We start from the raw sequence: 56585 nt of genomic DNA on the forward strand, positions 1-56585 counted from the left end.
TTTATTAAAAGATTTAGATCATTTAAAACACAATGTAAAACACGAAGAGGTACTAAATAATGAAAACTTATTGTTTCTGGAATAAAAAAACCGAAACTCTCACTCCGGTTTCTAATGATCTAAAAATCTAATTGTCCAATAATCTAAACCAATCCTGCTCTCTTTAGCAAAGCTTCTGGCGAAGGCTCTTGACCTCTAAAGCGTTTGTACAAAATCATTGGATGTTCGGTTCCGCCTTTAGAAAGCACATTTTCCTTGAATTTTGTAGCCACTTCTTTATCAAAAATTCCTTTTTCCTGAAAATAAGCAAAGGCATCGGCATCCAGCGCTTCCTCCCATTTGTAACTGTAATAACCAGAAGAATAACCGACTTGAAAAATATGCGAAAAAGCGGTACTCATCGCGTTTTCTTTCACGTCAGGATACAATTGGGTGTCCGCAAATTGTTTGTTTTCAAAAGTTTTGATATCTTTAATATTAGATTGATCCTGCGCGTGCCAACCCATATCCAACAATCCAAAACTCAATTGACCCATAGTTGCCATTCCTTCCTGAAAACTTGCGCTTTCCTTGATTTTATGAACCAATTCCATTGGAATCATTTCGTCAGTCTGATAATGATAGGCAAACAAAGCTAACGCTTCCGGCTCATAACAACAGTTTTCTAAAATCTGACTCGGCAATTCCACGAAATCCCGATAGGAATTCGTTCCAGACAAACTCGGATAAGTGGTGTTTGCTAAAATCCCGTGTAAAGAGTGACCAAATTCATGAAACAAAGTCGTTATTTCATTAAAAGTTAATAAAGATGGTTTGGTTTCTGACGGTTTGGTAAAATTACAAACGTTAGAAATATGGGGTCTTTCGTTTATGCCGTCTTTAATATATTGTGATTTAGAAGAGGTCATCCAAGCACCATTGCGTTTGCCTTTTCGTGGAAAAAAATAGGCGTAAAAAATGGTTTTACTGTTTTTCTGATAAAATTCTCAGTATTTTATTTCTCTCTATTAGAAAATTAAGCAAATGAGTTTTTAGAAATAAATAATCAAATACTTTTCCAAATACTCCATAAGGTACTTCGTAATATAATTTGTCTTTCATAATTGTCAGACCATTTTTTTCTGTAAAAAAATGTTCATGTCGAAAAGATTTAAAGTGACCTTCTTCCATTTCATCAACAAAATAGTCAGATACATTCATCGCCGTTATTCTACTTTTATGTTTTAAATAAATTCCAAAATGTTTACCTCGCCAAGTTACGGTTTCATTGAAATTTATTAATCCGGATGTTATACCTTCAATTGCGGTCTCGTGCGTCGGACTCGCAGATTGCTGGTGGACATCAATATTTCGGGATAAGTCAAAAACAGATTGACGTGGTGCGTTTATTCTTGTGATAATTTTTATTACAGTCATTAAAATTAGATTTTTCGTTTGTCTTCAATGGTGATCTTCGAGCCAATAGCAAGAAAGACGGATGTTGGTTTTAACTCTCTAATAAATGCAAATTCCGGCCCGTAAACAGTCTCAAAATCTATTTCAGATGTATTGTTAATTACTTCAAGTTGCTGCCATCTCGGATGGGTAACTTGGTATTCAAAAGTTTCCTTTTCGTTGATTTTGGTGTAGCCAAAGTAATGCTCAGTGATAAACTCTGCTTCAGAGTCTACCTCAATAGGGATGGGATTTTTATTGGTTTCTACGTGAATGGTGTTCCAAATGCCTTTTACTTTCCATTGGTATATAAATTCGCGGGAGCTTTCATTAACTTTCAAATTGTGTTTCATCGGTAACGTCTGGTATTGCTCATTGTAGAATGTATTTGCTACAAATGATATAGCGTATTTTGGAACAATTTCGCTGATAAAAACCGCGCCTCTTTTCCAAACTCCATTTTCAAAACGTCTCACATAAAACCGAAGATTTACTTCTTCAAAATCAGAATGAAAAGGAATTTTCATTCCTAAAACTCGAACATTTTCAAATAAGAAACCAATAAAGCTAACGTAACATTTGCCGTTGAAGAAATCTATTTCGGTTCCTTTGGGAACGTATTTTTGTAATATTTGAGGATTAACTTCATAATTAATCATTGCTAGATTATTCCACTCAGCTTTTAAGAAACTCATGATTTGATTGAATTAGGCATTAAAAAGAGAACCCAAAGTATTTCAACTTCGGGTTCTAAATAGTTGTTATTTAAATTAATCCTGCTCTCTTTAGCAAAGCATCCGGTGATGGTTCTTGTCCCCTAAAACGTTTGTATAATAGCATAGGTTGTTCTGTTCCGCCTTTTGATAGCACATTCTCTTTAAATTTTGTTGCCACTTCTTTATTGAAAATACCCTTTTCCTGAAAATAGGCAAAAGCATCTGCATCGAGAACTTCTGCCCATTTATAACTGTAATATCCTGAAGAATATCCGCCTTGAAAAATATGTGAAAACGAAACACTCATGCAATTCTCGGCTACATCTGGAAATAAAGTAGTGTTTTCGAAAGCAGCTTTTTCAAAAGCTTTTACATCCGTAATTCCGTTTGGATTGTTACTGTGAAAAGCCATGTCCAATAATCCAAAGCTGATTTGACGTAACGTTGCCATTCCTTCTTGAAAGCTGGCACTTTCTTTAATTTTCTCCACATATTCCTGCGGGATAATTTCTCCGGTTTGATAATGATTGGCAAATAAAGCTAAGGCTTCCGGCTCATAACACCAGTTTTCCATAATCTGGCTTGGCAATTCCACAAAGTCCCAATACACCGAAGTTCCAGATAAACTAGGATACGTTGTATTGGCTAACATGCCGTGTAAGCCGTGACCAAATTCATGAAACAAAGTCGTTACTTCATTAAATGTCAATAAAGAAGGTTTGGTTTCTGTTGGCTTTGTAAAATTACAAACATTAGAAATATGTGGTCTTTCGTTTTTACCATCTTTAATATATTGTGATTTAAAAGAGGTCATCCAGGCACCATTACGTTTGCCTTTTCTTGGAAAAAAATCAGCATAAAAAATGGCAACTAGATGGTTGTTTTCATCTTTTACTTCGTAAGTCGTAACTTCATTATGGTATTTATCGATGTCGAAAATTTCCGTAAATGTAATTCCGTATAATTTCTGAGCAACTGTAAATGCTCCGTTCAAAACTTTTTCTAATTGAAAATACGGCTTTAGTTTTTCATCATCTAAATTGAATAATTTTTGTTTTAACTTTTCAGAATAATAAGCGCCGTCCCATTTTTCTAAATGGTCGATGCCGTCCAATTCTTTTGCGAAAGCGGTAAGTTCAGTAAATTCTCTTAGGGCTCCGAGTTTTGCTTTAACTAATAAATCATCCAAAAACGATTTTACTTTATCTGGATTTTGTGCCATTCTCTCTTCCAAAACAAAATGGGAATGGGTTTCGTAACCCAGTAAATGAGCTCTTTCGTAACGCAATTTGGCGATTTTCAGTACATTTTCCTGATTGTCGTATTCATTGTTCTTGAATGCTTTTTTTCCGGCTGCAATGGCAATTTCTTTTCGAAGTTCCCTGCTATCAGCATAAGTTACAAAAGGAATATAACTTGGAAAATCCAACGTAAAAATCCAGCCTGTTATATTCTTAGATTTAGCCAATGATTCGGCTGCTTCTATAGTTCCTTCTGGCAGTCCTTTTAGATCGGCCTCGTCGGTAATAATTAATTCATAGTTATTGGTTTCTGCCAAAACATTTTCGCCGTAAGTCAGTTTTAGTTTGGCTAATTCGGTATCAATTTCGCGCAAGCGTATTTTTTTATCTTCAGAAAGTAACGCTCCGTTTCTAGAGAAATTTTTAAATTTTTTATCTAATAATGTAGCTTGTTCAGGCGTTAAAGTTAAACTGTCTTTTTGCTCAAAAACTGATTTTACCCTTTTGAATAAATCGGCATTCAGCGTAATGTCATTGCTGAATTCTGTCAGCAATGGCGAAACTTCTTGTGCGATTTTCTGCATTTCGTCTGAGGTTTCTGCCGAGTTCAAATTGAAGAATATACTAGATAATCGGTCTAGTGCATTTCCAGAAAAATCCAAGGCTTCTATAGTGTTTCCGAATGTTGGGGATTCTGGATTATTTACAATTGCATCAATTTCTGCCTTTGCAGCCGAAATGTTTTCAATAAAAGAGGGCTTGTAATCTTCCAATTTTATTTGTGAAAATGGAGCAGTATCGTATTTAGTATTGAAATGTTGAGTAAGAATTTTCATTGTAGAGTCGTTAATTATCATTAATTGAAATGTAATATTTTTCAATATACAAATGTAGGTATTTATTAAAAAAAAATGAGGTTTCTAAACGGATTGATTAACTGTTAAACTTTATAAAACGTCAGTTTGTCTTGTGGTTAAAAAGGCCTACATTGTAAAAAATGGCGGGATATTAAGTCCATTAATTATAATAAAGCTAATAAATTAAGTGCGATATGAAATATCAAGTTACAATAAAAAGTGCCTTTAGTGTCGATGAAATTGAAGACTATTGGACCGATGAAGATTTTATAAAATTACTGGAAAAATTCGATTATCCTGATGCGGAAGGAGATACTGCTAGTTTAAAAGAATTATTGTTTATGGCAATTTCTGATTTTGAACCTAAAGAAGCCGCTGTAATCGTATTGACTTATAAATTATCAGAACAATTGAATGAAGGACAAATTCAACAGATTTCTAATGACATGTTTTTAGATAAAGTTTGCGAAGAATATCCGGAAATTGGTTTGCATTCTAAACTGTTTCATGTCAATCAATTGCTTTTCAAGGCGTACAACGGAAAATTTCCTAATGCCAAAGCTACTATTGTAAAATGCAGTTTCACTCCTTTGGAGGATGAAAATGTCAAAGAGTTGACCAAGGAAGATGTCTTAAAGTTGTTAAACAAAGGATTATCTGAAAGTACGCTTATCAAAAGATTGTTTGATCAAGCGATGACTCAAAACGCTCCATTTCCAGAAGCAGAGGATATACTTTGGGATATAACGACAACGGATAATATCGATTTCACTATTGTCACATCTGAATATTGGTTAAATAGAGATGATATTATCGCTTCAGAATTTGAAGGCATTATCGAAGAATCAGTTATCGAAGAATAAAAAATTCGTGATTTGAACGAAAAAAAGCTCCAATAAGGAGCTTTTTTTGTTATTTATTCAGAGTTTCGGAGGCAATATTTACTGCCTCTTTCAATCCTGTTTTATACAATATTATTCGGTCAAGAATAGTTTTGTTGTGGCTTCCTATGATTTGAGCGGCAAGAATTCCGGCATTTTTTGCTCCGTTTAATGCAACTGTTGCGACCGGAACGCCTCCTGGCATTTGAAGAATGGACAAAATGCTATCCCATCCATCAATAGAATTGCTTGATTTTATCGGAACACCAATTACAGGAAGAGGTGACATAGAAGCTACCATTCCAGGTAAATGAGCGGCACCGCCAGCACCGGCTATAATAACGGTAATCCCACGATGATGTGCGTTTTTACTGAAGTCAAATAATTTTTCGGGGGTTCTGTGTGCGGAAACAATATCAACTTCTGTTTGGATATCAAATGCTTTTAAGATGTCTATCGCTTCTTGCATTACAGGCATATCTGATATGCTTCCCATTATTACGGCTACTTTCATATTAGCCCCCTAACCCCCGAAGGGGGAATTCCTACTAGGGGTGAGTAGGGTTTTTATTTAATTATTTTATTTTTTGAAAGACCTTAAACTCCCACTTCGGGGGTCGGGGGGCTGATCACTCTAATCGTATTCTTTACATCTTCAGCAATTCTTCGTGCTTCGTTAATATCTTCATTTACGATGGTAACATGTCCCATTTTTCTAAAGGGACGCGTTTGTTTCTTTCCATAAATGTGTGGCGTAACACCGTCCCATCCTAATATTTTTTCAATGTTTTCATAGATTACAGCTCCAGAAAAACCTTCTTCACCAACCAAATTTACCATAATTCCAGCTACTTTGCTGTCTGTATTTCCAAGCGGCAAATTAAGAATCGCACGCAGATGGTTTTCAAATTGGGAAGTATAACTGGCTTCAATTGAATAATGTCCCGAATTGTGCGGACGAGGAGCGACTTCATTTATCAAGATTTCATCATCCTCCGTTTGAAACATTTCAACGGCCAATAATCCTACGTGATTGAATTTTTCAGAAACGGTTAAGGCAATTGCTCTTGCTTTTTCGGCAACTTTATCATCAATTCGGGCAGGACAAATGACATATTCTACTTGGTTTGCTTCAGGGTGAAATTCCATTTCAACCACAGGATATGTTTTAATGTCTCCGGATGGATTGCGGCAAACAATAACTGCTAATTCATTTTTGAAAGGAACCATTTCTTCAGCAATGCATTCTACATTAGCTAAATTGTCTAAATCCGATATTTGTCTAATTACTTTAACGCCATTTCCGTCGTAGCCAAATTCAGTACATTTCCATACGAAAGGTAATTTTAGTTTGGAATCAAGAATGTCAACAACAACACTTTTTAAATTTGGGAATCGCTTGTAATTTGCGGTTGGTATAGCATGTTGTATATAAAAATCTTTTTGAATCCCTTTGTTTTGAATAAGTTTTAGTGTTTTAGGCGAGGGATAAACTTTCAATCCTTCATCTTCTAGTTTTGCTAAAGCTTCAAGATTAACCAGCTCGATTTCAAAAGTCAAAACATCAACTAACTTTCCAAAATTGTAAACGGTTTCAAAATTCATTAAGTCGCCTTTGAAAAAATGGTCACAGGCTATTTTGCAGGGTGCTTCATCGCTTGGATCAAGTACATAAGTTTGTATGTCGAATTTTCGGGTATCAAATAACAGCATTTTGCCGAGTTGTCCGCCACCGAGAATTCCCAGTTTAAAATCAGAAGAAAAATAATTCATCGTTGTATTGAAATTTATCTGTAAAATTGATTTTACAAAGATACTTTTAAAAGAGTAATAACAAAAAAATACGAGTTGTAAAATGGTCAGATAAGTATTTCACTATTCCAAATATTATCTTCTCACAATTATTTTTTTGGAAAAATTCCCGTTGGCAGTCTCGATTTTTAAATTATAAAATCCTGTCGCTAGATTTTCAACATTGATTGAAAGCTGGCTGCTGCTTAAAGGATTTTTATATTTTCCAATAAATTTTCCGTCTATTGAATAAATCGAAACCGAATGAATGTCATTGTTATTTGGCGAATTAATGGTAATGAGTTCTGAAGTTGGATTTGGATAAACGATAACTTCGTAAGTATTTTTGAACTCGTTGACGGAAAGTAATTTGTCAGTATAACAGGTCGAATTAACTATGTTTTGAGTTTTGATTAGATCCGCTATTTTATTATTTGAAAAGCCAGTATTAGTGGTTTGATTATAAAACGTTAAATCTAATGTTTGGTTGCTTGCTCCAAACCAATCTTGAAGGATTGTACTAAAAACTCTTCTGTTATCATGCTGGACTGTTCGAACTTGATAATTATTTGCCAAAACGGCTTCAGATAAATTAATATTTGTCCCAGAGATTCCAGGATTAATGGCGCTCCCAAAAACAAACATCGGGGCGATTTCTCCGTGATCCGTACCTAAACTTGCATTTTCTCCGGCCTTTCTTCCAAATTCGGAAAAGGTAACCGCCACAACATCATTGGCCATGTTCTGATTATTTAAATCCGTGATGAACGTATTAATCGCCTCTGATATTTGAGTCAAAAGAGTGGCATGATTCCCTAAATGAGTCGTATTGTTTGCCGCTACTTGCAAGTCATGAGTATCAAATCCGCCAACTTTAACTAAATAAACTTTGGTCTGAAGGCCTCCGGAAATAAATCGCGCCACTGTTTTTAATTGATTGGATAAACTGGTATTAGGATATGTTAATGAATTAGAACCGGAATTAAAGGAACTCGAAATGCTTTGAGCATAAGAATTTGTAGAAGCATCATTATTAATTATGTATTTAATTAAACCTCCATATTCTGAATCTGGGATGTTTGCCGGCGGTTGTCCGCCTAAACCATTCACCACAGAATAAAATCCAGATAAATCTTGTCCGTTAATGTTTAAGGACATGCCGTGTTCGACTTCTCCATGAAAACCGAGTGAATTGTCACTACTGCCAAGTTGAATTCCTAAAGGAAAATTTGAATTTAAATATTCAGCATAAAAATTCTCAAGAAATCGTCCTGTCCATCCACTATCCAAATTATTATTGGCCATAGTGCCATCTCCTCCGGTTAACCATAAATCGGTTGATTTAAAATGGGATTTGTCTTGTGATGGGTAGCCAACGCCTTGAATAATCCTCATAAATCCTTTGTCATATAGGCTTTTAAATCCAGAGAGAGAAGGATGTAATCCTACTTGATTGGCTATCGTCAAGGTTGAGTCAAGATTAATTATGCCATTTGTCATTCCAACATTATTAAGTTTAATGTTAGGTCGCAATGTCGCGTATGTATCATATTGATTGATAGGTACAATGGTGTTTAATCCATCATTAGCCCCGGATAGTTGAATTAAAACTATTTTTTTTGAGCTGGAATCAGGACAGCTTGTCATGCCTGTTGATTTGAAAAGTGCAAAGACTTCTGTAGGCAATAATGAAAGTGCGCTAGCAGTTGAAGTCAATTTAATGAAATTTCTTCTTTTCATGATATTTGTTGTTTTGTTATTAATGAATGAAATAAACTAAACAGTATAGATTCGGGGTCTATTAATATTTGGGTCGCTAAATTAATTTTTGACAATACTTAAGCATTTAAGATTTAAGTTCTCTTAAGTATTTTGATTGTTAAATAGAAATTTTAAATAATACTAAAACATTTGAGATTCGGGAGCTCTTAATATTTTGGTAACTAATAGCTTTAGTCGAGACTCGACTACCGAGCTATTATTGGTGCTAATAAAATTATTCCAGGATTCAGTCCAATAATAATTAGAAAGACCTTGCAGAAGAAATGAATTCATAAAGTAGTTAATACGATCAGAGTCGGCTTCCTGAGCGAAAAGTGCGTTGCACAGTTCAGAAGTTAATGTAAAGGAATTCGAAGGATTTGATACAATTCCAGTGTTTTTTAGCAGATCTGAAATATTTATTTTAGTGGCAATATTACTGTTGCCACTAATCCTGTTTACCCCGTCTAGTAATGATTCTCCTAACCTGTATTTTGCGATTAACGTTGAAGATGAAATCCAAGTTTTATCAAAATCAGGAGCCTGATAATAGGCAGCATGTCCGGCAACACTTTCAGGTTCAAATAGAATCATGTTGGAACGTACAAAAAAGCTATTGTTGACGAAATTCCACCAAAAAACATTGTAAAAGTTTAATGGATTTGAAGCAGGGTCTGGAATTGCGGCTTTTAAATAAGTGCATATTTCGGATAGTTGCTGGAGGGGGGATTTTACTATTCCGCCAATAGTTTCGTCGGTAGTATTGCTGTCATCCAAATCGTAAAAATGCTGACTTTCTAATAATTTTCGAATTATGGGCACAATTTCATAGCTGTTGTCATAGAGATTTTGCGCCAGAGGAACAATAATGTCGTTTTCTACTTCCGCCGAAATATTGCTTTTTACAAAGTAGGTATATATTTTTCTACAAATATTTTTGGCTGTAGCCGGTTGGTTGAAAACCATTTCAATATAATTATCTAATTCGGTATCCATCGAAGCAGCGTCAGTTGCAGAAGCAATTATTTTGTTGTTAAAAGCACCGCTAAATGTTTTAGAACTGGTGTTGTGATCTGAGAATTGATTATACCCTTTTGGAATCCCCGTTCCAGAATCGATTATAGATCTGTCAGATTTTCTTTTAAATCCGGTTAATAGCCTTGCTGTCTGAATAATATCAGATTCCGTATAGTTCGTGTAATTTCCAGTTGCAATTTGTACGCCTTTACCAATGGTAAATAATTCTAGAAATTCGCGGGCATAATTTTCATTTGGGGAACTTTTTACATTTGAACTATTACTCAAAAAGCAAAGCATTGAATTATTAAGAGTCATTTTTTTCGCCAACTTTTTGTAATTTCCATAGGAATAAAATAAAAGCAACCGGATATAATCATAAAATTCAGTTGCTGATCCAAATACATCGGTGTTTTTAATTACTGTAAAACGGGTGGAAAGAAAATGAGAAAGCTTAAATTTTAGTGTGGGACTATTTATGGCATTATACCACCACCAGCCAGCTACAATTGTGCCTTTGCCATATTGATTGGGAAATGAAGTGGCTAAATTTGCGGATTCAGTCCAAAAACCATCTGGAGCAGTGGTTGGCAAAGGGTCATATGGTAAGTTTAATACAAGGGGATTATCAACTAATAATAGATCTAACGCTTGGGTAGGAGTTAGTTTAGAATATTGGTCTATCAAAGCCTTGGTGTAAACAAAAGTTGCTCTTCGCAACAAATGTTTAGCGTTTTTTACACCTAAAACTGTAGTATTTGGATTTAGTGAAGCCATAATTGTACGATTTTCATTATCCTTTACTTAAAGTTAGGAATAAATAAATTCAATACACTATTTTTTCGATTAACAGATTATTTTAGTCGTCTAACTGGTTGTTTTTTAGAAAATTATATGTTTTTTTTAAGATTTCAATTATAATTTTTGCAATTGCGTTATTAAGATAATTAGTGCATTCAATAGGTCAATTACAAATTAATGTCCAATTAGCAATTGTCAAATCCGAATTCTGTATCTTTGCCCATTATTTTAAACACGAAAATAATGATACAACTTCACGATAAACAATTTGTTCCGTTTATTTCTGCTAAAGAAATTGAATTTGCCATCGCAAAAATGGTTGCGCAAGTTGAAGACGATTTTGCAGATGAAACGCCTGTTTTTGTGGGTGTCTTGAATGGTGCCTTCATGGTCGTTTCTGATTTTATGAAACTTTATAAAAAACCATGCGAGGTTTCTTTTATAAAAATGGCTTCTTATGAAGGGACTTCTTCAACGGAAGAAGTTAAACAATTAATAGGACTAAATCAGGATTTAACAGGACGTACAGTTGTTGTTATTGAAGATATTGTGGATACCGGAAATACTTTGGTAGAATTAAAGGCATTATTCAAAAAACAAAATGTAAAGCATTTTAAGATAGCAACACTTTTTTTTAAACCAGAAGCATACACAAAAGACATCAAAATAGATTACGTTGGGATAAGAATTCCTAATAAATTTATTGTCGGTTATGGTTTGGACTATAATGGATTAGGAAGAAATTTACCCGAAGTATATAAACTAAAAGAATAACTACCCAACAACATTATGACTAACATTGTTTTATTTGGAAAACCAGGAGCAGGAAAAGGAACTCAAGCAGAATTTTTAAAGGGAAAGTATAAATTAACACATATATCTACTGGAGATGTATTTCGTTTTAATTTAAAAAACGATACGGAACTAGGGAAACAAGCAAGAGTTTATATGGATGCTGGCGATTTAGTGCCAGATGAATTGACTACAAAAATGCTTATCGATGAGGTAAATAAACATCCGGATACAAACGGAATTTTGTTTGACGGATATCCAAGAACGATTTCACAAGCTGAAGCTTTAGATGCATTTCTTACTTCCATTGATTCCAAAGTTGCCGCTACAATTGCGCTTGAAGCCGATGATGAAATTTTAATCCAAAGATTATTGGAAAGAGGGAAAACAAGTGGTAGAATAGACGATCAAGATGAAGAAAAAATCAGGAATCGCTATCAGGAATACAATGAAAAAACAGCTCCTTTGATGGGGTATTACAAAGAACAAGGAAAGTTTTACGCCGTAAACGGAATAGGAACAATTCAAGAGATTACGGAGCGTTTAAGTGCCGTTATTGATAATTTATAGGAGCAATCACCAGCTGTACGTTACAAGTCCTCGCTTAAAAAACTATTTTTCTAAGCCATAAAAGGAGCTTCCTCCGGTCGCTCTTTTCTATCAAGAAAAATAAGTTTTATAAGCTGCGGGCTTTTCTCTACCATCTGGGCTAAAAAAAAATATGGAAATACTCATAATATTTTTTCTAATACTATTAAATGGGGTTTTCTCCATGTCTGAAATCGCATTGATTTCGGCAAGAAAGAACAGATTAGAAACTGCTGCCAAAAAAGGAAATAAAAGTGCAAAAATCGCATTGGATTTGGCTAATTCGCCAAATAAGTTTCTGTCAACAGTACAAATAGGAATCACCCTGATCGGAATTCTTACCGGTATCTATAGCGGTGATAAAATAACTAAAGATGTAGAAGCGTTTATTAAAGGATTTGAAATGCTAACACCCTATGCGCACCCATTAGCAGTAGGAATTGTTGTTGTAATATTAACTTTTTTCTCTCTTGTCTTGGGAGAATTATTACCTAAGAGAATAGGTTTAAATCATCCTGAATCTATCGCCAAAGCAGTTGCATTGCCTATGAAAATAGTGTCAATAGTTACAGCGCCTTTTATTTGGTTGTTGACTCATTCTACAGAATTTTTACTGAATATTTTAAAAATTAAACCTACAGCTGACGGTAAAGTAACTGAGGAAGAGATAAAGGCTATTATCAAAGAAGGAACTGAAGGTGGAGAAGTTCAGGAAATAGAACAAGATATCGTGGAACGTGTTTTTCATATTGGTGATAGAAAAATAAATTCCTTAATGACCCATAGAAAATCAGTGATGTTTTTGCCATTGCATTCTAATAAGGAACAGGTTAAAGAGTTTATGCTTAAGGAATTACACTCTATTTATCCGGTATATGGAGATAATTATGATGATATTGTTGGGGTGGTAAACCTGAAAAATATTTTTGCTCATTTTGAAAATGAAAATTTCAATCTGGCAGATATAATGACGGAAGCTCCTTTTATGATGGAGCAAACTACGGCGTATATTGCTCTTGAGAATTTCAAGAAAACAGGAATTCATTATGCATTTGTTTCTGATGAATATGGTGTTTTTCAAGGTGTAATTACTTTGAATGATATTTTGGAAGCCTTGGTAGGAGATGCTTCTGATTTTTATAAAGATGATTTTCAATTAATTGAAAGAGAAGATGGTACTTGGTTAGTAGATGGTCATTATTCATTGCACGATTTTTTAACGTATTTTGAATTGGATGAATTGATAAATGATTATGAAGTAACTACGGTGAGCGGATTGATAATGACGGAGCTTTCTCATATTCCAAAGCAAGGTGAAAAGTTGATTTGGCAGAAATTTGAGTTAGAAGTCATTGATATGGATGGCGTTAAGATTGATAAAGTAATGGTGAAATCATTGCACATGTAAAAATAGTTTATAGGATTGAAGAACTCAAAATGAGTACTGAAACTATAGTTGAAAATTGAATATTAGAAAAGATGACAGAAGGGAATTTTGTAGATTACGTTAAAATATATGTTTCTTCCGGAAAAGGAGGGAAAGGATCTACGCATTTGCATAGAGAAAAATTTATTGAAAAAGGTGGGCCAGATGGTGGAGATGGTGGTCGCGGTGGACATGTTTATTTAGTTGGGAACAAAGGTCTTTGGACATTGTTTCACCTTAAATTTGCACGACATATTAAAGCCGGTAATGGTGGTGATGGCAGTGGGGACCGAAGTACAGGTGCGGATGGGGACGATAAATTCATCGAAGTGCCCCTAGGAACTGTCGTAAAAGATAAAGAAACTGGAGAAATCTTATTCGAAATCACTGATGACGGTGAAAAACAAATACTTTCTCGCGGTGGAAAAGGTGGTTTAGGAAACTGGCATTTTAGAAGTTCAACCAATCAAACGCCAAGATACTCACAACCTGGATTACCTGGAGCTGAGATGGATGTTATTCTGGAATTGAAAGTTCTGGCCGATGTAGGTTTGGTAGGTTTCCCCAATGCAGGAAAATCAACGCTACTATCAGTATTGACTTCAGCTAAACCAAAAATTGCGGATTATCCGTTTACGACACTAAAACCAAATCTTGGAATTGTAGCGTACAGAGACTTTCAGTCTTTTGTAATTGCAGATATTCCAGGAATTATTGAAGGCGCTGCTGAAGGAAAAGGATTAGGACATTATTTCTTGCGTCATATCGAGCGTAATTCAACTTTGTTATTTTTAGTACCAGTGGATACGCCGGACATTAAAGCAGAATATGATATTTTAGTTAATGAATTGACGAAATACAATCCAGAAATGCTTGACAAAGAGCGTTTGTTGGTAATTTCAAAATGCGATATGCTCGATGATGAGTTAAAGGCAGAACTAAAAGTCGAACTAGACGTCGCCTTCAAAGATGTTCCTTATATGTTTATCTCATCTGTTGCCCAACAAGGATTAACAGAATTGAAAGACAAGTTGTGGAAAATGTTGAATGACTAAGAAATAAGTTTTTATAAAAATAGAATCCGTCTCGTTATCTAATGAGGCGGATTTTTTTATAAAAAGATAAACCTTTCATAAGGTTGCTAAATTACAATTATAAATTTCCCTATTTTTGAAGTATGAAACATTTACTAGTAACCTTTTTGTTATTTCCGATGATGATGTGGGCGCAGTCCAATTTTGATACCGCAGAAAAATTATTCAAAGAAGAAAAATTTGATCAGGCACGACCTATTTTTGAAAATTTCCTAAAAAGTAATCCGTCTAATCTTAAAACTATCGAATATCTGGGAGATATTGCCGGACGAAATAAATCTTGGGATATAGCGATTGGTTATTATAAAAAACTAAAACAACTCAGGCCTTCGGAAGCCAATTATTATTATAAATATGGAGGTGTTTTAGGGATGAAAGCTACCCAAGTTAATAGATTCAAAGCACTTGGAATGATTGATGAAGTTAGAGGATCTTTTGAAAAAGCAATTGTTTTGAATTCAAAACATATTGAAGCGCGTTGGGCACTAATCGAGTTGTATATACAATTACCTGGAATTGTTGGCGGGAGTCAGTCTAAAGCCATTAAATATTCGAATGAATTAATGCGGCTTTCTCCGGTAGATGGCTATTTGTCAAGAGGGCATATTGATGAGTACTTTAAAAGATATACTTCAGCCGAACAACAATTTAAAAAAGCAGTAGTCATTAGCGGTTCAAAAATGAGCTACCAAAAGTTGGCAAATTTGTATAGAAACAAAATGAATGAGCCAGAAAAAGCTAAGATAGTTTTGGAACAATATAAAAATAAAAAATAGCAAATCAGTTAAAAGAGATGACTTTCAACTTATTTAAAAATTCAATAACCATAAATTATAAATTAAAATGCGTACACATTTTATAGCTATCGGTGGGAGTGCTATGCACAACCTTGCTTTAGCATTGCATAACAAGGGATATCAAGTGTCAGGAAGTGATGATGCTATTTTTGAACCGTCAAAATCAAGATTAGACAAAAAAGGAATTTTACCTCCAGAATTAGGTTGGTTTCCTGAAAAAATTACTCAGGATATTGAAGCAGTAATTTTAGGAATGCATGCCAAAGCCGATAATCCCGAACTATTGAAAGCACAGGAATTAGGATTAAAAATATATTCCTATCCTGAATTTCTTTACGAACAATCCAAAAATAAAACACGCGTAGTTATAGGCGGTTCTCACGGGAAAACTACTATAACTTCGATGATTTTGCACGTGATGCATTACCATGATAAAGCGGTAGATTACATGGTTGGCGCACAACTGGAAGGTTTTGATACGATGGTGCATCTCACCGAAGAAAATGATTTTATCGTTTTGGAAGGAGATGAGTATTTGTCTTCGCCAATAGACAGAAGGCCAAAATTTCATTTATACCAACCGAATATTGCTTTGATTTCCGGTATTGCTTGGGATCATATCAATGTTTTTCCAACGTATGAAAATTATGTAGAACAGTTTGAAATTTTTATTGGTAAAATCACCAATGGCGGAATTTTAGTGTACAACGAAGATGATTCTGAAGTAAAACGTGTTGCCGAAGCTGCGACTAATCCAATTCGTAAATTAGCCTATCATACCCCGAAATATAGCGTAAACGATGGTGTTACGCTGCTTGAAACTCCCGAAGGCGATATGCCAATCGAAGTTTTTGGAGCACACAATCTTAATAATTTGGCTGGAGCCAAATGGATTTGCCAAAATATGGGTGTTGATGAAGCTGATTTTTATGAAGCTATCGCCAGTTTCAAAGGCGCATCAAAACGTTTGGAAAAAATTGCGGAAAGCAAAACCAAAGTAGCTTACAAAGATTTTGCTCATTCGCCCAGTAAAGTGGCGGCAACTACAAAAGCAGTAAAAGAACAATATCCGAACAGAACTTTAGTGGCTTGTTTAGAATTGCATACCTACAGCAGCTTGAATGCTGAATTTCTTAAAGAATACGAAGGAGCGCTCGAATATGCAGATAAAGCGGTTGTGTTCTATTCGCCAGATGCTGTTAAAATAAAGCAATTGGAAGAAGTGACTTACGAACAAATCGCAAATGCATTCAACAGAAAAGATTTAATTATTTATACGAATCCAAAAGATTTTAAACACTATTTATTCAACCTGAATCTTGAGAATTCTGCCTTGTTATTAATGAGTTCCGGTAATTACGGCGGATTGAATTTTGATGGGGTAAAGGAATTAATTAAGTAATTATTCAATTGTGTAGAAATGAATGATAAAATAACGGTCAGTAAAACGAATAATGAAAACATAGATTTCGTCAATTTGGTAGCTGCATTAGATACCGGTTTGTGGGCGTGTTATCCAGAATTAAAGACAAATTATTGGGGAAATAATATCATAGAATTAAATTCTAACGTTGTGATTATTTATCTTGATAATAAAGCTGTTGCCTGCGGTTGTTTCAAGAAACAAGATGAAAATACAATTGAAATAAAACGTATGTTTGTTTCTCCTGAAGCGCGTGGTTTGGGTTTGGCGAAAAGAATATTGCAGGAATTGGAGCTTTGGGCAAAGGAATTAGGATATGGGATTTCTGTTTTAGAAACGTTGTATAAACAAAAAGAAGCTATCGGTTTGTATCAAAAAGTGGGTTATATAATTGTTGAGAATTACGAACCGTACGTGGGTTTAGAGAATAGTATTTGTATGCAGAAACAAATTTAAATTGTAAATGAATGGCCGAAAATTCCTTTTTCCCTATTACTAATTGGTCTGAAGACGACAAACCGCGTGAAAAACTAATGCTGAAAGGTAAAAGTGCTTTGAGTGATGCTGAATTGATTGCCATTTTGATTGGTTCAGGAACCCGCAATGAATCGGCAGTGGATTTGAGTAAAAGAATATTAGGAAGTGTTGGTCATAATTTGAATGCACTGGGAAAATTATCTATTTCCCAGTTGATGAATTTTAAAGGAATAGGGGAGGCTAAAGCCATTTCAATAATTGCGGCATTGGAATTAGGAAGGCGGAGAAGGGCAGAGGATGCCGTAGAGTTGATAAAGATAACGTCCAGTAGAATGATTTTTGAGATCATGCAGCCAATAATTGGAGAACTTCCTCATGAGGAGTTTTGGATTGTATATTTGAATAATTCTAATAAAATAATTTCAAAATCACAACTAAGCAAAGGCGGTATAACCGGTACTTTAGTTGATGTGAGATTAGTTTTTAAAACGGCACTTGAGATGGGAGCCACAGGTTTAATTCTTTGTCACAATCACCCTTCAGGAACATTGATTCCAAGTGAAGCTGACAAACATATTACGAAGAAGTTAAGGCTCGCGGGAGATAGTTTGGAAATAAAAGTACTAGACCATTTAATTGTAACAGAAATGAATTATTTTAGTTTTGTTGATGAAGGAATATTTTAGAAAATAAAAAATGAACAACACGAATATAAAAGATATCTTCTTTGATTTAGATCATACGCTTTGGGATTTTGATAAGAATTCTGAATTGACATTTGAAAATATCTTCAATAGAAATCATCCAACAATCGAAACTAAATTTTTCATTGAAAAATATGTTCCAATAAATCAAGCGTGTTGGAAGCTATATCAGTATGATAAAATTACGCATCATGAGTTGCGCTACAATCGGTTGAAACATTCTTTTGATGCGATCAATTATGCGATTTCTGACGAAGAGATTGAAAGTATTGCTCAGGAATACATTCAATTATTGCCTGAAAACAACCATCTTTTCGACGGAGCTTTTGAGATTTTGGATTACTTAAATCAAAAATATAAGCTCCATATTATTACCAATGGTTTTGCCGAGGTGCAATATAAAAAACTAAGCAATTCTATGATTGGAAGTTATTTTCATACAATTACCAATTCTGAAATGGCAGGAGTTAAAAAACCGAATCCTATTATTTTTGAATATGCCCTTGATTTGGCTAAAGCCAAAAAAGAAAGCAGCATTATGATTGGTGATTGCCTCGAAGCTGATGTTCAGGGTGCTCTAAATGTAGGATTAGACGCCATTTTTTTTAATGGAAGTAATGCCCAAGTCGAACAGAATATTAAACAAGTCAATCATTTGTTAGAACTAAAAAAATACTTATAATTATGAAAAAAAGAATTTTAATTTTACTGTTGTTGGTTGTTAACTATGGTTTTTCACAATCGGTAAATGATTATAAATCGGTAATAATTCCCTTGAAATTTGATTTTACTAAGACTGAAAATCAATACCGTTTGGCAACTTTATCAAAGTTTAATTTAAGTAAAGCAGGGTTTGAGGCTTATTATACTAATGAAGCAATAGGCGAGGAATTCAATAACAGATGTAGCTTGTTGTATTTTGACGTAATAAAAGAAAAATCATTTTTGACAACAAAGCTTCATATTGTTTTTAAGGACTGTAACGAGAAAATTATTTTTCAGTCCGAAACAGGAATAAGTAAAGAAAAGGATTTTCAGCTCGCTTATACCGAAGCTTTAAACAAAGCATTTGTATCGATGTTTGCTTTAAAATATAAATATAAAGGAATCGGAACAATCAATACGCAACAAGAAGTAAAAACTGGTGCAGTTCCTGTGGCAATTCCTTACAAAAGTAATAATGACACCATTATTATTGATAAAAGTAATTCCAATTTATTTTATGCTCAACCTATAACGAACGGTTTTCAATTAGTTGATAGTTCGCCAAAAGTGGTAATGAAAGTTTTTAAAACATCAAATGCCAATTGTTACATTGCTGTAAAAGGAAATACGCAAGGTGTTTTAATAGCAAAAGACAATCAGTGGTTTTTTGAGTATTATCAAAACGATAGTCTAATTTCAGAAAAAATAGAGGTTAAATTTTAAATAGTTTGTTTTTGTAGAGATGCACTGTAGTGCATCTGAGCTAATTTTAATATCCATATTTATCTTTCCAGCGATTTTTAAGAAATTCTCTTATCGAATTTTCTCTGGAATTATTTCCTGGAATATACAAAGGTTTTTTACTGACAGCGTCGGGTAGAAATTCCTGTTCTGCAAAATTGTTTGCAAAATCATGTGAATATTTATACTCATCACCATATCCTAATTCTTTCATTAGTTTCGTGGGCGCATTGCGTAAATGTATTGGAACCGGTAAATCACCAGTTTGTTTTACAAGTTGTTGAGCCGTTCCAATTGCCAAATAGGAAGCATTACTCTTTGGAGAAGTCGCTAAGTAAATCGCGCATTGACTCAATATAATTCTGCTTTCCGGATAACCGATGGTTGTAACAGCCTGAAAAGTATTGTTGGCCATAATAAATGCGGTAGGATTGGCATTTCCTATGTCTTCACTAGAAAGAATAAGCATGCGTCGTGCAATAAATTTTACGTCCTCACCGCCTTCAATCATTCTGGCTAACCAATATACCGCGGCATTTGGATCACTTCCACGAATTGATTTTATAAAAGCAGATACAATATCATAATGTTGTTCGCCACTTTTGTCATACAAAACAGTATTTTGTTGCACCAGTTCAAAAACGCGGTCGTTAGTGATGATAACTTCGTCTTCATCGGAGGCATTTACGACGAGTTCAAAAATATTTAATAGTTTGCGTCCATCACCTCCAGAAAGTCGCAGCAGCGCCTCTGTTTCTTTAAGTTTAATGTTTTTAGTTCCTAAAAATGCATCTGTTTTTAAAGCGCGATGCAATAAAGTCTCCAAATCACTTTTCGTAAAAGCATTCAAAACATATACCTGACAACGGGATAGTAATGCGGGAATTACTTCAAAACTGGGATTTTCTGTCGTGGCGCCTATTAATGTTATCCATCCTTTTTCTACAGCCGCCAAAAGGGAGTCCTGTTGTGATTTGCTAAAACGATGGATTTCGTCAATAAAAAGTATTGGATTTCTGGCGGTAAACAGTCCACCGCTCTGTTTTGCTTTTTCAATAACCTCACGAATATCTTTAACACCAGAATTGATGGCGCTCAAAATATAAAAAGGACGTTTTGATTCCTGCGCGATTATTTGCGCTAAAGTTGTTTTTCCTGTTCCCGGTGGTCCCCAAAAAATTAGAGAAGGAATAATTCCTTTCGCAATTTGTTGTGTCAATGAACCATTAGGGCCAACCAGATGGGATTGACTGATGTAGTCTTCTAATTTTTGTGGTCGAATGCGTTCTGCAAGTGGTGCTTCCATTTATTTTTTTAATCTGAAATCTGAATTCGTTAATCTTATATCCTAAATCAAAAATATAACTCTGGTAAAATTACTATATTTATTTGGAGCTATTTCCAGCTGTACACTATATCTTTTATATCTCGTTGAAAAAACGAGATATATAAGGATGCCGTTTCCATCTGGGCTAAGGAATCGCACTAAAAATCCAGTTCAAGTTGTTATATGACAAAATAGCATTAAATTGCTTTTGGATAAATTTTTGATTTTAAAATAACCAAGAACAATAAACCTAAAGTTACTAATGGATAATCATTTCAAATTCACCAATAAAGTTTTTGGACTTCCGCTTTTTTTTGTGCTATTCTTATGGTTTGTATTTTGGCTTGAAATACGATTTGATTTTGATTTTGTTGAATATGGGATTTATCCAAGGGAGTTTTCTGGCTTACAAGGAGTTTTACTTAGTCCTTTTATTCATGGTGATATTGAACATCTTTACAATAACTCAATTCCATTACTAGTTTTATTAGCGGCTCTGCAGTTTTTTTATGCCAATCAGTCCGTAAAAGTTATAGGATTTGGAATTTTACTTTCGGGAATGATTACTTGGGTTATTGGGAGAGACAATTACCATATTGGAGCAAGTGGTTTAATTTATGTATTGGTGAGTTTTATTTTCTTCAAAGGGATACAAACACAGTATTATCGTTTGGTGGCTTTGTCTCTAGCCGTAATTGTTATTTATGGTGGTTTGGTTTGGTATGTCTTTCCTAGTCCCGAGACCTCAGGAGAAAAAGCAATTTCATGGGAGGGCCATTTGGCTGGATTGATAACGGGTTTTGTCTTGTCCTTATTTTATAAAACACCTGAGTATAGAAAGTTAATCAAATACGATTGGGAAAAACCAGATTTTAATCCTTCGGAAGATAAATTTATGCAGCGTTTTGATGCCAATGGAAATTTTGTCAATCTTCCGCTTCCAGAACAAACAGACGAGGTAGCTGGCTATTATTCTTCTGATTTTCCGGTGGATTATAAAATCATTTTAAACGAAAAAAACGAATCAAAACCGGAGTCATGATTCGTTTTTATTTATGCGTTTAGTATCCCTTCCCATTGGGAAAGGCGAGGGATGGAATTAACTTCTTTGTCTTACTGCTTCATATAAAAAAGCACCACAAGCAACGGATACATTCAAAGAACCAATGGTTCCAAACATTGGTAGTTTTGCTTTTTCATCTACAATTTTAAGTACAGATGGATTTACTCCACGGTCCTCAGATCCCATAATTATCGCTACTGGTTCATTTAAATTGATGTCATAAATATTTTGATCTGTTTTTTCGGTTGCGGCAACCGTCTTAATTCCGCTTGCTTGCAAAAGAAAAATAGCGTCTTTTATATGTTCCACTTTACATATTGGAATATTAAAAACCGCACCTGCAGATGTTTTTACGGTATCTCCGTTTACTGGTGCTGAACCAGCTTTTTGTACTATGATTCCGTTAACACCGGTACATTCGGCCGTTCTGATGATAGCTCCAAAATTACGCGCATCCGATATTTGATCCAAAATTAAAAATAACGGGTTTTTTCCGTTTTCAAGTACAGATTCTATCAAAGATTCTAAGTCAAAAAAGGAAATAGGGGAGATAGTAGCCACCGCACCTTGATGGTTATTAGGGGTAAGTCTGTTTAATTTTTCAACGGGAACGTACGAGAAGTTAATGTTGCCTCGCTTCATCACTTTCATTAAGTCTTTCATCAGTTCGCTGCTCGCTTCCTTTTGAATATAGACTTTGTCTACTGTTGCGCCCGCTTGAATGGCTTCAATTATTGCTCTAATCCCGAATATTTGGTGTTCTTTTTCCATGGTGCAAATATATAAAAAAAAGCCACTCATAAATTGAGTGGCTTTGAAAATTCAGTTAGTTAACTAAAATTAATTATGCACTTCTGTTTTATCCGTTGCTTTTGGAAATGGACTTGGAATATTTGCAGCGTTAGCATTTATTTCATCTTGAGAATAAATTAAACGTTGTGGTGTTCCAGTGAATAAAGTATTGATTTTGATTTCAGCAATATTATTCGTTCTTCTGTAATCCGTGAATGCTTCGTAGTTACCGATGAAGTAGATGTATCTTTCTTCATAGATTTCTCTTAATAAAGCATTTTGATTTGTTAAACTACCTGTAGCGTTTTCCATCCCAGCACTTGCAAAATCAGCTGCTACATAAGGATCGTATTTGTATGCTAACCCTTCGTAACCACCGTTTGTGTTACCAATAGAATACCTAGTATTTAACAAAGCTCTGTATGTGTTGTAAGATGTTAAACCTGCTGCAAAAGAGGTTCTTGCATCTGCTTCAGCAATAATTAATAACATCTCTCCGTAAGTTACAAGAGGCATGTTAGAATCAGATCCAAATCTACCAGTTTCAAGACCGTTATCCAATCCGTTTATGTTTAATTCTGTACCTGTGTAGATGAAAGCAAGACGAGCTGTTTCATCAGTTTTACTATTAGTTCTATTTTTAGTAGATGTCTTATTTAAAACTGTAACTGCATAACCTGTTCCATCCATGTAACCTTGTCTTTCGTATTCTAAGAATTCGTAGAAAGGGTTAAAGTTTTGTTGAGAAGTAGTACCGTAAAAAAGGGCTTTAAAGTCATTAGCTGGAGCATTGATTCCAAGTAAAGCATTTGCTCTAGCTAAAGGATAATTCTTAACGTGTAAATAATATCTTGCCTTGAGCGAATACGCTAATTGAGTCCATTTTGCCGTGCTTCCACCATAATAGATGTCAAGTGCAGAAGGTATAGATCCAGCTTTTCCTAAGTTAGCAATTGCATCGTCAAGTAGTGTCTGCAATTTTGCGTACACTGTTGACTGCTTGTCAAATTTTGGTTTGTTATTAGGGTTGTTAGTTGTAAATTCAGAATATGGTATGTCTCCCCATAGAGAAGTTGCTGTACCCATACTGTTTGCTTCAACAATTTGCAACGCCGCTAGCATCTTAAAATTGTTTTCTTCTATTGCTTTATCTTGAGTAATACGAGCTTGTGTTAAGAAGTTTACATAAAGTAAATCCCAAGCAGAATCTGAATCTGCTGATGTATTGTTATTCCAATCATTCAAAGGAATGTATTGTCTGTCAACTCCAGTTCCTTGACCTAACCATAACATTGTATTTCTTACATTGTTTGTAGTTTGGAAATACTGGTTAGCTAATAAAACAGATTGAAATATGTTTTTAGCTTGCGCATCATTTGCAGATAGTTTATTAGGATCCTCATTAATATCCTCAACTAAATTGGTACAACTAACTACTGCAAAAGCAAATAGTATGGGTGTGATGTATTTGTTCAACTTTTTCATTTTTTTTAGAATTTTAGGTTTAGTGAGAAAATAATTGATTTAGTATTTGGACTGTTGAAATATTGAAGTCCTCTACCGTTCGACCCACCTGTTAAGTTTGATTCTGGATCTTGACCTAATGTTTTGTCTTCAGTCCATAACCATAAGTTTCTTCCAGTTAGAGAGAAAGTGATTCCTTCTAATCCAGTTTTGTCTAAGATATTACGATTAGTTACTTTGTAAGCTAAAGTTGTTTCTCTTAATTTAACCCAAGTTGCTGATTTTACAAATTGTTCAGCTACTGCTCCAAAACCACCACCAAGTCCTGTATACCATGATTGATTAGCTAATCTTGGACCTGCTCCATAATCTACAATGTTACCACGTACGCTATAAGTACCATCAGAGTTTAACCAACCTTGCGATATAGCTGTCCTTCCGTTTGAACCTGTAAGTGCAGTTGCTTCTGCTGCAGTTAAATTAAGTATGTTGGCAGTTTCTAATGATTTACCAAATACATTTAAAGCTCCATTTGTTCCATCCCATAAATCACCACCAACTGACGCGTCAAATAATACGTTTAAAGAGATTCCTTTGAATTCAAATGTGTTGTTTAAACCTGCTCTAAATTTAGGGTTTGGATCTCCAATAACTCCTTCTGTAGCTGATGCTGTTGGGAATCCTCTAGAATCAAGGATTAGTTCTCCAGCAGCATCTCTATCCCAACGACCTGCCCATAGTACTCCTAATGGTTGGTTTAATACAGCTCTTGATGAAGTTCCTGCGAATCCATTCAAAAAAATTGACTCTGATCCTATTAATTTTGTAACTTCATTCTTGTTAGTTCCAAAAGTTCCTGTTACATTCCATTTGAAAGCAGAATTTTTTAAGATAGACATATCTAAATCAATCTCCAATCCTTCGTTTTCGATTTGTGCAAAGTTTCCGTAAAGACTACTAACAGATGAAGATGGATTTGCAGATGCAGCTACCAAGTTATCTTTTGTAACGTCAGTATAGTAAGTTACTCCTAAATTAAGTCTGTTGAAAAAACCTAATTCGATTCCCGCTTCATATTGTGTTTTGATCTCTGGTTTCAAGAAAGGATTTCCAGCTAGAGATTCTCTTTCGTAACCACCGTTATAAGCAGCAGCGTCGTAAGCAGGTCCCCAAGATTCTGTCCCAGTAGCTCCAGTAATATAAGTAGAACCATTGTAAATTCCTGGCATAATAGATACTTGTCCGTATGTAGCTCTTAATTTACCATAAGTAAGTACATCGCTTTTTAAATGATGTGTAAATAGGTATGACAATTCAACTGACGGATAGATGTAAGTTTTTAAATTTGGATCTAAAGCTGAGGATGTTTCTGCTCTAGCTCCAATGTTTGCATTTAGGTAATCTTTGAAGTTCAAAGATGTTGATACAAATGCAGCATTTGTTTTTGTATTACTTCTATTTAAATAAGTAGTTCTGTCAGCTAACAATGAATTTGAATAAGCAAATTTAGCAGTGTTTATTAAGAAGTTTTTGTAATCACCACCTCTAAATACTGTATTGATTTCAGCTATGTTGATACCTGCAGTATAATCAAGTTTTAAGTCATCAGTAAGGTCAACATTACCAATACCCATTAAATCTACATTGTATTGTCTATGAGTAACACCGTCTTCTGATGCATAACCTCCACCTCCGTTTTCAGATGAAAAGATTGGGTACATTGATTGTCTGTCATCTGTATAGCCATCTACGTTTGCACGTCCTAATACTTTGAATTTATCTGTAAACGAATGCTCTAGCGAAATACCTGCAATATATCTGTTTACAATGTTTGGATTTTTTTGAACATCAGTACTCCAAAACGGGTTGTTATATATAGGGCTTTTTACTGTTTCACTTGTCCCTAGGTCTCTTCTATAAGATCTATGGCTTCCTATTGTACCAACACCTGCAGCAGTAAAGTTTGTACCAAGGAAATCTCTATTGTCAAAATCTGCAGCTGTTCTGTAAAGCCCTAAAAGTAATCCACTTGTGTTAGATCCTTGTTGAACTCTGTTAGATTCTGAGGTAGAATAGCTCATTTTTCCTGTAAATGTAGTCTTGTCTCCTAGTTTGTAAACCGTATTGAAGTCAATATTTGTTCTCTCGTAAGAGCTATTTCTGATTACACCGTCTTGTTTCGTGTTACCTATACCTAAGTAAAAACTTCCGTTTTCACCACCCCCACTTAAGGAAATGTTTTGGTTGCTTGAGTGACCTGTACCAATGATACCGTCGTAGTTTGAATCATTAAAGTTTGCAGTACTGTTTTTTTTAGTAATTGCATAGTAAGTGTTTCCTCTGTCTGAAACAAAGTAAGAACCTGCTGTGTTTACAAGATCTGCGGCTCCGCTTCTTCTACTAATAAGATCTCCGTATGATGCTCCAACATTTCTAGCAAAAACATTGTTATTACCTTGTCCAAAAAGGTTTTGAGTTTTGAAACGTACATTAACTTCGTCAATTGAGTAGGAAGAATTAAGTTCTACAGATAGTTTTCCTCTTCCTTTTTTAGTTGTAATAAGTACAACACCATTTGCAGCTCTAAAGCCCCATAATGCGGATGCCGAAGCTCCTTTAAGGATTGTTACACTTGCAATACTGTTTGGGTTAATGTCGTTAATCCTGGATTGTTGGTTAACTCCACCAGTTTGGTTTCCGTTATCAAGTTCTTGTCCTGAGATTGGAATCCCATCCACAACATATAAGGGTTGTGTGTTTCCTGTGATTGTGTTTTGCCCACGTATTTGAACGTACGATCCAGCTCCAGGGTCTCCTGAACTAGAGACAACATTCACGTTTGAAGCTTTGGCAGATAAAGCATTTAATAATCCGGATTCTCCAGTAGTAGCTAACACCTCTCCTTTTACTTTAGACGAAGTTGAATTAGATAACTTCTTTTTTGTTTCAACCCCAAATACGTTAATTACAACTCCTTCAAGTTCTAATGCGCCACTTGCTAATTTAACATTAACAGTAGCCGAATTAGCAGTAACTTCCTGGGTTGTCATCCCAATGTAGCTAAAAATTAAGACTTGGCTTGATGTTGCTCTGATAGAATATTTTCCATCAAAATCAGATTGTGTTCCAGATTGTGTTCCTTTCACTAATACACTCACGCCTGGTAAAGGCAATCCTGCATTATCGGAAACAGTTCCTGAAACGGCTCTTTCTTGCGCAAAAGTTAGTTGCGCCACAAGTACTACTAGGAGTACTAAGAATCCATTGAACTTTAGTTTCATTTTTAATTATTTTGATTAGTTGTGTCAAATATCTTAAAAAGATGTTAATTAAACGGTATTTATTTTTTTTTTTTTGTGAAATGGCGCAGTTTTAAGCAGGTTTATTGCTATTTGTAATAAAAAAAATTGTTTTCATTTGTAAAAGTTTCTGTTTAAAAATTGAAATTGCTGTATCCGTGGAACTTTTATTGTGCTATTTTCTTCTTAATGCACTGAAAATATTTTAGTCTGTAATACTACAGTCGCTAAAGATTTAATATTGTTTTGGCAATTTTTATTTTTTAAAAAAATTTTGTAAAAGAGGTTTGTGATAATTGCTTAAATAGTATATTTTTTAGTGGTATTGGGGGTAGTCGGTTGCATCTTTTCTTTTCACGGTTCAAAAAAAAGGCTCTCCATTTGGAGAGCCTTTTAAAACATAAATTATTTTTATTTACGTTACATACCAGAATGGACCTTGTGTTGTAACTTGAGCAGATTTCAAAATAGGCACATTACCTGATTTAGCATTGTACTCTTATAGAGGATATATTAATCTGTACTTTAAGTCCTATCGGCGTTTTAAAAAGATAGGGAAGTTCAAAACTTCCTCTAAACGTTTTTTGATCGTTGCCGTCGCTTTTCCAGTAAAGGGAAAGTTGCTCCCCATAACATAAAATGTTATTTAAGGTTACTTCTAGGTCTTTCTATTTTGATATTTTGCCACAATACCAACCACATTTTTAAAATAGTCCAAAGAGATCTGGTATAATTCCGATATAGTATGAAAATTATCCGATTTTTATTGGACTATATTGACCCGAGCGATAGTGAACAGGTGAAGCAATACATAATCGGTATTTTTTTTTATCGTCTTACGTCTAGATTATCGCGCCAATTCTGAATAGCAGGCATACTTAAAAAAAGAAAAAAAAACCACCAGCAATGCTGATGGTTTTTATATAAATTAAGTGATAATTAGAATTTATCCCAAAAAAGTTTTGTTGTTTGTTTGTCACCTCCTATTGCAGTAGATGCTGCAGTATAGTTGATTTTATTCAAGTTTTGCTCGTTAATAGGGTACGTATATCTCGTTGGAACTGGATCTTCAGATACAGCTGGCAAGTTAAAGCCTGGGAAATCATAAGTTCTCCAAGCAGTCCATGCTTCGTAACCTCTGTTATACATGGCTAACCAAAGTTGCGTTCCTATTTTAACTTTATAACTTCCAGGAGCTGTTGCGTAATTAACTTTTGGATTCAGTAAATAAGCAGCCACGTTAGGAGTTCCCCAGTAGTCAAATGATGCTGTAATACCAGCATTATAAAACCCAGCAGCGGTAGCAGGTGTTCCAGAAATAGAACGTTCCGCAGCGTCTGCCAAGTAAAAGCAAACTTCTGAGTAATCCAATAGAGATGCAGGATTAGTAGGATCTGTTATTCTAGCACTTACATGAGTGTAAGATGAAAAACTATTATTATCACCATAAGGGCCACCAACATATACTCCAGCTCCTAAATTTTCATCAAAATAGAAAGGTCTTCTAGGATCATTAAGCGCATTCATCTTGTCAACCAATGTATTAGCAATAACAAAATCTGATCTTCCAGATTGTACTAAATCAACCCAAACAGGATTAGTATTAGGAGTTGTGCTAGAATAAGCTAAAGCAGCATTATCAGCGTTTGATGTAAATACTCCACCACTTACAGCTGCTTTAATTGCTGCAGTTGATTTCGCAGCCAAAGCTGGAACATCTGCAACTCTAAGGCCCATTCGTAACATTAATGAATTACCGAATTTTTTCCATTTACCGGGATTACCACCGTAGATATTATCTGCTGCGCCAAAACCGTTATCGGATAAATTTGGAATTGCAGCAGTTAAACGTGAAAGTAAATCTCCATAAATCGTTGCTGCATCATTGTAAACAGGCAATACAAATTCACCTGCGTTTAATGCTTGAGTATAAGGAATATCTCCGAATGTTTCAACCATTTGCGCCCAAGTATAAACTGCCAATATCTCAATTTGAGCATTTCTAGTTTTTTTGGTTTCAGCTGATATACTGTTATCTGCATCATTATTTGTTTTTGCAGTTGCTAAATCCAACAAAACATTTCTGTACATTTCACCCCAATGGTTTTGTGGGATATTACGAGTATTAAAATCGTAATTGGCCTCATCTACATAGGTTGTTTCTGTCCAATGCTGACCTAACATCCTAAAGATATTAGTATTTACATTGGTACTTGTCATTTGATCAAATAAACTCTTGGTTGCAGAATTGAATAAAAAATCTGAACTGACCTGAGTAGGGTTCTTTGGATCTCTATTTTTATCTTCATATTGGTCATCAGATTGACATGAGACCATTAAAGTAATAATAGTTAATGTTGTTAATATTATTTTTTTCATAATTTAATTTTTTAAAACTGTAGTTTAAGACTTGCTCCGACTTCTCTTATAGATGGATAAGCTCCAGATTGGTATCCTTGAACATTCCCAGAACTTAGACCAGCTTCTGGATCTGCATATGGAGTGCTTTTATCGATAATCCATAGATTTCTTCCAATTAAAGATACAGCAATATTAGTGAATGGTGAATTTTCTAATGTTTTAGTATTAAAATTGTAAGTCAAACTTGCTTCACGCAACTTAACATAACCGGCATCATAAACGTGAAGTTTATTAGGAGCTCTTGCATAACCCCAAGCAGTTGTATATACACTACCACTTGCTCTTACCTGATTTGGTGTTCCGTCAGGAGCAACACCTGGCAAAATAAAACCACCACTGGTAGCTCCGTAGTTTCCAGGAGTACCTACAATTGGGTTTCTAACTGGGTTCCCCAATTCATTATCAGCAGCTGAGAAGTCATACATACCTGTTGCATAACCGTACCAAGTGTCAAGAGAGAATACATCTCCACCTTTTTGCATGTCAATTAAGAAACTTAAACTTAAATTTTTATATGCAAAAGTATTAGTAAGACCCGCTTTCCAATCTGGGTTGATGTCTCCAATTACAATATTACTTGCACCTGTTCTTTGATAAGTTCCAATTCTTGATCCAGAACCTGTTTGGTTAACAATGGGTTGGCCATTTGCAGCATAAATAAAATCACTACCTCTAATGGTTCCGTAAGGTTGTCCAGGCGTTGCATTAATAGAAACACCACCTTGTAATGATGCTAATTGTAAGTTTTCGATACCATTAAGTAATTCAACAACTAAACTTTTATTTTGAGACCAGTTAAGATTTAAATCCCATTTGAAATCATTCGTTTTTAATGGTGTTCCATTAAGTTGAACTTCAAGTCCTTTATTTTCGATAGTTCCGGCATTTAAAACCGCTGAGTTATATCCTGTCGCTGTTGATAATGGAATACTTGTAATTTGGTTTACATTTAAATCACGGTAATAAGAAACATCAAATCCAAGACGTCTCTTAAAAAAGGCCATTTCTACACCAAATTCATAACTTTTTTGTCTCTCTGGCAAAAGGTTCAAATTATTTTGAGCGCCAGGGTTTGAAGCAATACCAGTTCCGTTAAATGGAGTTCCAATATCGAATGTATTGAAAACTCTATAAGGAGTCGTATCGTTACCAACTTCAGCGTAATTAGCTCTTAATTTACCAAATGACAACCAGTCTGCTTCAATATATTTAGAGAAAACTAAACTTCCAGAAACTGAGAAATAGCCATATCTGTTGTTTGCTTTCGGTAAATTAGAAGAACGGTCAGTTCTGTAGGTTCCCTCTAAGTAAGCAAAATCATCATAACCTAAACTTGCTCTTATGTAAGCACCATCAACCATGCTGTTTGCATCGTATTCACCAGGAGCAAGAATTGGGCTAACACTGTTTGAAAGTGAATAAAGACCCGCTTTGTTTAAACCTCCGTTGGTCGCCGCAAAAATACTGTTTCTAAGATTGTTTCTTACATTGTAACCAATGTTTCCTTCTAAATTTAATTTTTCAGTTAAATCTTTATTGAAGTTTAACATTAAATCATAATTATATTCAGAAACATTATTGTTGAATCTTGAATATTTAGATACTTCTGCACTTCCAACATTTGTTCTTTCCTCTTGCAATTCGCTATAGGTGTCGAAAGAAAATCTACCCAATATACTCAACCAGTCAGTCAACTTATCTTCTAAAGCTACATTACCAAAGTATCTTGATCTTGTATCTGTCTGATAATTTTCATAGAAAGTCCAGTATGGATTGTCAGAGTAAATTGGTTTTAAATTAGTAGAGGAATTAGGATTCCAAGTGATATTCTGTCTTGTAAGAAAATAAGCCGCTTTTTGTTCGTCAAAATCAACGTTCATTTGGTTCCATTGTCTAAACTGTTGCATCACGTTACCAGAGGAATAACCTGTACCGTTTCTACCTTTTCCATCAGTTTTTACAAAATTGAAACTTGCAGAAGCTTTTATTTTCTCAGTTAAATTATGAGATCCTGTGAAAGAGATAGTATTTCTTTTAATACCACTGTTTGGTAAGCTACCTTCTTGTAATAAATTAGTAAAACCTAATCTAAAAGAACTTTTATCATCTCCACCATCTAATGAAACAGAGTTTACAGCAGTACTACCAGTACCCCAAACAGAATTCGGATTTGCTTTACCAGCTACCCAAGGAGTCGCTTTTCCGAAGGTTTCAGTTAATTGAGGATAAATGGAATTCCATTGGTAAACCAATAAAGACGGATTAAATGCAGCTCCATAAGAAGCATCTTCTGTAAATGGCGTAAATAAATCTGTAAAATTACCATCTCCATTTAAATCTGCATTTGTGAAATAATTATCTCGAGGTAAGGTTGCTCCCGACTGATCTTCCCAATAAATTGCTTCATCATTAGCGTCAGTACCAATTTGATCCTGATAGTAAGGACCATAACCTGCTCCATATTTATTTTGATATCTAGGCAAAGTTTCTTTGTCTGCAGTTCCCAAAGTTAAACTTGAACTAATAGTGATTCCAATTCCTTTTTGACTTTTACCTTTTTTAGTAGTAATCATTACAACACCATTAGAAGCGCGAGAACCATAAAGTGCAGTTGCAGCAGCTCCTTTTAAAACGTTGATTGATTCAATATCGTCAGGATTGATGTCTGATGCGGCATTACCGTAGTCATAACCACCTCTACCAGCTTTTTGATCGCCTGTGTTTGAGTTGCTATTGTCTATTGGGACACCATCAATTACAAATAAAGCCTGGTTGTTACCAGCAATCGAGTTGTTTCCTCTAATAACTACTTGTGTAGAACCACCTAAATTACCAGAAGTTTTAATTTCTAAACCTGCAACTTTACCAGATAGCGAGTTTACAAAGTTAGAACTTTTTACCTTGGCTACAGCATCACCTTTAACCTCTTGGGTTGCGTAACCTAGAGATTTTTTCTCTCTTTTGATCCCTAAAGCTGTTACTACAACACCTTCAAGTTCTAATGCATCGCTAGCTAATTTAACATTGACATTTGATGAAGTAGCCATTACTTCTTGGGTTTTCATCCCAATGTAGCTGAAAATCAAGACTTGGCTTGATGATGCTTTGATAGAATATTTCCCATCAAAATCAGTTTGTGTTCCAGATTGTGTTCCTTTCACTAATACGCTCACACCTGGTAAAGGCAATCCCGCATTGTCGGAAACAGTTCCTGAAACGGCTCTTTCTTGCGCAAAAGTTAGTTGCGCCACAAGTACTACTAATAGTACTAAGAATCCATTGAACTTTAGTTTCATTTTTAAATATTTTGAATTAGTCTCGCAAATTTCATAATAATTTGTTAACTTTCCTAGGAAATGCAATTGTTTTTTAAAATTTAACATTATAACAAATGTTAACTATAGTGTTATAAAAAGTTAAGTTATTGTTATTGTTTTTTCCATTTACAATAGCTAATTTCAATAAACCGTTTTTGGTTAGAAGTCCTAGACCTAGTCCTATTGATAACAGTTTTTCTTTCTGAGAGTTTATTTGAATTATTGTTCTGTCTTGAGTGAATCCAAGATCTATGACAGTGTGAATGTACAGACTGGGAGATAATATATGTCTGTATTCTGTTAAAATTGTAGTTAAAAAATTTGCCTGAAGGCTGTTTTCTTCAAATCCTCTTATGGAGTTAATGCCACCGAAACGGTATAATTCATTTATTATATACCTTTCGCTTTGTAAATAGTAATTCTGGGTTTTTATGTTGATGCTGTTTTTTTTATTTAAATAAAAATTATGCATTGCCATTATTTCTATGTAAAATTGTTTGTTTAATCCAATTTCTTCGGCTTGGTTGGTTTGGTCTCTTTTTCCGAATCCTAGGTTAAATGAGATAGAGGATTTTTTTGTAAAGAGTGAAATGCTATTGTTATTTTTTATGTATTCAAAATTTAAAGTTGCAAAAGAGTTTTTGTAATCGCGTAATTGTGTACTGTTTGTATTCTGAATGTCACTGGATTCAGTGGATTGGTATCCTAAATAAATATGGGTATTGTAATTGACAAAATAGCCTAGGTCAATAGCTGTTTTTGTGTTTTGGAAGGTGCTGTCTTGTTTAAAAATGTTAATTTGTGCTTTTAAGCCTATCGGGCTTTTGAATAAATAGGGTAATTTAAGGCTGCTCTCAAAGCTTTTTTGTTTGTTTCCGTCATTTTTCCAGTAAAGTGAAAATAGTTCTCCTGTGTGTAATGTATTTTCTAGAGTTATGTCTAAATAACCGTTGAATGCAATTTTTTTGTTTTCATTATTGGAAAAGCCAATAAATCCATCAAAAATATTTGATTTTCTTTTTTCAAGATATATGTATGCTTTGGTGGTGTCTGCCGTAAATAGAATTTCCGGATATTTAATCTGTTTTACAAATCCAAACTTTTCAAAATCATCATGAATTTGTTTAAGGATTTCTTTGTTGAAAGTTTTGTTCAGGTATTTTTTGTTGATTTGTTTTAAATAACCTTTCGGGAAATTCATTTTCTTATTATCGGTGGTTTTAACAACGATTGAGTTTAAAGTTCGCTGTTTATCTGTTTGATAAATTAAATCTGCAAAAATGTTTCCGTTTTTATTTTTTATGTTGATTAGTTTCAGTTTTGCTAAAGAAAATCCCTTTTGTTCTAATTTGTGTATTGTTTTAGTCAAAAAAAATTCCGTTTCTTCATATGGAATAACGATTGTGTCTGATTTTGTATTGGTTGCAATTAATTCTTTTAATTCAATATTTGTACCTATATATATATGAATGTATTTTATCCTTTTTCCTAATCTAAATTTTGAAGTGTAGCTAGAGTCTTCTGTTTTGATATTTTCGAGTATTTGCTTTTCAATATATCCTATTTTTGAGAGCTTTTCGGATATAACGCTGATCTCGTCATTCAACGATTTTAAATTTTTGTGTTTTGAAGTGTAATTTAAAGAATCAATCGTTTTTGTTTCGGAGTTGGAGCTTCCAATTATGCGTAACTGGAAGTTTTGGGCATTACAACTCAGTCCAAAATGTAAAAAAAGAAAGAAAATAAGTAAAGATTTCAAATGAATATAAATTTTAATAAAAGTACTGCAAATATCTGTGGTTTGTAATAAAAATCAAATGGCAAAATAATCTTATTGAAAATTAATAGTTTAACGTTTGTAGAGTGAAAAATATTTTCTACATTTGCAACCCCGTAAAAAGCGGGAATTTAATATAATAAGAAATTTTTAGTATTAATTATGCCAACAATTCAACAATTAGTAAGAACAGGAAGAACTCAGATAACTAAGAAGAGTAAATCGGTTGCTTTAGATTCTTGTCCTCAAAGAAGAGGGGTTTGTACGCGTGTTTACACTACAACACCAAAAAAACCAAACTCTGCAATGCGTAAAGTAGCGCGTGTACGTTTGACAAATGGTAATGAAGTGAATGCTTACATCCCTGGTGAAGGACACAATTTACAAGAGCACTCGATAGTATTAGTTAGGGGTGGAAGGGTAAAAGATTTACCAGGAGTTAGATATCACATCGTTCGTGGTGCGCTTGATACGTCAGGAGTAGCAGGAAGAACGCAAAGAAGATCTAAGTATGGTGCTAAACGCCCAAAAGAAGCAAAAAAATAATTTAAAAGGTTATTCTTGTAGAGGCGCGATTCATCGCGACTGTATTGGTGTGACATTTTATTAAAAAAAAGACATGAGAAAAAGAGCGGCAAAGAAAAGACCACTTTTACCAGATCCAAGGTTTAATGACCAACTGGTAACACGTTTTGTGAACAACTTGATGTGGGATGGAAAAAAATCGACAGCGTTTAAAGTATTTTATGATGCAATTGACATCATTGAGTCTAAAAAACAAGATGCGGAGAAACCATCATTAGAAATTTGGAAAGATGCATTAACCAATGTTATGCCTCACGTAGAAGTACGTAGTCGTAGAGTAGGTGGAGCTACATTTCAAATTCCAATGCAAATTCGTCCAGATAGAAAAATTTCTATGGCGATGAAATGGTTAATTCTTTATTCGAGAAGAAGAAACGAAAAATCTATGGCTCAAAGGTTAGCTTCGGAATGTTTAGCTGCGGCTAAAGAAGAAGGTGCTGCCGTTAAGAAAAGAATGGATACTCACAAAATGGCAGAAGCTAATAAAGCATTCTCTCACTTTAGATTTTAATTCTTAAGAAATGGCTAGAGAACTTAAATATACAAGAAACATAGGAATTGCTGCTCATATTGATGCTGGTAAAACAACAACAACGGAGCGTATATTATTCTATACTGGAAAATCACATAAAATTGGTGAAGTGCACGATGGTGCTGCGACAATGGACTGGATGGCACAAGAGCAAGAAAGAGGTATTACAATTACTTCTGCTGCTACAACTTGTGAATGGAATTTTCCAACTACTCAAGGTAAAGTTTTACCTGAAACATTGCCTTACCACTTTAATATTATCGATACACCGGGACACGTTGACTTTACAGTTGAAGTAAACCGTTCTTTGCGTGTGCTTGATGGTCTGGTTTTCTTGTTTAGTGCTGTTGACGGTGTTGAGCCGCAATCAGAAACGAACTGGAGATTAGCAGATCAATACAGAGTACCACGTATTGGTTTCGTTAATAAAATGGATAGACAAGGTTCTAACTTTTTGATGGTTTGTCAACAAGTAAGGGATATGTTAAAATCAAATGCAGTTGCGATCACTTTGCCAATTGGTGAAGAAAATGATTTCAAAGGTGTTGTGGATTTAGTTAGAAACCAAGCTATTGTTTGGGATGAAGAAGGTATGGGAGCAACTTACGAGATTGTGCCTATTCCTGAAGATATGCTTGACGAGGTTAAAGAATACAGATCGATTCTTATTGAAGCAGTTGCTGATTATGATGAAAATTTGTTGGAAAAATTCATGGAAGATGAAGACTCTATTACTGAGGAAGAAATCAATACTGCTTTAAGAGCTGCTACTATGGATATGGCTATCATTCCGATGATCGCTGGTTCTTCTTTCAAAAACAAAGGAGTTCAATTCATGTTAGATGCAGTATGTAAATATTTGCCGTCTCCAATGGATAAAGAAGGTATCGAAGGAATTCACCCTGATGATGCTGAATTATTAGAAGAAGATCAAACTAAAATTTTGCGTAAGCCAGATGTTAAAGAGCCATTCGCTGCTTTAGCATTTAAAATTGCTACTGACCCATTCGTAGGTCGTTTAGCTTTCTTCCGTGCTTATTCAGGACGTTTAGATGCAGGTTCTTATGTTTTGAATACACGTTCAGGAAATAAAGAAAGAATCTCTCGTATATACCAAATGCACGCTAACAAGCAAAACCCAATCGATTATATCGAAGCAGGTGATATTGGAGCTGCCGTAGGATTTAAAGACATTAAAACAGGAGATACATTGTGTGATGAAAAACACCCAATTATTCTTGAGTCAATGAAATTCCCTGCGCCGGTAATTGGTATTGCAATTGAGCCTAAAACTAAAGCTGACGTTGATAAAATGGGTATGGCCTTGGCTAAATTAGCTGAAGAAGATCCAACGTTTACTGTTAGAACTGATGAAGCTTCAGGTCAAACGATTATATCAGGTATGGGTGAGCTTCACTTAGATATCTTGGTGGATCGTATGAAACGTGAATTTAAAGTTGAAGTGAACCAAGGTGAGCCTCAAGTTGAATATAAAGAAGCTTTCACAAAAAGTGCAGTTCACAGAGAAACTTACAAAAAACAATCAGGTGGTCGTGGTAAATTCGGTGATATCGTGTTTAAACTTGAACCAGCAGATGAAGTTGATGGAAAAATTCCAAAAGGATTACAATTTGTTAATGCTGTAAAAGGTGGTAACGTTCCTAAAGAATACATTCCATCTGTAGAAAAAGGTTTCAGAGAAGCTATGAAAACCGGTCCATTGGCAGGTTATCAAGTAGACAGTTTGAAAGTAACTTTAACAGACGGATCTTTTCACCCTGTCGATTCTGATGCGCTATCTTTTGAGTTAGCTGCCAGAATGGGGTATAGAGAAGTTGCTAAAGCGGCTGGTGCTGTGATTCTTGAGCCAATCATGAAAATGGAAGTTATTACACCGGAAGAAAACATGGGGGATATCGTAGGTGATATCAACCGACGTAGAGGTCAGGTAAATGACATGGGTGACAGAGCTGGTGCTAAAACCATTAAAGCAGATGTGCCATTATCTGAAATGTTTGGATATGTTACTACGTTAAGAACACTTTCATCAGGTAGAGCAACTTCTACAATGGAATTTTCGCACTATGCTGAAACGCCTGCTAATATTTCAGAAGCAGTAATCAAAAAAGCAAAAGGAAACGCTTAATCTTTAAGAAAATGAGTCAAAAAATCAGAATAAAACTAAAATCTTACGATCACATGTTGGTAGACAAGTCTGCTGAAAAGATTGTAAAAACTGTAAAAAGTACTGGTGCAGTAGTAACAGGACCAATTCCATTACCAACTCACAAAAAACTTTTCACTGTACTACGTTCTCCGCACGTTAACAAAAAAGCGAGAGAGCAATTTGAAGTAATGTCATACAAGAGATTAATTGACATTTATTCATCATCATCTAAAACTATTGATGCTTTGATGAAACTTGAATTGCCTAGCGGAGTTGAAGTAGAGATCAAAGTTTAAGTAGCTTACTAGTAAGAAAAGGGCACTTTATTTAAGCGAAAATTATTTTTTAAGATTATTGCAAAAAATGTTATACATTTGCACTTCTTAAAAAATAGGATTCGCTTAAATGTTGTGTTCTATATTTATATTTAATAATTAATAATTAATAATTATGTCTGGGTTAATTGGTAGAAAAATCGGCATGACTAGCATTTTCGACGAGAACGGGAAAAATATTCCTTGTACAGTAATCGAAGCTGGACCATGCGTTGTTACCCAAGTCAGAACCAAAGGTGTTGACGGGTACGAAGCGTTGCAACTTGGTTTCGATGACAAAAACGAGAAACATTCCACAAAAGCGGCTTTAGGTCACTTTAAGAAAGCGGGAACTGTAGCTAAGAAAAAAGTCGTTGAATTCCGAGATTTCGCAACTGAACAAAATTTAGGGGATCTTATAGATGTTTCTATTTTTGCTGAAGGAGAATTTGTAGATGTACAGGGTTTATCTAAAGGTAAAGGTTTTCAAGGGGTTGTAAAACGTCACGGTTTTGGTGGTGTTGGTCAAGCAACTCACGGTCAACACAACCGTTTAAGAGCGCCAGGTTCTGTAGGAGCTTCTTCTTATCCATCTAGAGTATTCAAAGGAATGCGTATGGCTGGAAGAATGGGAGGAGACAATGTAAAAGTTCAAAACCTTAGAGTTTTAAAAGTAGTGGCTGAAAAGAACCTACTTGTTATTAAAGGATGTGTTCCTGGATGTAACAACTCTTATGTAATCATTCAGAAGTAATGGAAGCAAAAGTATTAGATTTCAACGGAAAAGATACTGGAAGAAAAGTTCAACTTTCTGATTCAGTATTTGGTATAGAACCAAACAATCACGCAGTATACCTTGATGTTAAGCAATATCTTGCTAATCAAAGACAAGGAACGCACAAAGCAAAAGAAAGAGCTGAAGTAGCGGGAAGTACACGTAAGATTAAAAAACAAAAAGGAACTGGTACTGCTCGTGCGGGTAGTGCAAAGAATCCATTGTTTAAAGGTGGTGGAACAGTTTTCGGACCAAGACCAAGAAGTTATTCATTCAAATTGAATAAAAGCTTGAAACGTTTGGCTAGAAAATCTGCTTTCTCAATTAAAGCAAAAGAATCAAATATTATTGTTCTTGAAGATTTTAATTTTGAAACGCCAAACACTAAAAATTTCATCAATGTTTTGAAAGCTTTAGAGTTAGAAAATAAAAAGTCTCTATTTGTGGTGGGTGATTCAAATAAAAATGTATATTTGTCGTCACGCAATTTAAAGGGCTCTAGCGTGGTAAGTAGCTTAGAATTAAGCACTTACGCTATCTTAAACGCTAATAGTTTAGTGCTTTTAGAGAGTTCTTTAGAGATAATTGAGGAAAATTTAAGTAAATAATAGGATATGAGCATCATAATTAAACCTATAGTAACGGAAAAAGTAACCAAAGAAAGTGAAGTTTTAAACCGCTTCGGATTCGTTGTTGACAAAAAAGCAAACAAAGTGCAAATTAAGAAAGCTGTTGAAGCTGCTTATGGAGTAACTATTTTGAGTGTTAACACGATGAACGTAAGACCGGATAGAACTACTAAATACACTAAAAGTGGTTTAATCAGTGGAAAGACGAATGCAATTAAAAAAGCAATTGTTCAAGTACAAGAAGGAGAAACAATTGATTTTTACAACAATATCTAAGATAAAATGTCAGTAAGAAAATTAAAACCTATTACCCCAGGTCAGCGATTTAGAGTTGTGAATGGTTATGACGCCATTACAACTGATAAGCCGGAACGCTCTTTGATAGCGCCGATAAAAAACTCTGGTGGTAGAAATAGTCAAGGAAAGATGACCATGCGTTATACGGGTGGTGGTCACAAGCAGAGATATCGTATTATTGATTTCAAACGTACAAAAGAAGGAATTCCGGCTACAGTGAAATCAATCGAATATGATCCAAATCGTACTGCATTTATCGCATTGTTAGCTTATGCTGATGGTGAGAAAACTTACGTTATTGCTCAAAACGGATTGAAAGTTGGTCAGAAATTAGTTTCTGGTCCTGAATCTCAACCTGAAATTGGTAATACTTTACCTTTAAGTAGAGTTCCTCTTGGAACTGTAATTTCTTGTATCGAATTGAGACCAGGACAAGGGGCTGTAATCGCTCGTTCTGCTGGAACATTTGCTCAATTAATGGCAAGAGATGGAAAATATGCAACAATTAAAATGCCTTCTGGGGAAACGAGATTAATCTTGTTGACGTGTTCGGCTACAATTGGAGCAGTTTCTAATTCTGATCACCAATTAGTTGTATCTGGTAAAGCAGGTAGAACAAGATGGTTAGGAAGAAGACCTAGAACAAGACCTGTTGCAATGAACCCTGTCGATCACCCAATGGGTGGTGGTGAAGGACGTTCTTCTGGTGGACATCCACGTTCAAGAAATGGAATACCAGCTAAAGGTTATAGAACTCGTTCTAAGAAAAACCCGAGTAATAAGTATATCGTAGAACGTAGAAAGAAATAATAAGATATGGCACGTTCATTAAAAAAAGGACCTTTCGTTCACTATAAGTTAGACAAGAAAGTTCAAGAAAACATTGCAGGTGGAAATAAAGGAGTGGTTAAGACTTGGTCTAGAGCTTCTATGATTACTCCGGACTTTGTTGGACAAACAATCGCAGTTCATAACGGTCGTCAATTTGTACCAGTTTACGTAACAGAAAACATGGTAGGTCACAAATTAGGAGAATTTTCACCAACTAGATCTTTTAGAGGTCATGCTGGAGCAAAAAATAAAGGTAAAAAATAAGAAGCAATGGGAGTTCGTAAAAGAGAAACAGCAGATGCGAGAAAAGAGGCTAATAAGTCTATTGCTTTCGCAAAATTGAATAACTGCCCTACTTCACCTAGAAAAATGCGCTTAGTAGCGGACTTGGTAAGAGGTCAGAAGGTAGAAAGAGCACTAAACATCTTAAGATTCAGTTCTAAAGAAGCTTCAAGAAAATTAGAAAAATTGGTTTTATCTGTAATTGCCAACTGGCAAGCAAAAAACCCTGACGCTAATATGGAAGAAGCAGGTTTATTTGTTAAAACGATTACAGTAGATGGTGGAATGATGTTGAAAAGACTTCGTCCAGCTCCACAGGGTCGTGCGCACAGAATAAGAAAACGTTCTAATCACGTAACAATCGTGCTTGGATCTATTAATAACACACAAGCAATTTAATACAAGATGGGACAAAAGACAAATCCAATTGGAAATAGACTTGGTATCATCAGAGGATGGGACTCAAACTGGTATGGTGGAAATGATTACGGTGATAAACTTGCCGAAGATCACAAAATCAGAAAGTATATCCATGCTCGTTTATCAAAAGCTAGTGTATCAAAAGTAATCATTGAGAGAACTTTGAAACTTGTAACCGTTACTATCACTACTGCTAGACCTGGTATCATTATCGGAAAAGGCGGACAAGAGGTAGACAAGTTAAAAGAAGAACTTAAGAAAATTACTGACAAAGAGGTTCAAATTAACATCTTTGAAATAAAAAGACCTGAACTTGACGCGTATCTAGTTGCTACAAGCATCTGTCGTCAAATCGAAAGCAGAATTTCTTACAGACGTGCAATCAAAATGGCTATTGCTGCTTCTATGCGTATGAACGCAGAAGGTATCAAAGTTTTGATTTCTGGTCGTTTGAATGGTGCTGAGATGGCTCGTTCAGAAGGTTTCAAAGAAGGTAGAGTTCCTCTATCAACTTTCAGAGCTGATATTGATTACGCACTTGCTGAAGCACATACTACTTATGGTAGAATGGGTATCAAAGTGTGGATCATGAAAGGTGAAGTTTATGGAAAGAGAGATCTTTCTCCGCTTGCAGGAATGGATAAAAAACAATCCGGAACTGGTGGTGGTAAAGGTGGCGATTCTCCTAGAGGAGACAGAAAGCCTTTTAATAAAGGTGGAAAACCAGACGCTCGTAAACGAAAGTAAATTTTTAAACTAAAGAAAAATGTTACAGCCTAAAAGAACAAAATACCGTAAGGTACAAAAAGGTAAAATGAAAGGAAATTCTCAAAGAGGACATGAACTTTCTAATGGAATGTTTGGTATTAAATCTGTACATGAAGATGGAATGTTCTTAACCTCTCGTCAAATCGAGGCTGCGCGTATTGCTGCAACTCGTTTTATGAAGAGAGAAGGACAATTATGGATCAAAATATTTCCAGACAAACCTATCACTAAGAAGCCTCTTGAGGTACGTATGGGTAAAGGTAAAGGTGCAGTTGAGTATTGGGCTGCCGTTGTTAAACCCGGAAGAATTATGTTTGAAGTTGGAGGAGTACCTTTGTCAGTTGCAAAAGAGGCGTTGCGTCTTGCGGCCCAAAAGCTTCCAGTAAAAACTAAATTCGTCGTTGCTAGAGATTTCGAAGCATAATCTATATTATATTATGAAACAATCAGAAATAAAAGATCTTTCTGCAGCGGAGTTGCAAGAAAAGCTTAGCCAGACTAAGAAAACATATGCTGATCTAAAAATGGCTCACGCTATTTCGCCAATTGAGAACCCACTTCAAATTAGAAGTGTAAGAAGAACAGTTGCTAGATTAGCTACAGAACTTACTAAAAGAGAGTTACAATAACTGTATTCTGCTGAAAGATGGAAGAAAAAAGAAATTTAAGAAAAGAAAGAGTTGGTGTTGTTACTTCGGACAAAATGGATAAATCTATTGTTGTTGCAGAAGTAAGAAAAGTAAAACACCCATTATACGGTAAGTTCGTGTTGAAAACTAAAAAGTATCACGCACACGACGAAACGAACGACTGTAACGTTGGAGATACTGTAAGGATTAGCGAAACGCGTCCTTTAAGTAAAACCAAATGTTGGAGGTTAGTTGAAATCCTAGAAAGAGCTAAATAATTATGGTACAACAAGAATCAAGACTAAAAGTAGCAGATAACACTGGAGCAAAGGAAGTTTTAACTATCCGTGTTTTAGGAGGTACCAAAAGAAGGTATGCCTCTGTTGGTGACAAGATTGTAGTTTCTATAAAAGATACTGCTCCTAACGGAAGCGTTAAAAAAGGGGCTGTTTCAACTGCAGTTGTTGTACGTACCAAAAAAGAAGTAAGAAGAGCCGATGGTTCATACATTAGATTTGATGACAACGCATGTGTGTTATTGAATGCTGCTGGTGAAATGAGAGGAACTCGTGTTTTTGGTCCGGTAGCAAGAGAACTTCGTGAAAAACAATTCATGAAAATTGTATCATTAGCACCAGAAGTGCTTTAATTCGTTTTTAAGATGATAAAGCTAAAAATAAAATCAGGAGACATCGTAAGAGTAATTGCTGGAGACCATAAAGGTGCTGAAGGTAAAGTATTACGTGTATACCGTGAGAAAAACAAAGCGATTGTTGAAGGTGTAAATATGGTTTCAAAACATACCAAACCTAGTGCAAAAAGCCCTCAAGGTGGTATCGTGAAGAAAGAAGCTTCTATACAGATATCTAACATCTCTTTAATTGATCCTAAAACTAAGGAAACAACTAGAGTTGGTATTAGAGTAGAAGGAGATAAGAAAGTAAGATTTTCGAAAAAATCTAATCAAGTACTATAGTAATGGCATATATACCTAGACTAAAAGAAGAATATAAGAGCAGAGTAATTGCTGCTCTTAAAGAGGAATTCGGATACGTAAACGTAATGCAAGTTCCAAAATTGGAAAAAATCGTTTTAAGTAAAGGAGTTGGTGCAGCTGTATCGGATAAAAAACTAATTGACTATGCGGTTGATGAGTTAACAAAGATCACTGGACAGAAAGCAGTATCTACTATTTCAAAGAAAGACGTTGCGTCATTCAAATTGAGAAAAGGGATGCCTATTGGAGCAAAAGTTACTTTGCGTGGAGAAAGAATGTATGAGTTTTTAGATAGACTTATTACTTCAGCTTTACCACGTGTAAGAGATTTCAGTGGTATTAAAGCTACTGGTTTTGACGGAAGAGGGAATTATAACCTTGGAGTTTTGGAGCAAATCATTTTCCCAGAAATTGATATTGATAAAGTAAACAAAATTTCAGGTATGGATATCTCTTTCGTAACTACTGCAAAAACAGATAAAGAAGCAAAGTCTCTATTGACAGAATTAGGATTACCTTTTAAAAAGAATTAAGACATGGCTAAAGAATCAATGAAAGCCCGCGAGGTTAAGAGAGAAAAAACGGTAGCAAAGTATGCTGAGAAAAGAAAAGCTTTGTTAGAAGCTGGAGATTTCGTAGGTTTGCAAAAGTTACCAAAAAATGCTTCACCAGTTCGTTTGCACAATCGTTGTAAATTAACAGGTAGACCTAGAGGGTATATGCGTCAATTCGGTCTTTCACGTGTTACATTTCGTGAAATGGCAAATAACGGATTGATACCTGGTGTTAAAAAAGCATCTTGGTAAGACGTAATTTATTACGTCCTGATACAGACTTAACTTACGTTTTGTCTGTATCATAAATATTTATAAATTGGTTTCAGGTTCGATAAATAGTTTATCGAAAACCAAAACCGCAAATTGATACACATGTATACAGATCCTATTGCCGATTATTTGACAAGAGTTCGTAACGCGGTGGCTGCAAACCACAAAGTTGTCGAAATTCCTGCATCTAATCTAAAAAAAGAAATAACAAAGATCTTATTTGATCAAGGTTATATCTTGAGTTACAAATTTGAAGACAACGCTGTTCAGGGTTCAATCAAAATTGCTTTGAAGTATGATAAAGATACTAAAGAGTCAGTAATTAAAGATATCCAAAGAATTAGTAAACCAGGTTTACGTAAATATTCAAGTTCTTCAACTATTCCTAGAATCCTTAACGGATTAGGAATTGCTATTGTTTCTACATCAAAAGGTTTGATGACAGGAAAGAAAGCCAGACAGTTAAATGTTGGTGGTGAAGTAATTTGTTACGTATACTAATTTAAAGACTATATAAGATGTCAAGAATAGGTAAAAGCCCGGTTGTAATCCCTGCTGGTGTAACTGTTGAAGTTGCAAATAGTATTATTACAGTAAAAGGAAAAAATGGTCAACTAACTCAGGAGTTTTCGGACGTTACTGTTACAGTTGAAGACGGTCAAGTTCAAGTAGAAAGATCGTCTGATCACAAAGACCAAAGAGCAAAACACGGTTTGTACAGATCTTTAATCAATAACATGATTATCGGTGTAACAGAAGGTTTTACTAAGTCATTAGAATTGGTGGGAGTTGGTTATAGAGCTTCAAATCAAGGACAAAAATTAGATTTAGCACTTGGTTATTCTCACAATATAGTTTTAGAAATTGCTTCAGAAGTTGTTTTGGAAACGATATCTGAAAAAGGTAAAAACCCAATTGTGAAATTAACATCAATAGACAAACAACTTTTAGGTCAGGTAGCTGCGAAAATCAGAGGTTTCCGTAAGCCTGAGCCGTACAAAGGGAAAGGTGTTAAGTATGTAGGGGAAGTATTAAGAAGAAAAGCAGGTAAATCAGCTTAAAAAATAAGATTATGTCATTAACAAAACCTGAAAGAAGACAACGAATTAGATTCAGAATTAGAAAAACGATCAGTGGTACTGCTACTAATCCAAGACTATCTGTATTTAGAAGTAACAAAGAAATTTACGCTCAACTTATTGATGATGTAAACGGAGTTACTATATTGGCGGCTTCTTCAAGAGAAAAAGAAATAGGTAACGGTACGAACATTGAAGTTGCTACAGCAGTTGGAAAACTAGTTGCTGAAAAAGCAATAAAAGCTGGGATAGAGGTAGTAACTTTCGATAGAGGAGGCTATTTATATCACGGTCGTATTAAATCATTAGCGGAAGGCGCGAGAGCGGCTGGACTTAAATTCTAATATAGTATGTCTAATAGTAAATACAAGAATGTAGAGCTAGTAAAACCAAGTGGTCTTGAATTAAAAGATCGTTTGGTAAGTGTGAATCGTGTTACTAAGGTTACAAAGGGTGGTAGAGCTTTTGGTTTTTCTGCTATTGTAGTTGTAGGTGATGAAAACGGAGTTGTTGGTCACGGATTAGGAAAATCTAAAGATGTATCTGAAGCAATTGCGAAAGCAGTAGAAGATGCTAAGAAAAATTTAGTAAAAATTCCTTTGAATGGTCAATCAGTTCCTCACGAACAAAAAGGTAAATTTGGTGGTGCACGTGTATTCTTAATTCCTGCCTCTCATGGTACAGGAGTTATTGCTGGTGGAGCTGTTCGTTCAGTTCTTGAATCAGTAGGAATTCATGATGTATTATCTAAATCTCAAGGATCTTCAAATCCTCACAACGTAGTGAAAGCAACTTTTGATGCTTTATTACAAATGAGAAGCGCTTATACTGTTGCAAAACAAAGAGGTGTTTCTTTAGAAAAAGTTTTTAAAGGTTAATTCAAGGAAATTATGGCTAAATTATTAGTAAAACAAGTTAGAAGCAAAATCAACTGTCCTCTTACTCAAAAAAGAGGTTTGGAAGCTTTAGGTCTACGTAAAATGGGACAAATTGTAGAGCATGATTCAAATCCTACAATCCTTGGGATGATAAATAAAGTTAAACACTTAGTTTCTGTTGAAGAAGCTAAATAACAAATACTGTTATGAATTTAAGTAATTTACAACCTGCTGAAGGTTCTACACACAATCAAAATAAAAGATTAGGTAGAGGAGAAGGTTCTGGAAAAGGTGGTACTTCTGCAAGAGGTCACAAAGGAGCAAAATCTCGTTCTGGTTATTCTAAAAAGATTGGTTTTGAAGGTGGGCAAATGCCACTTCAAAGACGTGTGCCTAAGTTCGGTTTTACAAACATCAATCGTAAAGATTACGAAGGTGTTAATCTTGACACACTTCAATTATTAGTTGATAATGGAGTGATTAAAGATACTGTTGATATGACAGTTTATGTTGCTAATCGTTTGGCTACCAAAAACGAAATCGTTAAGATTTTAGGTAGAGGTGAATTGACAGCAAAATTAAAAGTAACCGCTCACAAATTTACTGCTACTGCAAAAGCTGCTATTGAGGCTGCTGGTGGAGAAGCTGTAACCATGTAATTTTTCAATTAATATGAAGAAATTTATTGAATCAATAAGTAATGTTTGGAAAATCGAGGAACTGAAAAATAGAATCCTAATAACATTGGGTTTGCTTTTAGTTTATCGTTTTGGGGCTCAAGTAACCCTGCCAGGTATTGATGCTACACAGTTAGGTAATTTAGCTGGGCAAACTAAAGAAGGAATTGGTTCAATTCTTGACATGTTTACTGGGGGTGCATTTTCTCAAGCTTCCGTTTTTGCTTTAGGGATTATGCCTTATATTTCTGCTTCTATTGTTGTTCAGTTGATGGGAATTGCGATTCCGTATTTACAAAAACTTCAAAGTGATGGAGAAAGTGGTAGAAAAAAGATTAATCAAATTACCCGTTGGTTAACAATAGCTATTACTTTAGTTCAAGGTCCGACTTACATTTATAATTTGTACAGAACCTTGCCTAGTAGTGCTTTTTTGTTAGGATTTAATTCATTTGAATTCTTATTTTCTTCAGTAATCATCTTAGTGACAGGGACAATATTTGCCATGTGGTTAGGTGAAAAAATTACTGATAAAGGTATTGGAAACGGAATTTCATTGTTGATTATGGTTGGTATCTTGGCGAGATTGCCTCAGGCTTTTATGCAAGAATTCACTACTAGGGTTACTAACAATAACGGTGGACCAATGTTATTGGTTATCGAAATTATTATTTGGCTTTTAGTTATTATTGCTTGTGTTTTACTTGTAATGGCAATCAGAAAAATACCAGTACAGTATGCTCGTCGTACAACTTCAGGGGATTACGAACAAGATTTAATGGGTGGAAATAGACAATGGATTCCATTGAAGCTTAATGCTTCGGGTGTTATGCCTATTATATTTGCTCAAGCAATTATGTTTATTCCTGCTGCTGTGGCAGGTTTATCAAAATCAGATGCATCACAATCAATTGTTGGCGCTTTTAGTAATATGTTTGGATTCTGGTATAATTTTGTATTTGCAACTTTAATAGTTGTATTTACTTTCTTTTATACTGCAATTACAGTCCCTACTAACAAAATGTCTGATGATTTAAAGAGAAGCGGCGGTTTTATTCCTGGTGTTAGACCCGGAGTAGAAACTTCTGATTATCTTGACAAAGTGATGTCTTTGATAACTTTTCCAGGATCTTTATTTCTTGCTTTGATAGCTGTGTTCCCAGCAATTGTTGTGAGTCTTATGGATGTTCAACAATCTTGGGCAATGTTTTTTGGAGGTACTTCATTAATAATTATGGTTGGTGTTGCCATAGATACAATTCAACAAATCAATTCATACTTGTTAAACAAACATTATGATGGTTTAATGAAAAGTGGTAAAAATAGAAAAGCAGTAGCTTAACTTATGGCAAAACAATCAGCAATAGAACAAGACGGGTCAATCATTGAAGCATTATCAAATGCAATGTTCCGTGTAGAGTTAGAGAATGGACATATTGTAATCGCACATATATCTGGGAAAATGCGTATGCATTACATCAAATTATTACCTGGTGATAAAGTGAAACTAGAAATGAGCCCTTACGATTTGTCAAAAGCAAGAATTACTTATAGATATTAAAGGATATTCAAAATGAAAGTTAGAGCTTCAGTAAAAAAGAGAAGTCCCGAGTGCAAAATTGTGCGAAGAAAAGGGAGATTGTACGTAATAAACAAAAAGAATCCTAGATTTAAACAAAGACAAGGATAATTATGGCAAGAATAGCAGGGGTAGATATCCCAAAAAATAAGAGAGGTGTTATAGCACTTACCTACATCTTCGGATTAGGAAATAGTAGAGCTATTGAGATTTTAGAAAAAGCTCAAGTTAGCCAAGATAAAAAAGTTCAAGATTGGAATGATGACGAGATCGGAGCAATTCGTGAAGCTGTATCAGCATTTAAAATTGAAGGAGAATTACGTTCTGAAGTTTCTTTAAACATCAAACGTTTAATGGATATTGGTTGTTATAGAGGTATCCGTCATAGAACTGGTCTTCCTTTAAGAGGACAAAGAACTAAAAACAACTCTAGAACAAGAAAAGGTAAAAGAAAAACTGTTGCTAACAAGAAAAAAGCAACTAAATAATAAGTAATATGGCTAAAGCAACTGCAAAAAAACGTAAAGTTATCGTTGAATCAACGGGAGAGGCTCATATTTCTGCTACCTTCAATAACATCATCATTTCTTTGACAAACAAAAAAGGTGAAGTTATTTCTTGGTCTTCAGCTGGTAAAATGGGTTTTAGAGGTTCTAAAAAGAATACTCCATACGCAGCCCAAATGGCAGCAGAAGATTGTAGTAAAGTAGCTCTTGAGGCAGGACTTAAAAAAGTAAAAGTGTATGTAAAAGGACCAGGAAACGGACGTGAGTCTGCTATCCGTTCTTTGCATAACGGTGGAATTGAAGTTACAGAGATTATCGATGTTACTCCAATGCCTCATAATGGATGTCGTCCTCCTAAAAGACGAAGAGTTTAATACTCAAAATATTTTTAGTATAACCTAGATAGAATAACGATTATCGAAGGATAAGACCTGAATTCATAATCTCTATCTTAAACAATTTAAAATGGCAAGATATACTGGTCCAAGTACAAGAATCGCCCGTAAATTCGGCGAAGCAATTTTCGGAGACGATAAAGCTTTCGAAAAAAGAAATTACCCACCCGGACAACACGGGATGGCTAAAAAAAGAGGTAAAAAATCTGAATTTGCAATCCAGTTAATGGAAAAACAAAAAGCTAAATATTCTTATGGAATTTTAGAGAAGCAATTCAGAGGTTTATTCAAAAAAGCATCAGCTACTAAAGGTGTTACTGGTGAAGTTCTTTTACAATTATGTGAAGCAAGATTAGACAACGTTGTTTTTAGAATGGGTATTGCTCCTTCTAGAAGAGGTGCTAGACAACTTGTTTCTCACAGACACGTTACTGTTAACGGTGATGTAGTAAATATTGCTTCTTACCACCTTAAACCTGGTGATAAAGTTGCAGTTCGTGAAAAATCTAAATCTTTAGAAGCAATCGAACGTTCTTTATCTAATTCAAGTCATGTTTATGAATGGATTACTTGGAATAACGATATCAAAGAAGGTACTTTCGTTTCTGTACCTGCGAGACTTCAAATCCCAGAAAACATTAAAGAACAATTAATCGTAGAGTTGTACAACAAATAATAATTGACTTAGTCGAAATTTATGGCAATATTTAATTTTCAGAAGCCCGATAAAGTTATCATGATCGATTCAACCGATTTTGAAGGTAAATTTGAATTCAGACCTTTAGAACCTGGTTACGGATTGACCGTTGGTAATGCACTTAGAAGAGTTTTGCTTTCAGCATTAGAAGGTTATGCAATTACATCTGTTCGCATTGAAGGTGTAGATCATGAATTTTCTACTATTCCAGGAGTTGTTGAAGACGTTACCGAAATTATCCTTAATCTAAAACAAGTGCGTTTCAAACGCCAAATTGAAGATATCGATAATGAAGCAGTTACTATTTCTGTTTCTGGTAAAGATCAATTAACAGCTGGTGATTTTCAAAAATTCATTTCAGGTTTCCAAGTTTTGAATCCAGAACTAGTTATCTGTAATTTAGATAGTAAAATCAAACTGAATTTCGATTTAACGATCGAAAAAGGTAGAGGATATGTTCCTGCTGAAGAGAACAAAAAACAGAATGCTGCAATTGGAACTATTTTTACGGATTCTATTTTTACTCCGGTAAAAAACGTAAAATACGCAATCGAAAACTTCCGTGTAGAGCAAAAAACAGATTATGAAAAATTAGTTTTTGAGATAAAAACTGATGGATCTATTAATCCAAAAGATGCACTTACTGAAGCTGCTAAAGTTTTAATTCACCATTTCATGTTGTTCTCTGACGAAAGAATTACACTCGAGGCTGACGAAATTGCACAAACAGAATCATATGATGAAGAATCATTACACATGAGACAATTGCTTAAAACTAAGCTTGTTGATATGGATTTATCTGTTAGAGCATTAAATTGTTTGAAAGCGGCTGAAGTTGATACACTTGGTGATTTAGTATCGTTCAATAAAAATGACCTAATGAAATTCCGTAATTTTGGTAAAAAATCTTTAACTGAACTTGATGAACTTGTTGCAGTTAAAAATTTAAACTTCGGTATGGATTTAGCAAAATACAAACTAGATAAAGAATAATCTAAACCGCAAGGTTTAAATTTACATAGCAATGAGACACGGAAAAAAATTCAATCACTTAAGCAGACAGACTGCGCATAGAAAATCTATGTTAGCTAATATGGCTTGTTCTCTTATTGAGCACAAACGTATTAACACTACTGTCGCTAAAGCAAAAGCGCTTAAACAATTCGTTGAGCCTTTAATAACAAAATCAAAACAAGATACGACTCACAATCGTCGTATCGTTTTTGCTTACTTACGTAGCAAATATGCCGTAACTGACTTGTTCAGAGACGTAGCAGCTAAAGTAGGTGACCGTCCAGGTGGGTACACTCGTATCATTAAAGTTGGAAATCGTTTAGGAGATAATGCTGATATGGCAATGATCGAACTAGTAGATTTTAATGAACTTTACAATGGTGGTAAAAAGGAAGTTAAAAAAGCAAAAAGCCGTCGTGGTGGTAAAGCTAAGAAAGATGAAGCTACTGAAGCTCCAGCTGCTGAAACTGAAACAACTACAGAGACTGCTGAGTAATTATGAAGATAATCATTCAATAAAAATCAAGGATAAACTATTTATAGTTTATCCTTTTTTTTTGATTTTTCGGAGCATAACTTTTTGAGTTTTTAAGAACTAATTGTCCCGCTTTCCGTTGCAATCTTTTTCTTTTTAAAGAAAAAAGAAAAAGGATTTCCATTTCAATCGGGGGTAGTTTAAAACTTTTTTGCTTAAGCAAGATAACTTGAAAAACATAAATTTTTAAAAAACATTGGATTCACTGTTTTAAAGAATTAAATTTGCACAATATTTAACTACACATGAAACGAGTTTTTCTAGTTACAAGAGACTATTAAAAAAATTAATAGAAAACAACGAATGAAATATACAACACGACAAAAAGCAATTCTTCTATTAAGTGACGGAACCATATTCCATGGGAAATCTATTGGAATCAGCGGAACCACTTTTGGAGAAGTTTGTTTTAACACAGGAATGACAGGTTACCAAGAAATATTTACTGACCCTTCTTATTTTGGTCAATTAATGGTAGCTACTAATGCCCATATAGGGAACTACGGCGTAAACGATTCAGAAGTTGAATCCGATAGCATTAAGATTGCTGGATTGGTTTGCAAAAACTTTAGCTTCAATTATTCTCGTGAAGGAGCTTCAGGGAGTTTAGAAGACTATTTTATTAAACAAGACCTTATCTGTATATCTGACGTGGATACGCGTGCGCTAGTGAGTTACATCCGCGACAACGGTGCGATGAATGCTGTAATTTGTACTGATGAAACACCAATTGAAGAGTTGAAAACTTCATTGGCAAAAGTTCCGGATATGAAAGGATTGGAATTAGCATCCAAAGTTTCAACAACAGCATCCTATTTTTATGGTGATGAGAATGCAACCTATAAAATCTCCGCTCTTGACTTAGGAATTAAAATGAATATACTGCGTAATCTGGCCAAAAGAGATTGTTATATCAAAGTGTTTCCATATAATGCTACTTATGAGGATATGAAATCGTTTAATCCAGATGGTTATTTCTTATCTAATGGGCCCGGAGATCCCGAGCCTCTTTCTGGTGCTATTCAAGTAGCTAAAGAAATTTTGGAAAATAACAGACCTCTATTTGGAATTTGTTTAGGGCACCAAGTAATTGGTTTAGCAAATGGAGTTTCGACCTATAAAATGTTTAACGGACATAGAGGAATCAACCATCCCGTAAAAAATTTATTTACAGGAAAAGGTGAAGTTACTTCTCAAAATCATGGTTTTGCAGTAAACAAAGAAGAATTGGACAATCATCCAGACTTAGAGATTACACATCTGCATCTTAATGATGGGACTGTGGCTGGTATGCGTATGAAGAACAAGAATTGTTTCTCCGTTCAATACCACCCAGAAGCGAGTCCTGGACCGCATGATTCTTCCTATTTATTTGATCAATTTATTGAAAATATAAAAGGCTAAAATTTTATGATTTTTCCTGTAAAATAGCTATTCAAAATATTTAGGGTTTGACTTTTTAAGAAAAGTCAAACCCTTTTTTATTGCGTGATATAACGTTACATTCCAAATGGATAGGTTTCTGGAATTTGGTTTTCTTCGGGCTCAATGTGTATCGGATGTAATGCACTTGTTTCATCAAGGAAAATAAAAGCATCGTATCTTTTTGGCATAATTGTAGGGACGTAATTTCCAAATCTTTCGTGTTCGGGATTATAAACAACGCCTATTGCACGATGGCCAATATAGGACGATAGACATTTCTCGTCCTTTATTTTGTTCATCAGTAGTAGTCGATTTTGTCCATTGCTTGCCACATGAAAAGCATGCTCCCAACTTCCCTCAACGGCTTCGGGAACTTTTATTTTTCGCATGGAATCTCCCCATTCTCTTCCAGCAACGACAGAGCCCTTGTACGATCCAAATCCTACTGCAACAACGCAGCCAGTTGCATATTGCTCTCTTAATAGTTGTCCTACATTGACCATTCCCTCAGAGGCCATATATGTAGCACGCGCATCGCCAATATGAGTGTTGTGTTCCCAAACAATTATTTTTGCTTCCTTTCCGTGGAATTTCATTAGCCGTTTTATAGTCAATACCATGTGTTCATCACGAATATTCCAAGAAGCTGAACCTCGTTTTATCATGGCGCGGTAATATTTTTCAGCATTTCTGGCTATGAAGGCATTCTGTTCTATGCTCAAAACATTCTCTGCATCATGATTGTAGTTGGGAACATTTTTTATTATTTCCGTAAGTAGGTGCAGAATCTCTTTTTCACATAATTCCGGAACATACGAAGAGGCTCGGGCATACGATTGTCCTTCGTCTTTGCCGTAGGGTTCAAAACATTTCATGGCAGTTTTTGCGATTGCTAGTGCTTTTGGATCATTTTTTTCTAAATATTGAATGATCGAATTCATGGATTCGCTAAAACTGTATACATCCAGCCCGTAAAATCCGATTCTTTTATTAGCGGGAAGATCTATGTTGTAAGCTTTAAGCCAATCTATGAATGCTACTATTTCCCAATTTGCCCACATCCATGTAGGCCATCTTTTAAATTCGTTAAGTACATTATAAATATCCGTTCCTGAATTTGTATATCCTTTTGCAAAACGATTCAAACGATAACAGTCCGGCCAATCTCCTTCAACGCCTACAAAAGAAAATCCCTTTTCCTGAATTAGTCGTTGTGTGATTTTTGCTCTCCAGGTGTAATATTCATGAGTGCCATGTGAAGCTTCGCCTAAAAGGACATATTTTGCATCTCCGATATAATCCATCAGTGGGTTTAGATTTTCTGGATTTTTTAATGGGGTGGATGTTTTTTTTAGTAATTCTACAATTTCATCAGAATTGTTTGGATTTTTTAAGTTATTAGTTGTTTTCATTGCGAGTTAATTTTCTAAATTTATATTGTACTGTCTAAATTGTAAACTAGAAATATTGTCAAACAAATAATGGCTTTTAAACTTAGTAAAATATAGGTAAAATTAGTTTAAATAAATGAAAATGAGGAATTTATGGTTTAGTTTGTTTGGCTTGAAAAAAATAAAAAACAATACTATTTTTCAATACTCTTTTTAAATAATATTCGTTTATATGTCAGGTGTTTTACAAAAAATAAAAAAGATAGTAAGGAAATAACTTTTAAAATAGGGGAAAGTATATGTTCCTGAAATAATTATAACGTTTTCGTTAATAACATTCGTTTTTTTCATAAAATCATTAGAAAAGATAGAATATATTTGTGTTTTAAAATTTAAAATAAAATAGTATGAGTATAATTATCAAAATTCACGCAAGACAAATTTTCGATTCTAGAGGAAATCCTACTATAGAAGTAGATGTAATTACAGATAATGGTGTTTTAGGAAGAGCTGCAGTACCATCTGGTGCTTCAACTGGAGAACACGAAGCAGTTGAATTACGCGATGGTGGAAAAGCATTTCTTGGAAAAGGGGTTATGAATGCTGTGAAAAATGTTAATAGCATAATCTCAGAAGAACTTTTAGGAGTTTCTGTTTTTGAACAAAATGTTATTGATCAAATGATGATTGATTTAGATGGTACGCCAAACAAATCTAACTTAGGAGCAAATGCTATTTTAGGAGTTTCTTTGGCTGTTGCAAAAGCTGCTGCTAATGAATTAGGGTTACCATTATACAGATATGTAGGTGGAGTTTCTGCAAATACATTGCCAGTTCCTATGATGAATATCATCAATGGTGGTTCACATTCTGATGCGCCTATAGCATTTCAAGAATTTATGATTTTCCCTGTGAAAGCAAAATCTTTTTCGCAAGCAATGCAAATGGGAACAGAAATTTTTCATAGTTTGAAAAAAGTTTTACATGATAGAGGACTTTCAACTGCAGTTGGTGATGAGGGTGGTTTTGCACCAAATCTTCCTGGAGGAACCGAAGATGCTTTGGATACTATCAAAAAAGCAGTAGAAACCGCAGGATATACTTTTGGAGATGAAATCATGATCGCTCTGGATTGTGCTGCAGCTGAGTTTTATGTAAATGGAAAATACGATTATACTAAATTTGAAGGCGAAACAGGTAAGATTAGATCTTCTGCAGAGCAAGTAGATTATTTAGCGGAATTAGCAGCGAAATATCCAATTATTTCTATCGAAGACGGAATGGATGAGAATGATTGGGATGGATGGAAATTACTTACCGATAGAATTGGAGATAAAGTTCAATTAGTTGGAGATGATTTATTCGTTACAAATGTAAAGCGTTTGGCAACTGGTATTGAAAAAGGAATTGCTAATTCTATTCTTATAAAAGTAAACCAAATTGGAACTTTAACGGAAACTATTGCAGCAGTAAACATGGCGAAAAATGCGGGTTATACTTCAGTAATGTCACACCGTTCAGGGGAGACAGAAGACAATACAATTGCAGATTTAGCTGTAGCTTTAAATTGTGGTCAAATTAAAACGGGTTCAGCTTCGCGTTCTGATCGTATGGCTAAATACAACCAATTATTAAGAATTGAGGAAGAAT

At 34.8% G+C, this 56585-nt stretch carries 61 protein-coding genes and 1 pseudogene (1 of these 62 only partly in view); 46 read left to right on the plus strand and 16 right to left on the minus strand.

The annotated features are described in order from the left end of the window. Nucleotides 1-143: 143 nt before the first annotated feature. The 4 genes and pseudogenes from ACFX5E_RS10465 to ACFX5E_RS10480 form a co-directional block, all read right to left on the minus strand. A pseudogene (locus ACFX5E_RS10465) lies at nucleotides 144-959 on the minus strand (M3 family metallopeptidase); the annotation flags it as partial. 4 nt (nucleotides 960-963) lie between these two features. Continuing rightward, nucleotides 964-1416 carry an SRPBCC family protein gene (locus tag ACFX5E_RS10470; RefSeq protein WP_379855137.1) on the minus strand — a complete coding sequence of 151 codons (453 nt, stop codon included), beginning with the start codon at nucleotides 1414-1416 and terminating at the stop codon, nucleotides 964-966. Nucleotides 1417-1421: 5 nt separating this feature from the next. Further along, entirely contained in the window at nucleotides 1422-2129 is a 708-nt protein-coding gene (locus ACFX5E_RS10475) for a YqjF family protein (protein ID WP_379855138.1), read from the minus strand. A gap of 70 nt (nucleotides 2130-2199) precedes the next feature. Next, nucleotides 2200-4227, minus strand: coding sequence for a M3 family metallopeptidase (locus ACFX5E_RS10480; protein WP_379855139.1), 2028 nt, complete (start codon nucleotides 4225-4227; stop codon nucleotides 2200-2202). A 215-nt stretch (nucleotides 4228-4442) separates the two neighbouring features. Between ACFX5E_RS10480 and ACFX5E_RS10485 the strand changes: the two genes are divergently transcribed. Further along, nucleotides 4443-5111 (plus strand): hypothetical protein, encoded by a 669-nt coding sequence (locus tag ACFX5E_RS10485; RefSeq protein WP_379855140.1) that lies wholly within the window; start codon nucleotides 4443-4445, stop codon nucleotides 5109-5111. A gap of 49 nt (nucleotides 5112-5160) precedes the next feature. Here ACFX5E_RS10485 and purE read toward each other — a convergent pair whose 3' ends face one another. The 4 genes from purE to ACFX5E_RS10505 form a co-directional block, all read right to left on the minus strand. Continuing rightward, nucleotides 5161-5643 (minus strand): 5-(carboxyamino)imidazole ribonucleotide mutase, encoded by a 483-nt coding sequence (gene purE, locus ACFX5E_RS10490; RefSeq protein ID WP_379855141.1) that lies wholly within the window; start codon nucleotides 5641-5643, stop codon nucleotides 5161-5163. An 83-nt stretch (nucleotides 5644-5726) separates the two neighbouring features. Beyond that, on the minus strand, nucleotides 5727-6902 hold the full coding sequence (locus ACFX5E_RS10495) for a 5-(carboxyamino)imidazole ribonucleotide synthase (protein WP_379855142.1): 1176 nt from the start codon (nucleotides 6900-6902) through the stop codon (nucleotides 5727-5729). Between the two features lie 114 nt (nucleotides 6903-7016). Beyond that, entirely contained in the window at nucleotides 7017-8660 is a 1644-nt protein-coding gene (locus tag ACFX5E_RS10500; RefSeq protein WP_379855143.1) for a DUF1501 domain-containing protein, read from the minus strand. 162 nt (nucleotides 8661-8822) lie between these two features. Further along, on the minus strand, nucleotides 8823-10475 hold the full coding sequence (locus tag ACFX5E_RS10505) for a DUF1800 family protein (protein ID WP_379855144.1): 1653 nt from the start codon (nucleotides 10473-10475) through the stop codon (nucleotides 8823-8825). 267 nt (nucleotides 10476-10742) lie between these two features. Between ACFX5E_RS10505 and hpt the strand changes: the two genes are divergently transcribed. The 10 genes from hpt to ACFX5E_RS10555 all read left to right on the plus strand — a co-directional run bounded on the left by hpt (nucleotide 10743) and on the right by ACFX5E_RS10555 (nucleotide 19228). Then, nucleotides 10743-11273: a hypoxanthine phosphoribosyltransferase gene (gene hpt / locus ACFX5E_RS10510; RefSeq protein WP_379855145.1), complete on the plus strand. Its 531-nt coding sequence runs from the start codon at nucleotides 10743-10745 to the stop codon at nucleotides 11271-11273. A 15-nt stretch (nucleotides 11274-11288) separates the two neighbouring features. Continuing rightward, a complete protein-coding gene (locus tag ACFX5E_RS10515) occupies nucleotides 11289-11861 on the plus strand; it encodes an adenylate kinase (protein WP_379855146.1) in 573 nt (190 codons plus the stop codon). 151 nt (nucleotides 11862-12012) lie between these two features. Beyond that, on the plus strand, nucleotides 12013-13287 hold the full coding sequence (locus ACFX5E_RS10520) for a hemolysin family protein (protein ID WP_379855147.1): 1275 nt from the start codon (nucleotides 12013-12015) through the stop codon (nucleotides 13285-13287). A gap of 71 nt (nucleotides 13288-13358) precedes the next feature. After that, nucleotides 13359-14360, plus strand: coding sequence for a GTPase ObgE (gene obgE / locus ACFX5E_RS10525; RefSeq protein ID WP_379855148.1), 1002 nt, complete (start codon nucleotides 13359-13361; stop codon nucleotides 14358-14360). A 122-nt stretch (nucleotides 14361-14482) separates the two neighbouring features. Then, on the plus strand, nucleotides 14483-15175 hold the full coding sequence (locus tag ACFX5E_RS10530) for a tetratricopeptide repeat protein (RefSeq protein WP_379855149.1): 693 nt from the start codon (nucleotides 14483-14485) through the stop codon (nucleotides 15173-15175). A 67-nt stretch (nucleotides 15176-15242) separates the two neighbouring features. Further along, on the plus strand, nucleotides 15243-16598 hold the full coding sequence (locus ACFX5E_RS10535) for a UDP-N-acetylmuramate--L-alanine ligase (protein ID WP_379855150.1): 1356 nt from the start codon (nucleotides 15243-15245) through the stop codon (nucleotides 16596-16598). Between the two features lie 18 nt (nucleotides 16599-16616). Next, the gene (locus ACFX5E_RS10540; protein WP_379855151.1) at nucleotides 16617-17075 is read left to right on the plus strand and encodes a GNAT family N-acetyltransferase; all 459 of its coding nucleotides are present in this window, start codon (nucleotides 16617-16619) and stop codon (nucleotides 17073-17075) included. 11 nt (nucleotides 17076-17086) lie between these two features. After that, nucleotides 17087-17782 (plus strand): RadC family protein, encoded by a 696-nt coding sequence (gene radC, locus ACFX5E_RS10545; protein WP_379855152.1) that lies wholly within the window; start codon nucleotides 17087-17089, stop codon nucleotides 17780-17782. 10 nt (nucleotides 17783-17792) lie between these two features. Further along, nucleotides 17793-18482: a YjjG family noncanonical pyrimidine nucleotidase gene (locus ACFX5E_RS10550; RefSeq protein WP_379855153.1), complete on the plus strand. Its 690-nt coding sequence runs from the start codon at nucleotides 17793-17795 to the stop codon at nucleotides 18480-18482. Between the two features lie 2 nt (nucleotides 18483-18484). Continuing rightward, nucleotides 18485-19228 carry a hypothetical protein gene (locus ACFX5E_RS10555; RefSeq protein ID WP_379855154.1) on the plus strand — a complete coding sequence of 248 codons (744 nt, stop codon included), beginning with the start codon at nucleotides 18485-18487 and terminating at the stop codon, nucleotides 19226-19228. A 46-nt stretch (nucleotides 19229-19274) separates the two neighbouring features. On the opposite strand, the gene ACFX5E_RS10560 is transcribed toward ACFX5E_RS10555, so the two are convergent. Next, a complete protein-coding gene (locus ACFX5E_RS10560) occupies nucleotides 19275-20552 on the minus strand; it encodes a replication-associated recombination protein A (RefSeq protein WP_379855155.1) in 1278 nt (425 codons plus the stop codon). A gap of 283 nt (nucleotides 20553-20835) precedes the next feature. Between ACFX5E_RS10560 and ACFX5E_RS10565 the strand changes: the two genes are divergently transcribed. Further along, nucleotides 20836-21615: a rhomboid family intramembrane serine protease gene (locus tag ACFX5E_RS10565; protein WP_379855156.1), complete on the plus strand. Its 780-nt coding sequence runs from the start codon at nucleotides 20836-20838 to the stop codon at nucleotides 21613-21615. Between the two features lie 57 nt (nucleotides 21616-21672). Here ACFX5E_RS10565 and rlmB read toward each other — a convergent pair whose 3' ends face one another. The 6 genes from rlmB to ACFX5E_RS10595 form a co-directional block, all read right to left on the minus strand. Continuing rightward, nucleotides 21673-22407, minus strand: a complete 735-nt coding sequence (gene rlmB / locus ACFX5E_RS10570) for a 23S rRNA (guanosine(2251)-2'-O)-methyltransferase RlmB (RefSeq protein WP_379855157.1) — start codon at nucleotides 22405-22407, stop codon at nucleotides 21673-21675. Nucleotides 22408-22476: 69 nt separating this feature from the next. Then, entirely contained in the window at nucleotides 22477-23913 is a 1437-nt protein-coding gene (locus tag ACFX5E_RS10575) for a SusD/RagB family nutrient-binding outer membrane lipoprotein (RefSeq protein WP_379855158.1), read from the minus strand. A gap of 5 nt (nucleotides 23914-23918) precedes the next feature. After that, nucleotides 23919-27173 (minus strand): SusC/RagA family TonB-linked outer membrane protein, encoded by a 3255-nt coding sequence (locus ACFX5E_RS10580; protein WP_379855159.1) that lies wholly within the window; start codon nucleotides 27171-27173, stop codon nucleotides 23919-23921. A gap of 957 nt (nucleotides 27174-28130) precedes the next feature. Then, the gene (locus ACFX5E_RS10585) at nucleotides 28131-29570 is read right to left on the minus strand and encodes a SusD/RagB family nutrient-binding outer membrane lipoprotein (RefSeq protein ID WP_379855160.1); all 1440 of its coding nucleotides are present in this window, start codon (nucleotides 29568-29570) and stop codon (nucleotides 28131-28133) included. Nucleotides 29571-29581: 11 nt separating this feature from the next. Continuing rightward, nucleotides 29582-32908: a SusC/RagA family TonB-linked outer membrane protein gene (locus ACFX5E_RS10590; RefSeq protein ID WP_379855161.1), complete on the minus strand. Its 3327-nt coding sequence runs from the start codon at nucleotides 32906-32908 to the stop codon at nucleotides 29582-29584. 73 nt (nucleotides 32909-32981) lie between these two features. Beyond that, complete coding sequence (locus ACFX5E_RS10595; protein WP_379855162.1) at nucleotides 32982-34688, minus strand: BamA/TamA family outer membrane protein; 1707 nt, start codon at nucleotides 34686-34688, stop codon at nucleotides 32982-32984. Between the two features lie 180 nt (nucleotides 34689-34868). Between ACFX5E_RS10595 and rpsL the strand changes: the two genes are divergently transcribed. From rpsL to carA, 33 genes are all read left to right on the plus strand, one after another. After that, the gene (gene rpsL / locus ACFX5E_RS10600; RefSeq protein ID WP_007136570.1) at nucleotides 34869-35252 is read left to right on the plus strand and encodes a 30S ribosomal protein S12; all 384 of its coding nucleotides are present in this window, start codon (nucleotides 34869-34871) and stop codon (nucleotides 35250-35252) included. A 73-nt stretch (nucleotides 35253-35325) separates the two neighbouring features. Further along, nucleotides 35326-35802 (plus strand): 30S ribosomal protein S7, encoded by a 477-nt coding sequence (gene rpsG, locus ACFX5E_RS10605; RefSeq protein WP_035668130.1) that lies wholly within the window; start codon nucleotides 35326-35328, stop codon nucleotides 35800-35802. A gap of 10 nt (nucleotides 35803-35812) precedes the next feature. Beyond that, nucleotides 35813-37969 carry an elongation factor G gene (gene fusA, locus ACFX5E_RS10610; protein ID WP_379855163.1) on the plus strand — a complete coding sequence of 719 codons (2157 nt, stop codon included), beginning with the start codon at nucleotides 35813-35815 and terminating at the stop codon, nucleotides 37967-37969. An 11-nt stretch (nucleotides 37970-37980) separates the two neighbouring features. Beyond that, nucleotides 37981-38286 (plus strand): 30S ribosomal protein S10, encoded by a 306-nt coding sequence (rpsJ, locus tag ACFX5E_RS10615; RefSeq protein WP_011963470.1) that lies wholly within the window; start codon nucleotides 37981-37983, stop codon nucleotides 38284-38286. A 154-nt stretch (nucleotides 38287-38440) separates the two neighbouring features. Further along, nucleotides 38441-39058 carry a 50S ribosomal protein L3 gene (rplC, locus tag ACFX5E_RS10620; protein WP_104000025.1) on the plus strand — a complete coding sequence of 206 codons (618 nt, stop codon included), beginning with the start codon at nucleotides 38441-38443 and terminating at the stop codon, nucleotides 39056-39058. Beyond that, on the plus strand, nucleotides 39058-39687 hold the full coding sequence (gene rplD / locus ACFX5E_RS10625) for a 50S ribosomal protein L4 (RefSeq protein ID WP_315233462.1): 630 nt from the start codon (nucleotides 39058-39060) through the stop codon (nucleotides 39685-39687). The genes rplC and rplD overlap by 1 nt, the downstream gene beginning before the upstream one ends. Before the next feature lie 6 nt (nucleotides 39688-39693). Continuing rightward, entirely contained in the window at nucleotides 39694-39984 is a 291-nt protein-coding gene (gene rplW / locus ACFX5E_RS10630; protein ID WP_035668124.1) for a 50S ribosomal protein L23, read from the plus strand. Between the two features lie 6 nt (nucleotides 39985-39990). Continuing rightward, complete coding sequence (gene rplB / locus ACFX5E_RS10635) at nucleotides 39991-40815, plus strand: 50S ribosomal protein L2 (RefSeq protein ID WP_035668122.1); 825 nt, start codon at nucleotides 39991-39993, stop codon at nucleotides 40813-40815. A gap of 6 nt (nucleotides 40816-40821) precedes the next feature. Further along, nucleotides 40822-41100, plus strand: a complete 279-nt coding sequence (rpsS, locus tag ACFX5E_RS10640; protein WP_007136562.1) for a 30S ribosomal protein S19 — start codon at nucleotides 40822-40824, stop codon at nucleotides 41098-41100. A 6-nt stretch (nucleotides 41101-41106) separates the two neighbouring features. Next, nucleotides 41107-41517, plus strand: a complete 411-nt coding sequence (rplV, locus tag ACFX5E_RS10645; protein WP_007136561.1) for a 50S ribosomal protein L22 — start codon at nucleotides 41107-41109, stop codon at nucleotides 41515-41517. 6 nt (nucleotides 41518-41523) lie between these two features. Further along, entirely contained in the window at nucleotides 41524-42285 is a 762-nt protein-coding gene (rpsC, locus tag ACFX5E_RS10650; protein WP_073210367.1) for a 30S ribosomal protein S3, read from the plus strand. Between the two features lie 19 nt (nucleotides 42286-42304). Next, complete coding sequence (gene rplP / locus ACFX5E_RS10655; RefSeq protein WP_007803637.1) at nucleotides 42305-42730, plus strand: 50S ribosomal protein L16; 426 nt, start codon at nucleotides 42305-42307, stop codon at nucleotides 42728-42730. 13 nt (nucleotides 42731-42743) lie between these two features. Next, nucleotides 42744-42935 (plus strand): 50S ribosomal protein L29, encoded by a 192-nt coding sequence (gene rpmC / locus ACFX5E_RS10660; protein ID WP_047774317.1) that lies wholly within the window; start codon nucleotides 42744-42746, stop codon nucleotides 42933-42935. Between the two features lie 17 nt (nucleotides 42936-42952). Then, complete coding sequence (gene rpsQ / locus ACFX5E_RS10665) at nucleotides 42953-43213, plus strand: 30S ribosomal protein S17 (RefSeq protein ID WP_091091594.1); 261 nt, start codon at nucleotides 42953-42955, stop codon at nucleotides 43211-43213. Between the two features lie 2 nt (nucleotides 43214-43215). Further along, nucleotides 43216-43584, plus strand: coding sequence for a 50S ribosomal protein L14 (gene rplN / locus ACFX5E_RS10670; RefSeq protein ID WP_026717863.1), 369 nt, complete (start codon nucleotides 43216-43218; stop codon nucleotides 43582-43584). A gap of 12 nt (nucleotides 43585-43596) precedes the next feature. After that, a complete protein-coding gene (rplX, locus tag ACFX5E_RS10675; protein ID WP_035668111.1) occupies nucleotides 43597-43911 on the plus strand; it encodes a 50S ribosomal protein L24 in 315 nt (104 codons plus the stop codon). A 2-nt stretch (nucleotides 43912-43913) separates the two neighbouring features. Then, nucleotides 43914-44465 carry a 50S ribosomal protein L5 gene (rplE, locus tag ACFX5E_RS10680; RefSeq protein WP_121366229.1) on the plus strand — a complete coding sequence of 184 codons (552 nt, stop codon included), beginning with the start codon at nucleotides 43914-43916 and terminating at the stop codon, nucleotides 44463-44465. 3 nt (nucleotides 44466-44468) lie between these two features. Beyond that, nucleotides 44469-44738 (plus strand): 30S ribosomal protein S14, encoded by a 270-nt coding sequence (gene rpsN, locus ACFX5E_RS10685; protein WP_007136553.1) that lies wholly within the window; start codon nucleotides 44469-44471, stop codon nucleotides 44736-44738. Between the two features lie 123 nt (nucleotides 44739-44861). Next, nucleotides 44862-45260: a 30S ribosomal protein S8 gene (gene rpsH, locus ACFX5E_RS10690; RefSeq protein WP_035668108.1), complete on the plus strand. Its 399-nt coding sequence runs from the start codon at nucleotides 44862-44864 to the stop codon at nucleotides 45258-45260. A gap of 17 nt (nucleotides 45261-45277) precedes the next feature. Continuing rightward, a complete protein-coding gene (gene rplF, locus ACFX5E_RS10695) occupies nucleotides 45278-45820 on the plus strand; it encodes a 50S ribosomal protein L6 (RefSeq protein WP_379855164.1) in 543 nt (180 codons plus the stop codon). Nucleotides 45821-45831: 11 nt separating this feature from the next. Continuing rightward, nucleotides 45832-46182 carry a 50S ribosomal protein L18 gene (rplR, locus tag ACFX5E_RS10700; RefSeq protein ID WP_073210377.1) on the plus strand — a complete coding sequence of 117 codons (351 nt, stop codon included), beginning with the start codon at nucleotides 45832-45834 and terminating at the stop codon, nucleotides 46180-46182. 6 nt (nucleotides 46183-46188) lie between these two features. Further along, nucleotides 46189-46716: a 30S ribosomal protein S5 gene (gene rpsE / locus ACFX5E_RS10705; protein WP_035668102.1), complete on the plus strand. Its 528-nt coding sequence runs from the start codon at nucleotides 46189-46191 to the stop codon at nucleotides 46714-46716. 12 nt (nucleotides 46717-46728) lie between these two features. Beyond that, entirely contained in the window at nucleotides 46729-46911 is a 183-nt protein-coding gene (rpmD, locus tag ACFX5E_RS10710; RefSeq protein WP_091203662.1) for a 50S ribosomal protein L30, read from the plus strand. 11 nt (nucleotides 46912-46922) lie between these two features. Next, a complete protein-coding gene (gene rplO / locus ACFX5E_RS10715; RefSeq protein WP_066081007.1) occupies nucleotides 46923-47375 on the plus strand; it encodes a 50S ribosomal protein L15 in 453 nt (150 codons plus the stop codon). Between the two features lie 13 nt (nucleotides 47376-47388). Next, the gene (secY, locus tag ACFX5E_RS10720; protein ID WP_379855165.1) at nucleotides 47389-48735 is read left to right on the plus strand and encodes a preprotein translocase subunit SecY; all 1347 of its coding nucleotides are present in this window, start codon (nucleotides 47389-47391) and stop codon (nucleotides 48733-48735) included. A 3-nt stretch (nucleotides 48736-48738) separates the two neighbouring features. After that, nucleotides 48739-48954: a translation initiation factor IF-1 gene (infA, locus tag ACFX5E_RS10725; protein WP_007136545.1), complete on the plus strand. Its 216-nt coding sequence runs from the start codon at nucleotides 48739-48741 to the stop codon at nucleotides 48952-48954. 12 nt (nucleotides 48955-48966) lie between these two features. After that, nucleotides 48967-49083, plus strand: coding sequence for a type B 50S ribosomal protein L36 (gene ykgO, locus ACFX5E_RS10730; protein WP_008992256.1), 117 nt, complete (start codon nucleotides 48967-48969; stop codon nucleotides 49081-49083). 2 nt (nucleotides 49084-49085) lie between these two features. After that, nucleotides 49086-49460 (plus strand): 30S ribosomal protein S13, encoded by a 375-nt coding sequence (gene rpsM, locus ACFX5E_RS10735; protein WP_073210387.1) that lies wholly within the window; start codon nucleotides 49086-49088, stop codon nucleotides 49458-49460. A gap of 8 nt (nucleotides 49461-49468) precedes the next feature. Further along, on the plus strand, nucleotides 49469-49852 hold the full coding sequence (gene rpsK, locus ACFX5E_RS10740) for a 30S ribosomal protein S11 (RefSeq protein ID WP_024981527.1): 384 nt from the start codon (nucleotides 49469-49471) through the stop codon (nucleotides 49850-49852). Between the two features lie 91 nt (nucleotides 49853-49943). After that, nucleotides 49944-50549, plus strand: a complete 606-nt coding sequence (gene rpsD / locus ACFX5E_RS10745) for a 30S ribosomal protein S4 (RefSeq protein ID WP_073210389.1) — start codon at nucleotides 49944-49946, stop codon at nucleotides 50547-50549. A gap of 21 nt (nucleotides 50550-50570) precedes the next feature. Continuing rightward, entirely contained in the window at nucleotides 50571-51563 is a 993-nt protein-coding gene (locus ACFX5E_RS10750; protein ID WP_073210391.1) for a DNA-directed RNA polymerase subunit alpha, read from the plus strand. Nucleotides 51564-51594: 31 nt separating this feature from the next. Beyond that, nucleotides 51595-52080, plus strand: coding sequence for a 50S ribosomal protein L17 (gene rplQ / locus ACFX5E_RS10755; protein ID WP_073210393.1), 486 nt, complete (start codon nucleotides 51595-51597; stop codon nucleotides 52078-52080). Between the two features lie 342 nt (nucleotides 52081-52422). Then, nucleotides 52423-53523 carry a glutamine-hydrolyzing carbamoyl-phosphate synthase small subunit gene (gene carA / locus ACFX5E_RS10760; RefSeq protein ID WP_379855166.1) on the plus strand — a complete coding sequence of 367 codons (1101 nt, stop codon included), beginning with the start codon at nucleotides 52423-52425 and terminating at the stop codon, nucleotides 53521-53523. A 95-nt stretch (nucleotides 53524-53618) separates the two neighbouring features. Here the strand turns inward: carA and ACFX5E_RS10765 are convergent, their stop codons facing one another. Next, nucleotides 53619-54956 carry an erythromycin esterase family protein gene (locus ACFX5E_RS10765; RefSeq protein ID WP_379855167.1) on the minus strand — a complete coding sequence of 446 codons (1338 nt, stop codon included), beginning with the start codon at nucleotides 54954-54956 and terminating at the stop codon, nucleotides 53619-53621. 386 nt (nucleotides 54957-55342) lie between these two features. Here ACFX5E_RS10765 and eno point away from each other — a divergent pair, with 386 nt between their 5' ends. Then, nucleotides 55343-56585, plus strand: partial view of a phosphopyruvate hydratase gene (gene eno, locus ACFX5E_RS10770; protein ID WP_379855168.1) — the 5' portion only. Its footprint extends 50 nt past the window's final position; the window shows 1243 of its 1293 coding nt (coding positions 1-1243); its start codon is at nucleotides 55343-55345; the stop codon falls past the right edge of the window.

Origin of the sequence: Flavobacterium xylosi (genome assembly GCF_042787345.1) — a bacterium.
Classification (GTDB): domain Bacteria; phylum Bacteroidota; class Bacteroidia; order Flavobacteriales; family Flavobacteriaceae; genus Flavobacterium; species Flavobacterium xylosi.

What these genes read in the sequence shown, in the direction of transcription:
- ACFX5E_RS10470 (WP_379855137.1), bottom strand. Translation starts at nt 1,416, where the DNA reads ATGACTGTAATAAAAATTATCACAAGAATAAACGCACCACGTCAATCT.
- ACFX5E_RS10475 (WP_379855138.1), bottom strand. Translation starts at nt 2,129, where the DNA reads ATGAGTTTCTTAAAAGCTGAGTGGAATAATCTAGCAATGATTAATTAT.
- ACFX5E_RS10480 (WP_379855139.1), bottom strand. Translation starts at nt 4,227, where the DNA reads ATGAAAATTCTTACTCAACATTTCAATACTAAATACGATACTGCTCCA.
- ACFX5E_RS10485 (WP_379855140.1), top strand. Translation starts at nt 4,443, where the DNA reads ATGAAATATCAAGTTACAATAAAAAGTGCCTTTAGTGTCGATGAAATT.
- purE (WP_379855141.1), bottom strand. Translation starts at nt 5,643, where the DNA reads ATGAAAGTAGCCGTAATAATGGGAAGCATATCAGATATGCCTGTAATG.
- ACFX5E_RS10495 (WP_379855142.1), bottom strand. Translation starts at nt 6,902, where the DNA reads ATGAATTATTTTTCTTCTGATTTTAAACTGGGAATTCTCGGTGGCGGA.
- ACFX5E_RS10500 (WP_379855143.1), bottom strand. Translation starts at nt 8,660, where the DNA reads ATGAAAAGAAGAAATTTCATTAAATTGACTTCAACTGCTAGCGCACTT.
- ACFX5E_RS10505 (WP_379855144.1), bottom strand. Translation starts at nt 10,475, where the DNA reads ATGGCTTCACTAAATCCAAATACTACAGTTTTAGGTGTAAAAAACGCT.
- hpt (WP_379855145.1), top strand. Translation starts at nt 10,743, where the DNA reads ATGATACAACTTCACGATAAACAATTTGTTCCGTTTATTTCTGCTAAA.
- ACFX5E_RS10515 (WP_379855146.1), top strand. Translation starts at nt 11,289, where the DNA reads ATGACTAACATTGTTTTATTTGGAAAACCAGGAGCAGGAAAAGGAACT.
- ACFX5E_RS10520 (WP_379855147.1), top strand. Translation starts at nt 12,013, where the DNA reads ATGGAAATACTCATAATATTTTTTCTAATACTATTAAATGGGGTTTTC.
- obgE (WP_379855148.1), top strand. Translation starts at nt 13,359, where the DNA reads ATGACAGAAGGGAATTTTGTAGATTACGTTAAAATATATGTTTCTTCC.
- ACFX5E_RS10530 (WP_379855149.1), top strand. Translation starts at nt 14,483, where the DNA reads ATGAAACATTTACTAGTAACCTTTTTGTTATTTCCGATGATGATGTGG.
- ACFX5E_RS10535 (WP_379855150.1), top strand. Translation starts at nt 15,243, where the DNA reads ATGCGTACACATTTTATAGCTATCGGTGGGAGTGCTATGCACAACCTT.
- ACFX5E_RS10540 (WP_379855151.1), top strand. Translation starts at nt 16,617, where the DNA reads ATGAATGATAAAATAACGGTCAGTAAAACGAATAATGAAAACATAGAT.
- radC (WP_379855152.1), top strand. Translation starts at nt 17,087, where the DNA reads ATGGCCGAAAATTCCTTTTTCCCTATTACTAATTGGTCTGAAGACGAC.
- ACFX5E_RS10550 (WP_379855153.1), top strand. Translation starts at nt 17,793, where the DNA reads ATGAACAACACGAATATAAAAGATATCTTCTTTGATTTAGATCATACG.
- ACFX5E_RS10555 (WP_379855154.1), top strand. Translation starts at nt 18,485, where the DNA reads ATGAAAAAAAGAATTTTAATTTTACTGTTGTTGGTTGTTAACTATGGT.
- ACFX5E_RS10560 (WP_379855155.1), bottom strand. Translation starts at nt 20,552, where the DNA reads ATGGAAGCACCACTTGCAGAACGCATTCGACCACAAAAATTAGAAGAC.
- ACFX5E_RS10565 (WP_379855156.1), top strand. Translation starts at nt 20,836, where the DNA reads ATGGATAATCATTTCAAATTCACCAATAAAGTTTTTGGACTTCCGCTT.
- rlmB (WP_379855157.1), bottom strand. Translation starts at nt 22,407, where the DNA reads ATGGAAAAAGAACACCAAATATTCGGGATTAGAGCAATAATTGAAGCC.
- ACFX5E_RS10575 (WP_379855158.1), bottom strand. Translation starts at nt 23,913, where the DNA reads ATGAAAAAGTTGAACAAATACATCACACCCATACTATTTGCTTTTGCA.
- ACFX5E_RS10580 (WP_379855159.1), bottom strand. Translation starts at nt 27,173, where the DNA reads ATGAAACTAAAGTTCAATGGATTCTTAGTACTCCTAGTAGTACTTGTG.
- ACFX5E_RS10585 (WP_379855160.1), bottom strand. Translation starts at nt 29,570, where the DNA reads ATGAAAAAAATAATATTAACAACATTAACTATTATTACTTTAATGGTC.
- ACFX5E_RS10590 (WP_379855161.1), bottom strand. Translation starts at nt 32,908, where the DNA reads ATGAAACTAAAGTTCAATGGATTCTTAGTACTATTAGTAGTACTTGTG.
- rpsL (WP_007136570.1), top strand. Translation starts at nt 34,869, where the DNA reads ATGCCAACAATTCAACAATTAGTAAGAACAGGAAGAACTCAGATAACT.
- rpsG (WP_035668130.1), top strand. Translation starts at nt 35,326, where the DNA reads ATGAGAAAAAGAGCGGCAAAGAAAAGACCACTTTTACCAGATCCAAGG.
- fusA (WP_379855163.1), top strand. Translation starts at nt 35,813, where the DNA reads ATGGCTAGAGAACTTAAATATACAAGAAACATAGGAATTGCTGCTCAT.
- rpsJ (WP_011963470.1), top strand. Translation starts at nt 37,981, where the DNA reads ATGAGTCAAAAAATCAGAATAAAACTAAAATCTTACGATCACATGTTG.
- rplC (WP_104000025.1), top strand. Translation starts at nt 38,441, where the DNA reads ATGTCTGGGTTAATTGGTAGAAAAATCGGCATGACTAGCATTTTCGAC.
- rplD (WP_315233462.1), top strand. Translation starts at nt 39,058, where the DNA reads ATGGAAGCAAAAGTATTAGATTTCAACGGAAAAGATACTGGAAGAAAA.
- rplW (WP_035668124.1), top strand. Translation starts at nt 39,694, where the DNA reads ATGAGCATCATAATTAAACCTATAGTAACGGAAAAAGTAACCAAAGAA.
- rplB (WP_035668122.1), top strand. Translation starts at nt 39,991, where the DNA reads ATGTCAGTAAGAAAATTAAAACCTATTACCCCAGGTCAGCGATTTAGA.
- rpsS (WP_007136562.1), top strand. Translation starts at nt 40,822, where the DNA reads ATGGCACGTTCATTAAAAAAAGGACCTTTCGTTCACTATAAGTTAGAC.
- rplV (WP_007136561.1), top strand. Translation starts at nt 41,107, where the DNA reads ATGGGAGTTCGTAAAAGAGAAACAGCAGATGCGAGAAAAGAGGCTAAT.
- rpsC (WP_073210367.1), top strand. Translation starts at nt 41,524, where the DNA reads ATGGGACAAAAGACAAATCCAATTGGAAATAGACTTGGTATCATCAGA.
- rplP (WP_007803637.1), top strand. Translation starts at nt 42,305, where the DNA reads ATGTTACAGCCTAAAAGAACAAAATACCGTAAGGTACAAAAAGGTAAA.
- rpmC (WP_047774317.1), top strand. Translation starts at nt 42,744, where the DNA reads ATGAAACAATCAGAAATAAAAGATCTTTCTGCAGCGGAGTTGCAAGAA.
- rpsQ (WP_091091594.1), top strand. Translation starts at nt 42,953, where the DNA reads ATGGAAGAAAAAAGAAATTTAAGAAAAGAAAGAGTTGGTGTTGTTACT.
- rplN (WP_026717863.1), top strand. Translation starts at nt 43,216, where the DNA reads ATGGTACAACAAGAATCAAGACTAAAAGTAGCAGATAACACTGGAGCA.
- rplX (WP_035668111.1), top strand. Translation starts at nt 43,597, where the DNA reads ATGATAAAGCTAAAAATAAAATCAGGAGACATCGTAAGAGTAATTGCT.
- rplE (WP_121366229.1), top strand. Translation starts at nt 43,914, where the DNA reads ATGGCATATATACCTAGACTAAAAGAAGAATATAAGAGCAGAGTAATT.
- rpsN (WP_007136553.1), top strand. Translation starts at nt 44,469, where the DNA reads ATGGCTAAAGAATCAATGAAAGCCCGCGAGGTTAAGAGAGAAAAAACG.
- rpsH (WP_035668108.1), top strand. Translation starts at nt 44,862, where the DNA reads ATGTATACAGATCCTATTGCCGATTATTTGACAAGAGTTCGTAACGCG.
- rplF (WP_379855164.1), top strand. Translation starts at nt 45,278, where the DNA reads ATGTCAAGAATAGGTAAAAGCCCGGTTGTAATCCCTGCTGGTGTAACT.
- rplR (WP_073210377.1), top strand. Translation starts at nt 45,832, where the DNA reads ATGTCATTAACAAAACCTGAAAGAAGACAACGAATTAGATTCAGAATT.
- rpsE (WP_035668102.1), top strand. Translation starts at nt 46,189, where the DNA reads ATGTCTAATAGTAAATACAAGAATGTAGAGCTAGTAAAACCAAGTGGT.
- rpmD (WP_091203662.1), top strand. Translation starts at nt 46,729, where the DNA reads ATGGCTAAATTATTAGTAAAACAAGTTAGAAGCAAAATCAACTGTCCT.
- rplO (WP_066081007.1), top strand. Translation starts at nt 46,923, where the DNA reads ATGAATTTAAGTAATTTACAACCTGCTGAAGGTTCTACACACAATCAA.
- secY (WP_379855165.1), top strand. Translation starts at nt 47,389, where the DNA reads ATGAAGAAATTTATTGAATCAATAAGTAATGTTTGGAAAATCGAGGAA.
- infA (WP_007136545.1), top strand. Translation starts at nt 48,739, where the DNA reads ATGGCAAAACAATCAGCAATAGAACAAGACGGGTCAATCATTGAAGCA.
- ykgO (WP_008992256.1), top strand. Translation starts at nt 48,967, where the DNA reads ATGAAAGTTAGAGCTTCAGTAAAAAAGAGAAGTCCCGAGTGCAAAATT.
- rpsM (WP_073210387.1), top strand. Translation starts at nt 49,086, where the DNA reads ATGGCAAGAATAGCAGGGGTAGATATCCCAAAAAATAAGAGAGGTGTT.
- rpsK (WP_024981527.1), top strand. Translation starts at nt 49,469, where the DNA reads ATGGCTAAAGCAACTGCAAAAAAACGTAAAGTTATCGTTGAATCAACG.
- rpsD (WP_073210389.1), top strand. Translation starts at nt 49,944, where the DNA reads ATGGCAAGATATACTGGTCCAAGTACAAGAATCGCCCGTAAATTCGGC.
- ACFX5E_RS10750 (WP_073210391.1), top strand. Translation starts at nt 50,571, where the DNA reads ATGGCAATATTTAATTTTCAGAAGCCCGATAAAGTTATCATGATCGAT.
- rplQ (WP_073210393.1), top strand. Translation starts at nt 51,595, where the DNA reads ATGAGACACGGAAAAAAATTCAATCACTTAAGCAGACAGACTGCGCAT.
- carA (WP_379855166.1), top strand. Translation starts at nt 52,423, where the DNA reads ATGAAATATACAACACGACAAAAAGCAATTCTTCTATTAAGTGACGGA.
- ACFX5E_RS10765 (WP_379855167.1), bottom strand. Translation starts at nt 54,956, where the DNA reads ATGAAAACAACTAATAACTTAAAAAATCCAAACAATTCTGATGAAATT.